Origin of the sequence: Streptomyces sp. NBC_00237, from assembly GCF_026342435.1 — a bacterium.
Lineage (GTDB): Bacteria > Actinomycetota > Actinomycetes > Streptomycetales > Streptomycetaceae > Streptomyces.
The window spans coordinates 748,751-805,148 of sequence record NZ_JAPEMT010000002.1 but is presented as its reverse complement, the minus strand read 5'-3'; the positions used below and the strand labels follow the sequence as shown (position 1 = coordinate 805,148).

The 56,398-nt window shown below is 70.8% G+C and carries 51 protein-coding genes and 1 pseudogene (1 of these 52 only partly in view); 32 read left to right on the top strand and 20 right to left on the bottom strand.

From position 1 onward, the window contains the following. Both OG897_RS17820 and OG897_RS17815 read right to left on the bottom strand, forming a co-directional pair. Positions 1–323: the start of a glycosyltransferase family 4 protein gene (locus OG897_RS17820; protein ID WP_266657962.1), read on the bottom strand. It extends 955 nt beyond the left edge of the window; the window shows 323 of its 1,278 coding nt (coding positions 1–323); the start codon lies at positions 321–323; its stop codon lies beyond the left edge, outside the window. A gap of 213 nt (positions 324–536) precedes the next feature. Beyond that, positions 537–1,487, bottom strand: a complete 951-nt coding sequence (locus OG897_RS17815) for a DUF3068 domain-containing protein (RefSeq protein WP_266657960.1) — start codon at positions 1,485–1,487, stop codon at positions 537–539. Positions 1,488–1,652: 165 nt separating this feature from the next. Here OG897_RS17815 and OG897_RS17810 point away from each other — a divergent pair, with 165 nt between their 5' ends. Then, positions 1,653–1,805 carry a hypothetical protein gene (locus OG897_RS17810; RefSeq protein ID WP_266657959.1) on the top strand — a complete coding sequence of 51 codons (153 nt, stop codon included), beginning with the start codon at positions 1,653–1,655 and terminating at the stop codon, positions 1,803–1,805. Then, on the top strand, positions 1,802–3,100 hold the full coding sequence (locus OG897_RS17805; RefSeq protein ID WP_266657958.1) for a helix-turn-helix domain-containing protein: 1,299 nt from the start codon (positions 1,802–1,804) through the stop codon (positions 3,098–3,100). The genes OG897_RS17810 and OG897_RS17805 overlap by 4 nt, the downstream gene beginning before the upstream one ends. Before the next feature lie 155 nt (positions 3,101–3,255). Here OG897_RS17805 and aceB read toward each other — a convergent pair whose 3' ends face one another. From aceB to OG897_RS17790, 3 genes are all read right to left on the bottom strand, one after another. Then, a complete protein-coding gene (gene aceB / locus OG897_RS17800; protein ID WP_266657957.1) occupies positions 3,256–4,881 on the bottom strand; it encodes a malate synthase A in 1,626 nt (541 codons plus the stop codon). A 226-nt stretch (positions 4,882–5,107) separates the two neighbouring features. Continuing rightward, positions 5,108–5,758 (bottom strand): NTP transferase domain-containing protein, encoded by a 651-nt coding sequence (locus OG897_RS17795; protein ID WP_266657956.1) that lies wholly within the window; start codon positions 5,756–5,758, stop codon positions 5,108–5,110. Positions 5,759–5,818: 60 nt separating this feature from the next. Continuing rightward, positions 5,819–6,004 carry a hypothetical protein gene (locus OG897_RS17790; RefSeq protein ID WP_266657954.1) on the bottom strand — a complete coding sequence of 62 codons (186 nt, stop codon included), beginning with the start codon at positions 6,002–6,004 and terminating at the stop codon, positions 5,819–5,821. 276 nt (positions 6,005–6,280) lie between these two features. Between OG897_RS17790 and OG897_RS17785 the strand changes: the two genes are divergently transcribed. Further along, on the top strand, positions 6,281–6,604 hold the full coding sequence (locus tag OG897_RS17785) for a DUF5955 family protein (protein WP_266657952.1): 324 nt from the start codon (positions 6,281–6,283) through the stop codon (positions 6,602–6,604). An 83-nt stretch (positions 6,605–6,687) separates the two neighbouring features. On the opposite strand, the gene OG897_RS17780 is transcribed toward OG897_RS17785, so the two are convergent. The 3 genes from OG897_RS17780 to OG897_RS17770 form a co-directional block, all read right to left on the bottom strand. Continuing rightward, positions 6,688–7,002, bottom strand: coding sequence for a hypothetical protein (locus OG897_RS17780; RefSeq protein ID WP_266657950.1), 315 nt, complete (start codon positions 7,000–7,002; stop codon positions 6,688–6,690). A gap of 68 nt (positions 7,003–7,070) precedes the next feature. After that, the gene (locus OG897_RS17775; RefSeq protein ID WP_266657948.1) at positions 7,071–7,712 is read right to left on the bottom strand and encodes a response regulator transcription factor; all 642 of its coding nucleotides are present in this window, start codon (positions 7,710–7,712) and stop codon (positions 7,071–7,073) included. Then, the gene (locus OG897_RS17770) at positions 7,709–9,016 is read right to left on the bottom strand and encodes a sensor histidine kinase (RefSeq protein ID WP_266657947.1); all 1,308 of its coding nucleotides are present in this window, start codon (positions 9,014–9,016) and stop codon (positions 7,709–7,711) included. The genes OG897_RS17775 and OG897_RS17770 overlap by 4 nt, the downstream gene beginning before the upstream one ends. Before the next feature lie 112 nt (positions 9,017–9,128). Here OG897_RS17770 and OG897_RS17765 point away from each other — a divergent pair, with 112 nt between their 5' ends. Both OG897_RS17765 and OG897_RS17760 read left to right on the top strand, forming a co-directional pair. Then, positions 9,129–10,211, top strand: a complete 1,083-nt coding sequence (locus tag OG897_RS17765; RefSeq protein ID WP_266657946.1) for an ABC transporter permease — start codon at positions 9,129–9,131, stop codon at positions 10,209–10,211. Next, positions 10,208–10,915, top strand: coding sequence for an ABC transporter ATP-binding protein (locus OG897_RS17760; protein ID WP_266657945.1), 708 nt, complete (start codon positions 10,208–10,210; stop codon positions 10,913–10,915). Before OG897_RS17765 ends, OG897_RS17760 begins: the two co-directional genes overlap by 4 nt. Before the next feature lie 56 nt (positions 10,916–10,971). Here the strand turns inward: OG897_RS17760 and OG897_RS17755 are convergent, their stop codons facing one another. After that, entirely contained in the window at positions 10,972–11,778 is an 807-nt protein-coding gene (locus OG897_RS17755; protein WP_266657944.1) for an IclR family transcriptional regulator, read from the bottom strand. A gap of 249 nt (positions 11,779–12,027) precedes the next feature. Here OG897_RS17755 and allB point away from each other — a divergent pair, with 249 nt between their 5' ends. Both allB and alc read left to right on the top strand, forming a co-directional pair. Beyond that, positions 12,028–13,389 (top strand): allantoinase AllB, encoded by a 1,362-nt coding sequence (gene allB / locus OG897_RS17750; RefSeq protein WP_266660257.1) that lies wholly within the window; start codon positions 12,028–12,030, stop codon positions 13,387–13,389. 3 nt (positions 13,390–13,392) lie between these two features. Continuing rightward, positions 13,393–14,520 carry an allantoicase gene (gene alc / locus OG897_RS17745; protein ID WP_266657942.1) on the top strand — a complete coding sequence of 376 codons (1,128 nt, stop codon included), beginning with the start codon at positions 13,393–13,395 and terminating at the stop codon, positions 14,518–14,520. A 69-nt stretch (positions 14,521–14,589) separates the two neighbouring features. Here alc and OG897_RS17740 read toward each other — a convergent pair whose 3' ends face one another. Next, entirely contained in the window at positions 14,590–15,780 is a 1,191-nt protein-coding gene (locus OG897_RS17740) for a PP2C family protein-serine/threonine phosphatase (protein ID WP_266657941.1), read from the bottom strand. A gap of 220 nt (positions 15,781–16,000) precedes the next feature. Between OG897_RS17740 and OG897_RS17735 the strand changes: the two genes are divergently transcribed. After that, positions 16,001–16,477, top strand: a complete 477-nt coding sequence (locus OG897_RS17735; RefSeq protein ID WP_266660255.1) for a MarR family winged helix-turn-helix transcriptional regulator — start codon at positions 16,001–16,003, stop codon at positions 16,475–16,477. Between the two features lie 531 nt (positions 16,478–17,008). On the opposite strand, the gene OG897_RS17730 is transcribed toward OG897_RS17735, so the two are convergent. Then, positions 17,009–17,752, bottom strand: coding sequence for a 3-oxoacyl-ACP reductase family protein (locus OG897_RS17730; protein ID WP_266657940.1), 744 nt, complete (start codon positions 17,750–17,752; stop codon positions 17,009–17,011). A 238-nt stretch (positions 17,753–17,990) separates the two neighbouring features. Between OG897_RS17730 and OG897_RS17725 the strand changes: the two genes are divergently transcribed. The 3 genes from OG897_RS17725 to OG897_RS17715 all read left to right on the top strand — a co-directional run bounded on the left by OG897_RS17725 (position 17,991) and on the right by OG897_RS17715 (position 21,526). Beyond that, positions 17,991–18,929: an SGNH hydrolase domain-containing protein gene (locus tag OG897_RS17725; RefSeq protein ID WP_266657939.1), complete on the top strand. Its 939-nt coding sequence runs from the start codon at positions 17,991–17,993 to the stop codon at positions 18,927–18,929. A 33-nt stretch (positions 18,930–18,962) separates the two neighbouring features. Next, a complete protein-coding gene (locus tag OG897_RS17720; protein WP_266657938.1) occupies positions 18,963–20,153 on the top strand; it encodes an acyltransferase in 1,191 nt (396 codons plus the stop codon). Between the two features lie 440 nt (positions 20,154–20,593). Beyond that, positions 20,594–21,526, top strand: coding sequence for a DMT family transporter (locus OG897_RS17715; protein WP_266657937.1), 933 nt, complete (start codon positions 20,594–20,596; stop codon positions 21,524–21,526). Positions 21,527–21,530: 4 nt separating this feature from the next. Here the strand turns inward: OG897_RS17715 and OG897_RS17710 are convergent, their stop codons facing one another. Further along, a complete protein-coding gene (locus OG897_RS17710; RefSeq protein ID WP_266657935.1) occupies positions 21,531–21,827 on the bottom strand; it encodes a hypothetical protein in 297 nt (98 codons plus the stop codon). Between the two features lie 158 nt (positions 21,828–21,985). Here OG897_RS17710 and OG897_RS17705 point away from each other — a divergent pair, with 158 nt between their 5' ends. From OG897_RS17705 to OG897_RS17690, 4 genes are all read left to right on the top strand, one after another. Next, the gene (locus OG897_RS17705) at positions 21,986–23,263 is read left to right on the top strand and encodes a sensor histidine kinase (RefSeq protein ID WP_266657933.1); all 1,278 of its coding nucleotides are present in this window, start codon (positions 21,986–21,988) and stop codon (positions 23,261–23,263) included. 49 nt (positions 23,264–23,312) lie between these two features. Next, positions 23,313–23,993 carry a response regulator transcription factor gene (locus OG897_RS17700; RefSeq protein ID WP_266657931.1) on the top strand — a complete coding sequence of 227 codons (681 nt, stop codon included), beginning with the start codon at positions 23,313–23,315 and terminating at the stop codon, positions 23,991–23,993. A 194-nt stretch (positions 23,994–24,187) separates the two neighbouring features. Continuing rightward, positions 24,188–25,384, top strand: a complete 1,197-nt coding sequence (locus OG897_RS17695; protein ID WP_266657929.1) for a cytochrome P450 — start codon at positions 24,188–24,190, stop codon at positions 25,382–25,384. 4 nt (positions 25,385–25,388) lie between these two features. Then, complete coding sequence (locus tag OG897_RS17690; RefSeq protein WP_266657927.1) at positions 25,389–25,856, top strand: PaaI family thioesterase; 468 nt, start codon at positions 25,389–25,391, stop codon at positions 25,854–25,856. 133 nt (positions 25,857–25,989) lie between these two features. Here OG897_RS17690 and OG897_RS17685 read toward each other — a convergent pair whose 3' ends face one another. Beyond that, positions 25,990–26,925: an AraC family transcriptional regulator gene (locus tag OG897_RS17685; RefSeq protein WP_266657925.1), complete on the bottom strand. Its 936-nt coding sequence runs from the start codon at positions 26,923–26,925 to the stop codon at positions 25,990–25,992. Positions 26,926–27,048: 123 nt separating this feature from the next. On the opposite strand from OG897_RS17685, the gene OG897_RS17680 reads away from it, so the two are divergent. Further along, a complete protein-coding gene (locus OG897_RS17680) occupies positions 27,049–27,702 on the top strand; it encodes an NAD(P)-dependent oxidoreductase (protein ID WP_266657923.1) in 654 nt (217 codons plus the stop codon). 3 nt (positions 27,703–27,705) lie between these two features. Here OG897_RS17680 and OG897_RS17675 read toward each other — a convergent pair whose 3' ends face one another. After that, positions 27,706–28,707 carry a Gfo/Idh/MocA family oxidoreductase gene (locus OG897_RS17675; RefSeq protein ID WP_266657921.1) on the bottom strand — a complete coding sequence of 334 codons (1,002 nt, stop codon included), beginning with the start codon at positions 28,705–28,707 and terminating at the stop codon, positions 27,706–27,708. A 145-nt stretch (positions 28,708–28,852) separates the two neighbouring features. On the opposite strand from OG897_RS17675, the gene OG897_RS17670 reads away from it, so the two are divergent. From OG897_RS17670 to OG897_RS17640, 7 genes and pseudogenes are all read left to right on the top strand, one after another. After that, positions 28,853–29,617, top strand: coding sequence for a GntR family transcriptional regulator (locus OG897_RS17670; RefSeq protein ID WP_266657919.1), 765 nt, complete (start codon positions 28,853–28,855; stop codon positions 29,615–29,617). 166 nt (positions 29,618–29,783) lie between these two features. Beyond that, positions 29,784–30,803, top strand: coding sequence for a substrate-binding domain-containing protein (locus tag OG897_RS17665; RefSeq protein ID WP_266657917.1), 1,020 nt, complete (start codon positions 29,784–29,786; stop codon positions 30,801–30,803). 110 nt (positions 30,804–30,913) lie between these two features. Next, positions 30,914–31,927, top strand: coding sequence for a sugar ABC transporter substrate-binding protein (locus tag OG897_RS17660; protein WP_266657915.1), 1,014 nt, complete (start codon positions 30,914–30,916; stop codon positions 31,925–31,927). Continuing rightward, entirely contained in the window at positions 31,924–32,988 is a 1,065-nt protein-coding gene (locus OG897_RS17655; protein ID WP_266657913.1) for an ABC transporter permease, read from the top strand. Before OG897_RS17660 ends, OG897_RS17655 begins: the two co-directional genes overlap by 4 nt. Continuing rightward, positions 32,985–33,851, top strand: coding sequence for an ATP-binding cassette domain-containing protein (locus OG897_RS17650; protein ID WP_266657911.1), 867 nt, complete (start codon positions 32,985–32,987; stop codon positions 33,849–33,851). The genes OG897_RS17655 and OG897_RS17650 overlap by 4 nt, the downstream gene beginning before the upstream one ends. Before the next feature lie 268 nt (positions 33,852–34,119). Further along, positions 34,120–35,247 (top strand): annotated as a pseudogene (locus tag OG897_RS17645) (ROK family glucokinase); the annotation flags it as partial. A gap of 164 nt (positions 35,248–35,411) precedes the next feature. Continuing rightward, the gene (locus tag OG897_RS17640) at positions 35,412–36,035 is read left to right on the top strand and encodes a sugar kinase (RefSeq protein ID WP_266657909.1); all 624 of its coding nucleotides are present in this window, start codon (positions 35,412–35,414) and stop codon (positions 36,033–36,035) included. A gap of 10 nt (positions 36,036–36,045) precedes the next feature. On the opposite strand, the gene OG897_RS17635 is transcribed toward OG897_RS17640, so the two are convergent. Then, positions 36,046–37,290 carry an MFS transporter gene (locus OG897_RS17635; protein ID WP_266657907.1) on the bottom strand — a complete coding sequence of 415 codons (1,245 nt, stop codon included), beginning with the start codon at positions 37,288–37,290 and terminating at the stop codon, positions 36,046–36,048. A 210-nt stretch (positions 37,291–37,500) separates the two neighbouring features. Then, complete coding sequence (locus OG897_RS17630) at positions 37,501–38,979, bottom strand: trehalose-6-phosphate synthase (protein WP_266657905.1); 1,479 nt, start codon at positions 38,977–38,979, stop codon at positions 37,501–37,503. A gap of 304 nt (positions 38,980–39,283) precedes the next feature. Between OG897_RS17630 and OG897_RS17625 the strand changes: the two genes are divergently transcribed. From OG897_RS17625 to OG897_RS17615, 3 genes are read left to right on the top strand one after another with little or no spacing between them, the layout of a single operon-like run. After that, a complete protein-coding gene (locus OG897_RS17625) occupies positions 39,284–40,585 on the top strand; it encodes an NAD(P)-dependent oxidoreductase (protein ID WP_266657903.1) in 1,302 nt (433 codons plus the stop codon). Beyond that, on the top strand, positions 40,582–41,952 hold the full coding sequence (locus tag OG897_RS17620; protein WP_266657901.1) for an MFS transporter: 1,371 nt from the start codon (positions 40,582–40,584) through the stop codon (positions 41,950–41,952). The genes OG897_RS17625 and OG897_RS17620 overlap by 4 nt, the downstream gene beginning before the upstream one ends. Next, on the top strand, positions 41,949–42,761 hold the full coding sequence (locus OG897_RS17615; protein WP_266657899.1) for an HAD family hydrolase: 813 nt from the start codon (positions 41,949–41,951) through the stop codon (positions 42,759–42,761). Before OG897_RS17620 ends, OG897_RS17615 begins: the two co-directional genes overlap by 4 nt. Before the next feature lie 82 nt (positions 42,762–42,843). Here the strand turns inward: OG897_RS17615 and OG897_RS17610 are convergent, their stop codons facing one another. Continuing rightward, positions 42,844–44,748 (bottom strand): acyl-CoA dehydrogenase, encoded by a 1,905-nt coding sequence (locus tag OG897_RS17610; RefSeq protein WP_266657897.1) that lies wholly within the window; start codon positions 44,746–44,748, stop codon positions 42,844–42,846. 461 nt (positions 44,749–45,209) lie between these two features. Between OG897_RS17610 and OG897_RS17605 the strand changes: the two genes are divergently transcribed. Beyond that, positions 45,210–45,899, top strand: a complete 690-nt coding sequence (locus OG897_RS17605; RefSeq protein ID WP_266657895.1) for a ScbR family autoregulator-binding transcription factor — start codon at positions 45,210–45,212, stop codon at positions 45,897–45,899. 105 nt (positions 45,900–46,004) lie between these two features. Then, positions 46,005–47,237, top strand: a complete 1,233-nt coding sequence (locus tag OG897_RS17600) for a cytochrome P450 (RefSeq protein WP_266657893.1) — start codon at positions 46,005–46,007, stop codon at positions 47,235–47,237. Between the two features lie 207 nt (positions 47,238–47,444). On the opposite strand, the gene OG897_RS17595 is transcribed toward OG897_RS17600, so the two are convergent. Continuing rightward, positions 47,445–48,125, bottom strand: a complete 681-nt coding sequence (locus OG897_RS17595; protein ID WP_266657891.1) for a ScbR family autoregulator-binding transcription factor — start codon at positions 48,123–48,125, stop codon at positions 47,445–47,447. Positions 48,126–48,466: 341 nt separating this feature from the next. Between OG897_RS17595 and OG897_RS17590 the strand changes: the two genes are divergently transcribed. Beyond that, on the top strand, positions 48,467–49,243 hold the full coding sequence (locus OG897_RS17590) for a response regulator transcription factor (protein ID WP_266660253.1): 777 nt from the start codon (positions 48,467–48,469) through the stop codon (positions 49,241–49,243). 146 nt (positions 49,244–49,389) lie between these two features. After that, positions 49,390–51,144: a biotin carboxylase N-terminal domain-containing protein gene (locus OG897_RS17585; protein ID WP_266657889.1), complete on the top strand. Its 1,755-nt coding sequence runs from the start codon at positions 49,390–49,392 to the stop codon at positions 51,142–51,144. Between the two features lie 281 nt (positions 51,145–51,425). Here the strand turns inward: OG897_RS17585 and OG897_RS17580 are convergent, their stop codons facing one another. Together OG897_RS17580 and OG897_RS17575 are read right to left on the bottom strand one after the other, a co-directional pair. Further along, positions 51,426–52,763 (bottom strand): IS630 family transposase, encoded by a 1,338-nt coding sequence (locus tag OG897_RS17580; protein ID WP_266653217.1) that lies wholly within the window; start codon positions 52,761–52,763, stop codon positions 51,426–51,428. A 45-nt stretch (positions 52,764–52,808) separates the two neighbouring features. After that, the gene (locus tag OG897_RS17575) at positions 52,809–53,750 is read right to left on the bottom strand and encodes a hypothetical protein (protein ID WP_266657887.1); all 942 of its coding nucleotides are present in this window, start codon (positions 53,748–53,750) and stop codon (positions 52,809–52,811) included. A 398-nt stretch (positions 53,751–54,148) separates the two neighbouring features. Here OG897_RS17575 and OG897_RS17570 point away from each other — a divergent pair, with 398 nt between their 5' ends. Continuing rightward, positions 54,149–55,624: an FAD-dependent monooxygenase gene (locus OG897_RS17570; RefSeq protein WP_266657885.1), complete on the top strand. Its 1,476-nt coding sequence runs from the start codon at positions 54,149–54,151 to the stop codon at positions 55,622–55,624. A gap of 100 nt (positions 55,625–55,724) precedes the next feature. Next, positions 55,725–56,384, top strand: a complete 660-nt coding sequence (locus OG897_RS17565; RefSeq protein ID WP_266657883.1) for a TetR/AcrR family transcriptional regulator — start codon at positions 55,725–55,727, stop codon at positions 56,382–56,384. The last annotated feature ends 14 nt before the right edge of the window (positions 56,385–56,398 follow it).

Sequence of the window (56,398 nt, the reverse complement as noted above, 5' to 3'; positions counted from 1 at the left end):
TCGCAGCCGCCGACCTGCCGGGCGAAGGCGCCTCGGGCGCGCAGGAAGTGCCCCAGGTCGCCGCCCGCCGACACCACCCGGTAGTTGCGGTGGGTGGCGGCGGGTCCGCCGCACAGCAGGGTGACCTGGTGGCCGTGCGCGGCCAGCCCGTCGGCCAGCCGGTCGACGAGGAGTTCGGAGCCGCCCGCGGCCGGGTTTCCCAGGTCGCGACGGGACAGGAAGACGATTCTGCGGGGATGCGCCACGGCTCCCTGGAGGTGCGGGGCCTCCAGGGAGCGGAGGGGTCGCGCGGCGTGCAGTTCGGGAGGGACGTGCTGGGGCATCGGGGCTCCAACTCGTGTGAGGGTGCGGAACCAATGGGTGACGGTGTGCGGAGTTCCGTGCACGGTGGGGTGGGTAGGTAGTTTTCGCCACGGCGTTCGAGGCGGCTACTCACCTGAATGACAATTTCCGCACGGGTTTGTGCTGACGCCCCATCACATCGCGCAGTCCGTAAGCTGGTTGCGGCCTCGTGGTGCTGACGCGGAGTGCCTGCGTCACTGCCTCGGGGGGCTGACCCGGCCCCGGACCACCAGGAACAGCCCGGACGCCGCGAGGAGGCCGCCCGCGGCCCCGCCACCCACCGGCAGCGTCTCGCTCACCAGCCGCAACTTGTCGCCGTCCGTCCCGGCCAGCGCCACCTGGGTCCGCTGGGTGGCCGGGGTGAACTCCAGCTTCCGGCTGTCCAGCAGCACCAGTGCGTCCGTCTTCGCACCGGGGGCCCGGAGCGTCTTGCGGGGGCCGATCGCCGCGTTCAGGATGCGCCCCGTGCGGCGGTCGACGACCAGCTCCACGCCGTGGTTGGCGTACCACTCCTCGGCCAGGACCTGCCCCCGCTCGGGCAGGCCCACCAGGCGGCCCGGCACCATCCGGGTACCCGTCTTGGCGGGTGCGACGGTGCCGGTGAAGCGGTAGCCCTCGTGCCCCTGGATCTTCTTCGTACCCGCGAAGCGGAGGGAGACGGTGGAGCCGAGAGTGCCGTCCCACCAGCGGTACGAACGCTTCTCGACGTCGAAGGGGAACTTCAGGTACGCCTCGCCGTCAAAGGTGGGCTGCTCCTTGCAGCAGTGCACGGGCTCATTGGTGCGGCGGTCGGTGACCCACCGCTCCAGCGTCCACTGGAGGGAGTCGGTGGTGTCGGCCGCGGGCAGCGTGTCCTCGGTGTCGATGGACGTGGAGACGTCCCAGACGGCGCGCCCGCTGCGGACGCTGTCGGCGACGTCGCCGCGCACCTGCCGGGTGATCGTCAACGGCTTGTCGCGGGCGATCGCCAGCGACTTGGTGTCGAAGTAGCTCCCCGTTCCGGTGAACACGGTGGTGGTGTCGATGTCGATCGGGCTGCTCTTGGCCCGGGGGCTGACGTACCAGGCCAACAGCGGTGCGAGGACCAGCAGGAACACGCCGGTGCCGAGCAGGATCAGCGACAGGGGTGAGGCGGTGCGACGCATACGGGAGCTCCAGAGGGGGCCGTGGCGGAGAGAGGGGGCGCGTGCACGGTGCGTATGGGCCGGGAACCGTAAGCGCGGTCTTGACGGACTGTCAATCTCGTGTCGAGACTGTGGACTTGCTGTCAGGCTGCCGGTGGGGACCAGCGTCAGAGAGGCTCCCCCGTCATGCCCAGACCGATCTCCGTGCTCCTGACCTGCCTCGTCGCCGCCGCGCTCGCGGTGGGGGCGGCGTTCGGCATCGTGGCGCTGCTCGACGCCACTCCGGAGCAGCCCAACGTCCCCTTGATCAGCTACGAGACGGGGGTCCCGCGAAAATGAAGACGTCCGGCACGACCACGAGCAAGCCGCCCGCTCCGTCCCCCGCGCCCGCCTCCGCCTGGGCGGACGTGCCCCGCCTGAAGGTCCGGCAGTTCACGGACCAGGCCATGGCGGAGGTGCCCGCCCTGGCCCGCCAGATCCTCGACGAGATCTGCCGCGAACATCCCCGGATGCCGCTGCTCCTGGACGAGTCCGGCGACCTGATGGCGCTCGTGGGCATCCGCCGGGCCCTGGAGGACTTCGTCCAGCACCTCGCCCGACAGGACGGCCGCCCCCCGCACCTGCATCTGGAGGTCTTCCAGGAGTTCGGCAGGGGCGAGGGGCTGCACGGCCGCTCCCTCAACTCCCTCCAGGCGGTCTACCGCCTCGGCGTACGGCTCGCCTGGCGACGCCTCGCCGAGATCGGCCAGCGGGCGAGCATCCCGCCGCCCGCGATGTACGAACTCGCCGAGGCGGGCTTCTCCTTCCTCGACGGCCTGGTCGACGAATCCGTGCGCGGCTACGCCGAGGCCGCCGCCCGGGAGGCGGGTGAACGCCTGCGTCTGCAAAGGAAGTTGACCCAGGCCATCGTGCGTGAACGCACGACGGGCGAGGTGGACGGGGCAGCCGGTTCGCTGGCTGACCTGGCGGCGCACGCGTCCCGCATCGGCTGGACGGTCCCCGACCGGGTGGCGATCGGGGTGCTGCAACGGCCCGCCCGGGAGTGCGTGCCGCCCGCCGCGGGCGACGACGTCCTCGTGGACATGGAGAGCGAACAACCCCTGATCGTCGTTCCCGACCCCCTGCTCGCGGGCCGCCCCGAACAACTGCGCCGTGCCATGACCGGATGGACCGGGGCCCTGGGCCCCGCTGTCCCTCTCGCCGGGGCGGCGAAGTCGCTGCGCTGGGCGAAGGCCGCGATGGAACTCATGGACCGCGGCCTGCTCCCCTCCGAGGGCTTTCTCCACTGCACGGAGCACACGCAGGCGATGGTCCTGCTCCCGCCCGAGGAGCTGATGGACGAACTGGCCGCCCGCTGCCTGGCCCCGCTGGCGGAGTGCGGCCCCACCCAGGGCCGACGCCTCGCGGAAACCCTGCTGGCCTGGCTGGAGACCCGGGGCGGCGCTCCCGAGGTGGCCGCCCGCCTGGGAGTCCACCCCCAGACGGTCCGCTACCGGATGCGGCAGATCAGGGAACTGTGGGGCGAGGAGGTGGACGACCCGGACCGCCGCTTCGAAATGGAACTGGTCCTCCGCGCCCGACGCCTGCGCGGGCATATCAGCCCATCCGCCAACTCCAGCCCGTCCGGCGTTTGAGGACGCGCGGGCGCAGCCCGTGCAGGGGGCAAGGGGCGTAGCCCCAGTCAGTAACAGCAACCGCCCCGGGCCCGCACCCGGAAAGCGCCCGTGGCCCGGGGCCGCACCCAAAGTGCGCCCCCGGGCCACGACCCTGCCCAAGCGAGCGAGCGAAGTCAGCCGACCAGCTGCTCATAAGCGGGCAACGTAAGGAACTCCGCATAGTCCGCATCCAGCGAAACCGTGAGCAGCAGATCATGCGCCTGCTGCCACTTCCCCGCCGCGAACGCCTCCTCGCCGATCTCCGCCCGAATCTTCCCCAGCTCCTCCGCCGCGATCCTCCGCGTCAGCTCCGCCGTCGCCTTCTCGCCGTTCTCGAAGACGACACCCGCGTTGATCCACTGCCAGATCTGCGACCGCGAGATCTCCGCCGTCGCCGCGTCCTCCATCAGGTTGAAGATGGCGACGGCGCCGAGCCCCCGCAGCCACGCCTCGATGTAGCGCGTACCGACCTGAACCGCCGCGACCAGCCCCCCGTACGTCGGCTTCGCGTCCAGCGAGTCGATCGCGATGAGGTCCCCGGCCGCGACCGACACGTCCTCCCGCAGCCGCTCCTTCTGGTTCGGCTTCTCGCCGAGCACCGCGTCGAACGAGGCCATCGCGATCGGCACCAGGTCCGGGTGCGCGACCCACGAACCGTCGAAGCCGTCCCCGGCCTCCCGGTCCTTGTCCGCCTTGACCTTCTCGAAGGCGACCTTGTTGACTTCCGCGTCGCGCCGCGACGGGATGAACGCCGCCATGCCGCCGATCGCGTGCGCGCCGCGCTTGTGGCACGTACGCACCAGCAGTTCGGTGTACGCCCGCATGAACGGGGCGGTCATCGTCACCGCGTTGCGGTCCGGCAGAACGAACTTCGCCCCACCGTCGCGGAAGTTCTTCACGATCGAGAAGAGATAGTCCCAACGCCCCGCGTTCAGCCCCGCCGCGTGCTCACGCAGCTCGTAGAGGATCTCTTCCATCTCGTACGCGGCCGTGATCGTCTCGATCAGGACGGTCGCACGGACGGTGCCCTGCTCGATCCCGACGTAGTCCTGCGCGAAGACGAAGATCTCGTTCCACAGCCGCGCCTCAAGGTGCGACTCCGTCTTCGGCAGGTAGAAGTACGGGCCCTTGCCGAGCTCGATGAGCCGCTTCGCGTTGTGGAAGAAGTACAGACCGAAGTCGACGAGCGCACCGGGGACGGAGTTCCCGTCGGCGTCGCGCAGGTGACGCTCCTCCAGGTGCCAGCCGCGCGGCCGCATGACGACGGTCGCGAGCTCGGCGTTGTCCTTCAGGGCGTACGACTTGCCCGACTTCGGGTCCGTGAAGTCGATGTTGCGGGTGTACGCGTCGATCAGGTTGCGCTGGCCGAGGACGACGTTCTCCCAGGTGGGAGCCGAGGCGTCCTCGAAGTCGGCGAGCCAGACCCGGGCGCCCGAGTTGAGGGCGTTGATGGTCATCTTCTGGTCGGTCGGACCGGTGATCTCCACCCGGCGGTCGTTCAGCGCGGCCGGGGCCGGAGCGACCTTCCAGGAGTCGTCCTCACGGATCGCGGCGGTCTCCGGCAGGAAGTCCAGCGAGGACGTACGGGCGATCTCCGCGCGGCGCTCACCGCGCCGGGCGAGCAGCTCGTCGCGTCGCGGGGTGAACCGCTGGTGGAGCTCGGCCACGAACGCGAGGGCGGCGTCGGTCAGAACCTCGTCCTGCCTCGGCAGGGGCTCGGCGGCGACGATGGCCAGCGGGGACGGCGCTGGTGCGGACATGAGCTGTCACTCCTTCGCGGGCGGTGCCTTACGCGTCCGCCGGGCAGTCGCCTCGGCACGGGGTGCCGAGGGTGCCGAGATACGGGCGCAGACGCCGTCTGATGTGTTTCGGTCGATCAGGCGCTTCTGATCAGTGGATATTAGTTTCCTCATGGTGGAAGTTCAATGGTTTGTTGACGTCGAGATTCTTCGGGGCGACAGAATGTGGCCCTGAGTGCCGCCGCGCTCACGGCAAGTGGAGGCCGGGACTCCAGCCGTCGAGGCGGGCGAGATCCTCCGGCAGGTCGATGTCGTACGGCTGAGCCGCGTCCCCGCACTCGACGAGCGTCAGCTCCGCCGCGTGCTCCTTCAGGTAGGCGCGTGCCCCGCGATCGCCGGTCGCAGTCCTCGCGATGCCGTCCCACCGGTCGGCACCGAAGAGCACCGGGTGCCCGCGCTTTCCGTCGTACGAGGCTGCCGTCAGCCCCGTCCGGTACGCCGAAGGGTCCGCGCCGCCCGCCGCCAGCATCCGGGCGACGGCCTCGGGCCCGATGCCCGGCTGGTCGACCAGAGAGGTCAGAGCGGCGTCCCAACTCCCCGCCCGCGCAAGGGAGTCGAGGCCCGCCCGAAGAGAGGAGCCCATGCCCAGCTTCCACTCCGGGTTCTCGACGAGCACGCATCCGCCCAGCTCGGCGCGCTCGCGCACCTCGGCCGCCGCCGCGCCCAGGACGACGTACACCTGAGAGCATCCGCCCTCCCGCAGGACCCGCACCGCGTGCTCCACCAGGGGGCGGCCACGGTGTTCGAGGAGCGCCTTGGGGAGGCCGCCCAGGCGGCGTCCCCCGCCCGCGGCGAGGAGCAGACCTGCGACGGCGGGGGGCTTCGGGGGCTGCGTCATGGGCCCTGCATACCAGTCGGCGGCACCGAGCACGCGGATCAGACCCCCGGAAAGAGCGGGTCAGTCTTGGAAGGAACCGTCCCGGCGGCGCTCGTGGCGGCGCATCACGTGCCCGCACTGCGGACAGTTCCGCAGGAACACCGGTTTCACGAGCCAGGACAGCGTGACGACGTACAGCGCCTTGCGCGCGGTCCGGCCCAGCAGGCTTTTCGTGCAGGTACGGCAGTCGCGGCAACCGTCCGCCATGACCACTCCCTCCCTCGGGTGCGCACCGGCTGCGCACGCTCTGCCATCACGGTAGATCCGCCGAGGTCAAAGGGGGTGCGAGCCGCCTCTGCTGTGCCCGGACCGGGGCAGGGCCGCAGCGGAGCCGTGACGGCCGTCCGCTCAACCTTCGAGGCTGAATCACGGTCCGTACGGTGGCGCGCACGCGGTGAGAGCGTTAACGTGCCCGTCGCCCGGGATCGTTCGCAGGAGAACGACCCCCGACGAGAAGCACCACGGAGTGCGAGGGGGAGAGCTTTGTTGCGAAGCGCGGAGGAGCGATGCGTGACCGGTGCGTACAGCGATCCGAGGGTCGCGGAACTCCATACGGTCGTGGCCCGGCTCCGACGTGAACTCGCCGCGCACCCGGCCGAGTTATCCGACCGGGCCATCGCCGAGGAGGAGCTGGCCGGGCTCGCGGCGATGCTCCTGGGCGGCTCGCCCGACGTCCTGCGGCTGCGCCGCTCGCTGCTGCTGATCGCCGGGGCGATCGGCTCGGTGAGCGCGCTGGCCCCCGGGGTCGGGCTGGTGCGCGAGGCGGTCGAGAGCTTCGGGGACGGGTGGGCGGGGGCCAAGGAGTAGCGCCTCCGGGGGTGCCGAGGCCGGGAGGGCGCCGACGGCCCGAACCCCGGCCTGCGACCAGCCGCACACACCCCGCCCAAGCCCTAGGCGGACTTCTGCCACCCCACCCCGGCCACCTTCGCGACCTCACCCTCCGCCAACAGCCCGAACAACCGGACCACTTCCTCCCCCTCCACCTCGTCCAGCGTCGCCGCCCCCGCCTCCTCGTCCTCCACGTTCTCCCAGAGCAGCAGTCCCCCCGCGTACGCGGTCAGCGACCACCCGCTCTCGTGCGTCAGCGAAACCTCCGGATTGACCGCTTCCGGGTCCGCCAGCCCGTCCACGACCAGAGTGCGGAGCGTCGCCGCGTCCGGCTCGTCCACCGCGTTGCCGTGGACGTCGTACATGAAGTAGGTCATGGCCAGTACTTTCCTTCGTGGAACCCCGGGGGCGCCGATCGGCCCCCGCCCCACTATGCCGGACGGCCCTACCGCCTGATCAGCCTCCGCGCGGTCGCCGCCGCGACCGCCGAGGTGCGCGAGTCGACGCCCAGCTTGGCGTAGATGTGCACGAGGTGGGACTTGACCGTGGCCTGGCTGAGGAAGAGGGCCTTGCTGATCTGCTGGTTGGAAAGGCCCTCTCCGACGAGCTGGAGGACTTCCAGTTCGCGCTTGGTGAGCGCCTCCGCAGGTGTCCGCATCCGGTCCATCAGCCGGTGCGCGACCGCCGGGGCGAGCGCCGACTGACCGGCCGCCGCCGTACGGACCGCCGACGCCAGCTCCTCCGGCGGAGCGTCCTTCAGCAGGTAACCCGCCGCCCCCGCCTCGACCGCCGCGAGGATGTCCGCGTCGGTGTCGTACGTGGTCAGCACCAGCACCCGAGGAGCACCGGGCCGCCCCGCGATGGCCGCCGTCGCCTCCGAACCGTGCATCCGGTCCGGCCCGAACTGGAGGTCCATCAGTACGACGTCGATCCCGCCCGCAGCAGCCAGCTCGACCGCCCGCTCCGCCGTCGACGCCTCCTGGACCACCACGAAGTCGGCCTCCGTGTCGAGCACCGCGCGCAGCCCGGCGCGTACGACGGGATGGTCGTCGGCCAGCAGCAGCCTGATGGGAGAGGGCGTGCTCATGAGACGGCTCCGGCGATGGGGGCGGCGGGGGGACCGGGAAGCGGCAGGGTGATCGCGACGGCCGTGCCCTGCCCCGGCGCGGACTCCACGCTCAGCGTCCCGCCCAGCGAACGGGCCCGCGCTCGCATCGCGGGCAGCCCGAAGCCGCCGTCGGAGGCATGTGAGGCGTGCGAGGCTTGCGAGGCGGTCGAGCCGGGCGAGCTGGGTGAGGCTGACGAGGCGTTCGGGGCGGGCGAGCGGCGCACCGCACCCACGTCGAAACCGACCCCGTCGTCGACGATGTCGAGCGAGACGGACGTCTCCATGAAGCTCAGCGTGATCTCCGCGCGGTCCGCCTTCGCGTGCCGGACCGTGTTCGCGAGGGCCGACTGCGCGATGCGGAGCAGGGCGACTTCGTACGGAGTGGGCAGTTCGACCGGCGTCCCGCTGACCCCGAACTGCACGGCCGGGCCGCCAGGAGTGGGAGCGGGCGCGCACAGCCGTTCCAGAGCCGCGGCCAGCGACCCGTGCTCCAGGTCGGGCGGGCTCAGCGCCCGTACGAAACGGCGTGCCTCGGCGAGGTTGTCCTGTGCGGCCTCGCGCGCCTGGCGGATGTGCCCGAGGGCGGGGTCATCGGCGGGCAGCGCGCGTTCGGCGGCGCGCAGCAGGAGCTGGATGCTGGAGAGGCCCTGGGCGAGCGTGTCGTGGATCTCGCGGGCGAGCCGCTCCCGCTCGGCGAGCGTGCCCGCCGCCCGCTCGGCCTCCGCGAGCTCCGCGCGGGTCGACAACAGCTCGTCGATCAGCTCGCGCCGCCGCTCGCTCTCCCGGTAGAGCGCCTGATACCCCAGTACGGTCGCCACCGCCACGGCCCCGCCCAGCAGCGGCCCTATGAAGGTGCCCGGGGTGACCTGCTGCCCGTGCAGGACGAAGCTGGAGATCGCGGCGGCGGCGGTGACGGCCACCGCCGAAAGCCCCCAGCGCATCGGCAGCAGATGCAGCTGGAGGAAGTACAGCGGGAACGCCACCCACAGCGCGTCGGACGACAGGGCGAGCAGGAGCAGCCAGGAGACGCCGAGAGCCGCCAGCCACCAGGCGGCGGCGCGTCGCGAGCGGCCGACGGAGCGGCTCATCGTCCCGGCCGCGTACACCCCGGCCATCAGCAGGGCCGAGGCCACGACCGCGTAGGCGTGCGGACCCCCGGCGGCGACCGCCTTGACGGCGGCGAGGGCGAGCAGCCCGGCGAGCAGCGCGTGCAGGCAGAGCCGCAGCACGCGCAGGACGGGCGTGAAGGTGAGGGAGGCCGGAGCCGGGGGGAGGGAAGCCATGGTTCGTACCAGCCTAAAGGGGACGTCCTCGCGGCAGATCAACCAAAGGATTGATGCCGGTGCGATCCATGGCCCGATGTTTCCGGGGCTTCTGCCGACCACGCTGGTGACCATGTTCGTCGCATGGAGAGACCTCCGATTCGCCAAGGGCCGATTCGCCCTCATGGGCTCGGTCGTGGTCCTGATCACCCTGCTCGTCGGTCTGCTGTCAGGACTGACCGCTGGGCTGGCCAGGGACAATACCGTCGCCCTCACCTCACTGCCCGCCCACCGGCTGGCCTTCGCCGCGCCGCCCGACGGGCAGCAGGTGTCGTTCACGAACTCCTCCGTCGGGGAGGGCGCATGGCAGAACTGGTCGAAGCGGCCCGGCGTACGGAGCGCGCAGCCGATCGGCATCCGTACGGTCAACGGCTGGGCGGGTGACCGTACGGTCGCCGTCGCGGCCTTCGGCGTCGAACCCTCCGCGGAGATCGCCCCGGCCTCGTCGGACCTGGGCCCGGGGAAGGTGATCCTCTCCACGCAGGCCGCCGAGGAAATGAACGTCGGGGCGGGCGACACGGTGCGGCTCGGCGAGGTCGAGGAGACGGTCGCCGCCGTCGAGGGCGGCGCGATGTACAGCCACACGCCGGTGGTGTGGACGTCGCTGGACGACTGGCAGAAGCTCGGCCACAGCGGAACGTCGACGGAGGAGCAGGCCACCGTCATCGCGCTGACCGGCGACGACGGCGCGGACTGGGCGGCGGGCGACCGGGCCACGAAGACCCGGTCCGTCCCGCTGGGCGACTCGCTGGCCGCTCTCTCCTCCTACCAGGCGGAGAACGGCTCCTTGCAACTCATGCGGGGTTTCCTCTTCGCGATCTCGGCGCTGGTCGTCGGGGCCTTCTTCACGGTCTGGACGATCCAGCGCAGCGGCGACATCGCGGTGCTGAAGGCGCTGGGCGCCTCGACCCCGTATCTGCTGAAGGACGCGCTGGGCCAGGCGGTGGTCATGCTCTCCCTCGGCACGCTGCTCGGTACGGCTCTCGCCACACTGCTGGGCGCGCTGATCGGCGGGGCCGTCCCCTTCGTCCTCGAAGCGGCCACCCTCCTCGTGCCCGCCTTCGTGATGATCGCGCTCGGCATCGTCGGCGCCGCCCTGTCCGTCCGGCGCATCACCGCCGTCGACCCCCTCACCGCACTCGGGAGCGCCCGATGACCCTCGCCCTGCACGACGTGACCCTCACCTATCCGGACGGCGACGCGTCCCGGCTGACCGCGCTGGACGCGGTGACGCTGGAGGTCGGAGCGGGTGAACTGGCGGCGGTGGTCGGCCCGTCGGGCTCCGGCAAGTCCAGCCTGCTCGCCGTGGCGGCGACGCTGGTCACCCCGGACTCGGGGAAGGTCGTCGTCGACGGTACGCAGACGGCTTCGCTGACCCGGGCCCAGAAGGCGGAACTGCGGCGGGACCGGATCGGGATCGTCTTCCAGCAGCCGAACCTGCTGGCGTCGCTGACCGCCGCCGAACAAATCCAGGTGATGGCCCACCTGTCGGGCCGCAAGCCCGGCGAAGTCCGTTCCCGGGCACGGGAGCTGCTGGACGCGGTGGGCCTCGCGGACAAGGCGGACCGCCGCCCGCACCAGCTTTCGGGAGGTCAGCGGCAGCGGATCAACATCGCGCGTGCGCTGATGAACGAACCCGCGGTGATGCTGGTCGACGAGCCGACGAGCGCCCTCGACCACGAACGGGGCGCGGCGGTCCTCGACCTGCTGCGCGGCCTGACGAAGGAGCGGGGCGTGGCGACGGTGCTGGTCACACACGACCGGGCGCACCTGGAGGTGGCGGACCGGGTGGTGACGATGGTGGACGGCCGACTGGCCAGCCCGGCACACGAGGGCAGATTCAGCCCGTCCGGCGTTTGAGGCGCGGGGGTCCGGGGGCGAGGCCGCTCCGGGATCCCCCCGTCCCGCCGGTACGGTCAGCCCTGGCCCGGCCCCGAATTGGCCAGCGCCACCGACAGGTCCTGCGCCACCTCCAGCAGAATCGGCACGATCCGCTCCGTCGCCGCCTCCGTCACCCGCCCCGCGGGCCCCGAAATCGACACCGCCGCAGCGGTCGGCGAGTTCGGCACGGACACCGCCAGGCACCGCACCCCGATCTCCTGCTCGTTGTCGTCCACGGCGTACCCCACCCGCCGTACCTGCTCCAGCGCCTCCAGGAACCCGTCCGGAGTCGTGATGGTCTTCTCGGTGGCCGCGGGCATGCCGGTCCGGGCGAGCAGCGCCCGTACCTCCTCCGCCGGAGTGTGCGCCAGCAGGGCCTTGCCCACGCCCGTCGAGTGCGGCAGCACCCGCCGTCCCACCTCGGTGAACATCCGCATGGAGTGCTTGGACGGCACCTGCGCCACGTACACGATCTCGTCGCCGTCGAGCAGCGCCATGTTCGCGGTCTCGCCGGTCTCCTCGACCAGCCGCGCCAGATACGGCCGGGCCCACGTCCCGAGCAGCCGCGACGCGCTCTCGCCGAGCCGGATGAGCCTCGGGCCCAGCGAGTACCTGCGATTGGGCTGCTGCCGTACGTATCCGCACGCCACGAGCGTCCGCATCAGACGGTGGATGGTCGGCAGCGGCAGCCCGCTGCTCGCGGACAATTCGCTCAGGCCGACCTCACCGCCCGCATCGGCCATACGCTCAAGAAGGTCGAAGGCGCGCTCCAGGGACTGCACGCCGCCAGTCGCGGCGGCAGGCTTGGAAGCGTCGGTGGTGCTGGCGCTGGACGTCGGCACGGAGCGGTCCTTTCGGGGCTGGCAGGCAAGGCAGCAGACTACCTGTGATGGTCCTTGTTACCCCTCTTGGCGGGAGCTACATTCTACGAAGCGGAAGTCTAATTCCATTCTGTGGAAACATCCAGGATGGGTGTCGGTGATCACATCCGCACCGCTCCCGTCCGTGGACCTCTTGACGGCTTCCGGGCCCGGATGAAGACTCCGCTTCAACAGAACGTTGAAAAGGAGACGTGAGTGACTGAGTCGGTCGTGCCCAACACCACCGTGGACCTGGTGCTGCGCTCCTCGCGCGTCGTCACCCCCGAGGGCACCCGCCCCGCCTCGGTCGCCGTCGCCGACGGGAAGATCGTCGAGGTGCTCCCGTACGACGCCTACGGTCCGCGCGGCGAGGAGATCCCCTCCGGCGCGCGCTTCGAGGACCTCGGTGAGCAGGCTCTGCTGCCCGGCCTCGTCGACACCCACGTCCATGTGAACGACCCGGGCCGCACCGCCTGGGAGGGCTTCTGGACCGCCACCCGCGCCGCCGCCGCCGGTGGCATCACCACCCTCCTCGACATGCCGCTGAACTCGCTGCCGCCGACCACCACGGTCGACAACTTCGAGGTCAAGAAGGACGTCGCCCGCCCCAAGGCGCACGTCGACACCGGCTTCTGGGGCGGCGCGATCCCCTCCAACGTCGCCGACCTCAAGCCCCTCCACGAAGCCGGGGTCTTCGGCTTCAAGTGCTTCCTCTCGCCCTCCGGCGTCGAGGAGTTCCCCCAGCTGGACCAGGACGAACTCGCCCGCTCCATGGCGGAGATCGCCGGCCTCGGCGGCCTGCTCATCGTGCACGCAGAGGACCCGCACCACCTCGCCGCGGCTCCGCAGAAGTCCGGCGAGAAGTACGCCGACTTCCTCGCCTCCCGGCCGCGCGACGCCGAGAACACCGCCATCGAGGGCCTCATCGCCCTCGCCAAGCGGCTCGACGCCCGCGTGCACGTCCTGCACCTCTCCTCCTCGGACGCGCTCCCGCTGATCGCCCGGGGCAAGGCCGAGGGCGTCAAGGTCACCGTCGAGTCCTGCCCGCACTTCCTCACCCTCACCGCCGAGGAAGTACCGGACGGGGCAACGGAGTTCAAGTGCTGCCCGCCCATCCGGGAGTCCGAGAACCAGGACGTCCTGTGGCAGGGCCTGGCCGACGGGACGATCGACTGCATCGTCTCCGACCACTCGCCGTGCACCACCGACCTCAAGACGCCGGACTTCGCGTCCGCCTGGGGCGGCATCTCCTCCCTCCAGCTCGGCCTGCCCGCCATCTGGACCGAGGCCCGCAAGCGCGGCCACGGTCTCGACGACGTCGTCCGCTGGATGTCGGCGGCCCCGGCGAAGCTGGCCGGTCTGACCCAGAAGGGCGCCATCGAGGCGGGCCGCGACGCGGACTTCGCGGTCCTCGCCCCCGAGGAGACCTTCACGGTCGACCCCGCCCACCTCTTCCACCGCAACCAGGTCACGGCGTACGCGGGTAAGACCCTGCACGGCGTCGTCAAGCAGACCTGGCTGCGCGGCACCCGCATCAACGACGAGGGCACACTCACCGAGCCCACCGGCCGCCTGCTCGAAAGGAACAAGTAACCCATGTCGGAGACCTCGCGGGAGATACCCTCCTTCACCGGTGACGCCAGCCCGTTCGGCGGCGGCGACCCGTACGCCGACTACCGCACGGCCGACTTCCCCTTCACCCACCACGCAGACCTGGCCGACCGCCGCCTCGGCGCGGGCGTGATCGCCGCGAACGACGAGTTCTTCGCCGAGCGCGAGAACATGCTGATCCCCGAGCCCGCCCACTTCGACCCGGAGCACTTCGGGCACAAGGGCAAGATCATGGACGGCTGGGAGACCCGCCGCCGTCGCGGCGTCTCCGCCGAGCAGCCGCACCCCACCGAGGACGACCACGACTGGGCGCTCGTTCGCCTCGGCGCGCCGGGTGTCGTACGCGGCATCGTGATCGACACCGCGCACTTCCGAGGCAACTACCCGCAGGCCGTGTCCGTCGAGGGCACCTCGGTCCCCGGCTCCCCGTCGCCCGAGGACCTCCTCTCCGGCGACGTGAAGTGGACGACCCTCGTCCCCCGTACGGCAGTCGGCGGGCACGCGGCCAACGGCTTCGAGGTCACGGCCGAGCAGCGCTTCACGCATCTGCGCGTCAACCAGCACCCCGACGGCGGCATCGCCCGTCTGCGCGTCTACGGCGAGGTCGTCCCCGACCCGGCGTGGCTGGCCACCCTCGGCACCTTCGACCTGGTCGCCCTGGAGAACGGCGGACGCGTCCAGGACGCCTCCGACCGTTTCTACTCGCCCGCCACCAACACCATCCAGCCGGGCCGCTCCCGCAAGATGGACGACGGCTGGGAGACCCGCCGCCGCCGTGACAAGGGCAACGACTGGATCAGCTACCACCTGGTCGAGCAGGCCGAGATCCGCGCGGTCGAGATCGACACCGCCTACCTCAAGGGCAACTCGGCGGGCTGGGCCGCCCTTTCGGTACGGGACGGCGACACGGGGGAGTGGACCGAGATCCTGCCCCGCACCCGCCTCCAGCCCGACACCAACCACCGCTTCATACTGGCCTCCGCCCCGGCGGCCAACCGGGTACGGGTCGACATCTACCCCGACGGCGGCATCTCCCGGCTGCGCCTCTTCGGCTCGCTCACCGAGTCCGGCACGGCGTCGCTGGCCGCCCGTCACCAGGAACTCGGCGGCTGATCAACACGGTTGACGGCACGTCGGAAGGGCCCCCTGTGCTTGGTGCCGGGGGCCCCTTCGCCGCACGCCTCAGGACCTTCCGGCAGCTCCGTCGGCGCTGCGGCCACGCCAGTCCAGGCACACGATCATCGCGTCGTCCTCCGCCACGACCTCGCCCCGGTGGCCCGCCAGCTCGTGCAGCACCGCGCGCGGGACCTGCGGCGGGGGCAGAAGACGGGTCGCCTGGATGGCACGGGCCAGAGCCTTCTCGCTGTAGCGCTCACCGGCCGGGGACGCCACGTCGTACACCCCGTCGCTGACGAACAGCAGCCGGTCGCCCGGCAGCACCCGCCAGTTCTGCGAGGTGTACACCGAGTCTTCGAACATGCCGAGCGGCAGCTGTCCCTCCAGCGCGATCGCCTCCACCGTGCCGTCCCTCAGCCGCCACACCCGTGGCGAGCCCGCGTCGACGATCTCCACGTTCCCGGTCGGCAGGTGGAAACGGAGCAGGAGCACCGACACGTGCAGCGCGCCCCGGTGCTGGCCGTAGATCGCCTGGTCGGCCATGCACGCCTGGTCGGTGAGGTTCAGGCCCGCCCGGCGCGCGTTGCGCAGGGCGTTGATGGCGAGGCTGGTGAGCAGGGCGGCGTCGATGCCCTCGCCCATGCCGTTGGTGAGGGCGAGGGTGAGGTGGTCGTCCGACGTCGACCAGTCGAAGTTGTCGCCGTGGATCGCGTACGCGGGTTCCAACTGCGCCCCGAGCTCGTACTCCTCACGGGCGCAGGAGCGTCCCGGCAGCAGCCCCCACTGGATCTCGGCCGCCAGTGTCAGCCGCTCCGCCCTGCGGGCCTGGAGATACAGGTCGGTGTCGCGCTCGGCGACCACGATCTGGTGACCCAATGACTCGGCCACGTCCGCCAGTTCGGTCAGTACGTCCGCGTCGTACCGCTCCTTCGGGAGGTTGACGGACAGCACCCCCAGCCGGTCTCCGCGCACCGTCACCGGGAGGTGTGCCGTCACCGTATCGGGGAAGGGGCCCTCGCACGGGTACGGCTCCTGCGCCCCGAAGGCCCGCCCCGGCGCGCCTGTCTGTGCCGACAGGGGCTGGAAGGTAAGGGGGAGCGCTCCGACGGGTTGCAGTATCGTCATGGCGTAATCGGCCATGAGCAGGTCGACCTCAAGGGAACCGTAGAGGTCCGCGAGGATCTTGCGCGCCGCGTCGAGCAGTGCATGGGGGTCGGCGGCACGCAGGGTGCGTTCCACGGACGCGAGTCTGTCCAACGTCAGAGATTCACTTTCTCGAAGTCTCGAAGGATGTACGGGGAGGGCAAGCGTGGACCTCCAGGGCTCACACCGCCGCAGCGAGGGCGCCCCGGGCGCCCCGGCTCCGGTGTCCGCGGCTCCGGACGCACCGAGCGGTATCGCCGCCGGATCGGCCGTCCCGGCTCCGGGTGCCGCAGGACCGGTCGCCGCGGAGGCTGTCGCGGGCGTCGCCTGCGAGGTGATCGCACTGCTGGAAGTGCTCTGGGAACGGGGCCGGGACGCGGTCTCCCCCGCCCCCGTGTCGTCTTCGCAGCTGCGGGTCATGCACATCCTGGAGCGGGCCGAGGGCATCAACCTGCGCACGCTCGGCGAGGTGCTGGGTGCCGCGCCGCCCTCGGTGAGCAGACTCTGCGACCGGCTGGAGGCGCTGGGGTACGTGAAGCGGTCGGCCAGCACCGTCAGCCGCCGCGAGGTCGAGCTGCGGCTCACCGCACCGGGGCGCAGCTACCTGCGGGATCTGCGGGCGCGGCGCGAAGAGGCGCTGGTGGCGGCGGTCGCGGCGATGCCGCCCACCGCACGCGGGGCCCTCGTGCACGGGCTCGGTGAATTCCGGGCGGCCGTGGAGACGGGCATCGTGGGCCGCACCTGGCCGCTGGCGGACGGCACTCGGGAGGCGTCGGGCACGGCGCCGGACGGGGCGGCCCGGACCGCGTAGCGAGGTGCCGGGACGGTTCTCCGGCCAGGCGGGGGAGTGCTGCACCTCGTTGCGACGGGTGGTCGAACCGCCCCTGGAAACGCCTCCGGAGCAGCCTTCGAATCCGTCCCCGGGGTCACCGCTTCGACTCATCACGGTGCTCCTGCCTCTCCCGACTGCTGCGGGCTTCCGCCCGGTGACAACCCGGCTAGCCGGTCCGCGCGCATCGTATCCGGTGTGTGGAACCCGTGCATGCGAAGGGGTGAAACGTCCTTATATGGGCGGACAGTTCGGGATTCGTTGTGAAGGTCGTGTGTGCTCCGCTGGTCAGGGGGCCGGGGGTCGGCACCCGGAGCCAGCTCCCGGGCCTGGCACCCGGGGCCAGCTCCTGGGCCCGGCACCCGGGCCTGGCGCCCGGGGCCGGTGATCGGGGCCGGTGACCGGAGAGGGCGACCCGGGCGATACCCACAATTGGTGCCTGGGGCGGGGCTCCCACGGGGTGGAGCGCTCCACCCCGTGCGTTCCCCGGCTCCCGGTGCACCGCATGCGCGGTTACGCCGCGTGACCGCCGTCCATCACCAGCTCGGCGCCCGTCATGTACGCGCCCTCGTCACCCGCCAGGAAGGCGACCAGGGACGCCACCTCGTCGGGGCGGCCGAACCTCCCGATGGCCGTGTTCGCCCGCTGTGGCTCCGCGAACGGCCCGTCCGCCGGGTTCATGTCCGTGTCGACCGCGCCGGGGTGGATCAGGTTGACCGTGATGCCCCGGTCGCCGACCTCCCTCGCGAGGGCCTTGGTCAACCCGGTCAGGGCCGACTTGCTCATCGCGTAGAGGGTGCCGCCGGGCCCGCCCGCGTACCGGGTGAGTGCGGAGCCGGTGGAGATGATCCGGCCGCCGTCCTCCAGTACCGACGCCGCTGCCTGAGAGGCCAGGAACACCGCCCGTACATTGACCGCCAGGACCCGGTCCACGTCCGCGAGCGTCAGCCCCTCGATCGGGCCCAGCACGCCGATGCCCGCGTTGTTGACCAGGATGTCCAGCCGTCCGAAGGTCTCGGCGACCGTCGCCACGGCGGAGGTGACCGACTCCGGGTCCGCCGAGTCCATCCGCACCGCGAGCGCCCGCCGCCCCACGGCCTCGATCTTGCGCGCCACGTCCTGTGCCGCCTGTTCCCCCTCCACGTAAGTGATCGCCACATCGGCCCCGTCCTGGGCCAGCCGCAGGGCGATGGCCGCCCCCATGCCCCGGCTGCCGCCCGTGACCAGTGCGGACCTGCTGATGGTCGTCGTAGACATCTCGTTGTCCTCTTCCGCGTCTGTCGCATGCCCGAAGTGGTGCTTGCGGATTCAAGGAAACTTCCCTGCCGCATCCCGTGCTGGCGCCATTCGGACACCGACTCCACCCCCTTCCCCGCTGCCTCTCGCGTGCCTCGTGCGCACTCTCCGTGCCGATTCCGGCCGCCTTCCGGTTGCCGCTGCCTGGACAACGGGCGACCATCACTCTGAGTTCCCGATAATTACGGAGAGTTCTGAAATGGTTGGTCGAAGGTTCCTCGCCGCGCTCCTCATGACCGCATGCGGCGCTTCGGCCACCGCCTGCGCGGGGGCCGGTCAGAGCCCGGACGCCACCTCGCCCGCCGCCCCGTACTCCCTTGCCCGTCAAGGAGGTACGGCCCTCCTCCAGGGTGCGGAACCCGGGATTCCCGCACAGGACCGCCCCCTCGGCACCGGCGTCCCGCCGTTCGGGCAGGAGAAGCTGGACCCGGCCGTGCGCGGCAAGAAAGTCCTCGTGGTCGGCGATTCCTGGGCGGCGAGCATCGGCACCGGAATGGCCGCCGTCGCCGCCCACGCCAACACGATCGTCAATGCGGGACTCGGCGGCTGCGGCATCATGCAGGCCGCCGCCCCGGAAGCCTCGCCCGAGTGTCGCAACTGGCCGGAGAACTGGGCGCGCTACGTCGCCGAGCACCGCCCCGACGCCGTACTCCTGATGACCGCCCAGTGGGACCTCGCCCCCCAGCAGATCGACGACTCCGCGCGGACCCGTGATGCCGTCGATCCCGTCTACCGCAAGCTCTTCGCCGACAATCTGGGACGCGGTGCCCGCATCCTCTCCGCAGGCGGGGCCACGGTCTTCCTCATGAACTCCAAGGCCACGGCGAATCCCGAATACCGCGACCGGGCTCTCGTGCTCAACGACGAGATCTACGCGGCCGCCGCCCGCCAGGCCCGCACGGGCGGCGGCCTGCTCGACCTGCGAGCCCAGCTCTGCAACGACCACGGCTGCCCGTTCGACACCGACGGCAGGGCCGTCTACGACGAGACCGGCCACCCCGCCACCGCCGTCCGCGACCGGCTGGCCAAGTGGGCGCTCAACTCGATGTTCGTCCCGAAGTCCGCCCCCGGTTCCGCTTCGAAGTCCGCCCCCGGTTCTGCTTCGAAGTCCGCCCCCGCTTCCGCGCCGAAGCACTGACCGCCCGCCGTTGCTCCGGACGACTTCTCCCCGATGACCCGTCAGCGGAATCCCGCCCTCGACAGCCTCCGGGCCTGTGCGGTCCTCGGGGTCGTCGCCTTCCACTACCAAGGGGGGCTGCCCGGCGGATTCCTCGGCGTCGACCTCTTCTTCGTCCTCTCCGGCTTCGTCATCACCCGCCTGCTGCTCCGCGAGCACGCCGCGACCGGGCGCATCCGACTGGGCCGGTTCTGGCTGCGCCGCGCCAAACGCCTCCTGCCTGCCCTGCTCGCCGTCCTCATCGGCGTGCAACTCTGGCTGGCCGACGGGCAGTACCCCGCCCTGCGCACCACCACCGACGGCCAGACCCTCGCCGCGCTCGCCGAAGTCGCCAACTGGTACGCGATCCACGGCCAGGTCGACTACTGGTCCGTCGGCCGGGACGCCGCACCGCTCGCCCACCTGTGGTCCCTGTCGGTCGAGGAGCAGTTCTACCTGCTCTGGCCGCCCCTGCTCGTTCTTCTCCTGCTGCTTCCCGGCGGGCGGAGAGTGGATCCGTTGTTCCGGCGGCCGTGGGTGTCCACCGGGTTCTGCGTGGCCGGGGCCTGCGTCTCGTACGTCCTGGCCGCCGCCCTCTTCGACCCGTCGGCCCCGGACCGTTCCTACCTCGGTACGGACACCAGGTCGGGGGCGCTGCTCCTCGGCGCGGCCGTCGCCCTCGCCCCACGTCGCCTGCCGAGGAAGGCCGTGCCGGTGCTCGGCACGGCGGCGGCGCTGGTCCTGGCCGGTGTCTGGGGCGTGGCACGCCTCGGGCAAGCCGCTCTCCCGCACTGGCAGTTGCCCCTCGCCGGGCTTGCCGCCGCACTCCTGATCGCCGCGCTCGACCGGCCCACACCCCTCCATCGGGCGCTGCTCCGGGGGCCGATGCGGGCCCTTCCCGCACTGGGCAGGGTCAGCTACAGCCTCTACCTCTGGCACTGGCCGGTCTGGGTCCTCCTCTCCCTGGCCCGTCCCGGGCTGCCGCTCGCGGTGCGCGGGGCGGTCGCGTTCGTCGTGTCGCTCGGGCTGGCCGTCGTGATGTACCGGGCGGTCGAGAAGCCGCTGCGGTACACGGTGCTCAGACCGCCGGTCCTGTTGTCCTGGCTGGCCGTCGCCTCGCTGTCACTGGCCGCGTACACACTGGTCACAGCCCCGGTGGTGGTGCAGCGGGAGTCCGGCGGGCCCATTGTCAGTGGGCCCGGGTAGGGTTTTTCAAAGCCTTCGGGACGGTGCCTTCTCACGGAAGGGAGGTGTATGACCCAGCGCAAACCAGCGGGCGTCGACTTCGGGTCCTTCGTGGACAAGTAGATCTCAGTGAGGCGCTGCGCAGGCCGCCGCCGGGGCCTCCGCTGAATCCGTTAAACCCTCTGAATCCTCAGCCGTTGGACATCGACGTCGTCCTCGCCGAACGGCGGGCGCCTGACGGGTCCGGGCGGCTTCGGGGTGACCGGGCAGGACCGTCCGCCTGTCGTACGTCTCCCACCGGGGCAGCTGGGGTGCGGAGCCGAGGTCCGGGCAGGGCTCCCGCCGGGGCCGTCCGCCTGGTGGAACCCCCATTCCGGGAAGATCGTCCGCCCGGTACGGTGAGCGCTCCGCGTGCGAGCCGCCGAAGTCTCCACACCGCACCGCCCGTTGGAGACCTCGCCGTGGCCGCCGTGCCGTCCGCCGTACTCGCCCCCGCGCCCGCCCGCGCGGCCCGGTTCGCCGATCTTCCCGTGCTGGGAGTGGCGGTGGTCTGGGGTGCCAGCTACCTCGCCGCCAAGGAGATCACCACCGCGCAGACCGTCGTCGCGGTGCTGGTGCTCCGGTTCGCGATCGTGCTGCCCGTGCTCGCGGTCGTCGGCCGGCGGAAGCTGCGGGCACTCAGCGCGGCGCAGTGGCGGGGTGCCGGACTCCTCGGCCTCGTCCTCAGTGGGATCTTCCTGCTGGAGACCTACGGAGTCGTACACACCTCGGCAACCAACGCGGGGCTCATCATCAGCCTCACGATGATCTTCACGCCGCTCGCCGAGGCCGCCGTCACCAGGACGGCGCCCTCACGGGGGTTCCTGGCCGCCGCAGGGCTCTCCGTGCTGGGCGTGGTGCTGCTGACGCAGGGCGGTGGCTTCACCGAGCCCTCGCTCGGGGACCTGCTGATGCTGCTGGCCGCCCTCGCCCGTACCGCGCACGTGCTGTTCATGGCCAGGGCCGAGGTGGTCCAGGACGCCGACGCGCTGTCCCTGACCACCGTCCAACTCGGCGCGGCGGTGGCGGTGTTCGCGGTGCTGGCCGCCGCGCCCGGGACCGGGCCCTCGCCGTGGGAGGTCGCGGCCGGGTTCGGGGCGGGGGAGTGGGCGGGCCTGCTGTTCCTGTCCGTGTTCTGCACGCTGTTCGCGTTCGCCGTGCAGATGTGGGCGGTGCGGCGGACCTCGCCGTCCCGGGTGAGCCTGCTGCTCGGTACGGAACCCCTGTGGGCGGCGGCGGTCGGCATCGCCGTCGGCGGGGAACGGCTCGGGGCGCTCGGCCTGGTGGGCGGGGTGCTCGTGCTGGCGGGTACGGCGTGGGGACGTCGCGCGGCGTCCCCGGCCCGCACGGAGTGACGGCTCAGGGGCTTCCGTCGCCGCCCGGGGACTTCCGCGTGACGACGCCGGGGCTGCGTGCCTCGGTGCCCGTACCGCTGCTGACACCGGGACCGGTGCTCCGGCCGACGCGTTCGGACGCGATCATCAGTGCGATGCCCGCCACCGCGAGCACGATGTTCGCGTAGACCTCGTAGCCCTCGAACCAGCCCAGCCTGTCCACGAACTGCCACAGCTTGAACCAGTCGAACCACTCATGGACGAGCCCGCCCACGCCCCACAGCGTCAGCAGGAAACCGACGACCTCGAAGATTCGCTTCATGGCCGTCACTCTGGTCCGCCGGGGCAGGACCCCGCCATCGTCCTTGGGGATGCCGGACCGGGGCGGGGGCATGCCCAAAGTCGCCGCCGGTGCGACTTTGGTCGCTCCCTCGGGGCAATGGCGGTCCGCACCGCTCCCACCTGCGTAGTTTTGTACGTATGAGCGGACAGGAGTACCGGTGGCTGCTGCCGTCGGCGATGGGCGGATCCGAGCTGCCCGGCGACGGGGGCGACGACAAGGGTGGCCGGGGACGGGACCGTGTGAGCGGTTCCGTGCCCGACGGCGGCACCGGCCGTCGGCCGCGCCGTACCCTGCGGGACTGGATCGTCGACCTCCTGATGTTCCTCCTCGCCGCAGCGGTCGGAATCATGGCGATGGAGACCGTGACGGACCTCGGCGAGTCCCGCGTCGTGCTGCTCTTCGACCAGATCGTCGGAGCCCTCGCCTGCTGCGCCCTCTGGCTGCGGCGGCGCTGGCCGACCGGTGTGGCGGCGGCCCTCGCCGCGGTGTCCGCCGTCGCGCCGACCTGCTCGGGCGCCATGGTCATCGCACTGTTCGGGGTCACCGTCCACCGCCCGTTCAAGGTGGCGGGTTCCCTGGCCGCCTGCTCGCTGGCCACCGGGGCGCTCCAGTCCTGGCTGCGCCCCGACCCGACGGTCTCCCTGCGGGCCGCGCTGGTCGTCACCGTGGTGATCACCCTGCTGGTCGTCGGCTGGGGCATGTTCGTCCGTGCCCGCCGCCAACTCGTCGCCTCGCTGCGCGAGCGCACCGTACGCGCCGAGACCGAGGCCGCACTCCGCGCCGAGCAGGCCCAGAGGCTCGCCCGCGAGGCCATCGCCCGCGAGATGCACGACGTACTCGCCCACCGGCTGACCCTCCTCAGCGTGCACGCCGGAGCCCTGGAATTCCGGCCCGACGCCCCGCCCGCCGAGGTCGCCCGCGCCGCCGGGGTCATCCGCGACAGCGCCCACGAAGCACTCCAGGACCTCCGCGAGATCATCGGCGTCCTGCGCAGCCCCGGCACCGGCGACGAGGACCGCCCGCAGCCCACCCTCGTCACCCTCGACGCCCTGGTCGCCGAGTCCCGCCAGGCAGGCATGAAGGTCACTCTCGACAACCGCATCGCCGATCCCGAAGCCGTCCCCTCGGCGGTCGGCCGCAACGTCTACCGCATCGCCCAGGAAGCCCTCACCAACGCCCGTAAGCACGCCCCCGGAGCCGAGGTCGCGCTCGCCGTCTCGGGCCGCCCCGGCGGCGGCATCACCGTCTCCATCCACAACCCCGCGCCCGAGGGCGACGTCCCCCGGGTTCCCGGGTCGGGCCAGGGACTCATCGGCCTCACCGAGCGCGCCGCACTCGCCGGAGGCCGCCTCGACCACGCGCGCGAACCCGACGGAGGGTTCCGGATCTGCGCCTGGCTACCGTGGGGACCATGACGAACGCCTCGCGCACGACGACCCCCTCGCTTCGGCCGCCGGGAGCATCATGACCACCACCCCGATCAGACTCCTCCTGGTGGACGACGACCCCCTCGTGCGCGCCGGACTCACCTTCATGCTCGGCGGCGCCGACGACATCGAGATCGTCGGCGAGGCATCCGACGGCTCCCAAGTGCCGCAGGCCATCGCACAGTTGAAGCCCGATGTCGTCCTGATGGACATCCGGATGCCGGTGGTCGACGGCCTCACCGCCACCGAAGCGGTACGCGCCGAGGCCGACGCCCCCGAAGTCGTCGTCCTCACCACCTTCCACGCCGACGAACAGGTGCTGCGCGCCCTCCGCGCAGGGGCGGCCGGGTTCGTCCTCAAGGACACCCCGCCCGCCGAAATCGTGACCGCGGTACGACGGGTGGCCGCGGGCGACCCGGTGCTGTCCCCGGCGGTCACCCAGCAGCTCATCTCCCACGTCGCCGGTACCGGCGGCACCGAGGACCGCAAGGGCCGCGCCCGGAGCAGGCTGGACCTCCTCGCCGAGCGTGAACGCGAGGTCGCCGTCGCGGTCGGCCGAGGCTGCTCCAACGCGGAGATCGCCGCCGAGCTGTACCTGAGCGTCCCCACGGTGAAGACCCACGTCTCCCGCATCCTCGCCAAACTCGGCCTGAACAACCGGGTCCAGATCGCCCTGCTCGCCCACGACGCCGGACTGCTGGACTCCACGGAGGGTTGACAGAGACAGAGACAGAGACAGAGACAGAGACAGAGACAGAGGCAGAGGCAGAGGCAGAGGCAGAGACAGAGGCAGAGGCAGAGGCAGGGGCAGGCGCGCAGGCAGGGGCTGACGGAGACCGAACGGCGGCCCGCGTAGGCTGACCCGGAAGCCGGAACCGAGGGGCGGGCCCCGGCTCGACGGAGAGGCGAATCATGGCGATCGTGGATCTGCGGGACCGGACCGAGGACTTCACGGCGAATCCGTACCCGTACTACGAGAAGCTGCGCGAGGCCGGGCCCGTGCACCACGTCCGTACCGCCGACGTGGACGAGATGTGGCTGGTCGTCGGGTACGAGGAGGGCCGCAAGGCCCTCGCCGACCCCCGGCTCTCCAAGAACTGGCGCAACTCCGAGCTCTGGGACCCCGAGCAGGCGACCGCCATGAGCAGCAACATGCTGGAGACCGACCCGCCGCACCACACCCGGCTGCGCAAGCTCGTCGCCCGCGAGTTCACGGCGCGGCGCGTCGAGGCGATGCGCCCGCGCGTGCAGCAGATCGCCGACGACCTCGTCAACTCCATGACCGCGAAGGGGAGTTCCGCCACAGGGGCGGCGGACCTGATCGACGCACTCGCCTTCCCCCTGCCGATGACGGTCATCTGTGAACTCCTCGGCGTTCCCGACCTGGACCGCGACCGCTTCCGCGCCTGGTCCAACGAGGTCGTCGCGCCGACCGGTACGGAGGCGAGCGCCGCCGCCGTCTCCGAGATGGGCGGCTACCTCGTCGAACTGATCGAGGAAAAGCGCCGCGCGCCCGGAGAAGACCTGATGAGCGCGCTCATCAAGGCTCGCGACGAGGACGGCGATCAGCTCTCGCCCGACGAACTCGTGGGCATGGCCTTCCTGTTGCTCGTCGCGGGACACGAGACCACCGTCAACCTGATCTCCAACGGCGTCCGCGCCCTGCTCGACAACCCCGATCAACTCGCCGCCCTGCGAGCCGACTTCGATGGTCTGATCGATGGCGCCGTGGAGGAGATGCTGCGCTACGAGGGCCCCGTGGAGAACGCCACCTTCAGGTTCACCCGGGAAGACATGGAGCTCGGCGGAGTGGTCATTCCCGCAGGCAAGCCCGTGCTGGTCTCCCTCGCGTCGGGCGACCGGGACCCCGACCGCTACCCCGAGCCCGACCGCTTCGACATCCACCGCGCCCCGCAGGGCCACTTGGCCTTCGGGCACGGCATCCACTTCTGTCTGGGCGCCCCGCTGGCCCGCATGGAAGGCCGCATCGCCATCCGTACGCTGCTGGAACGCTGCCCCGACCTGGCCCTCGCCGCCGACGGCGGCCCGGTCGAATGGGTTCCCGGACTCCTCATCAGGGGCGTGCGCAAGCTGCCGGTGCGGTGGTGACGCCATGAACCCCACCACTGAACCTCCCGCACCGGGCACGCCGGACGCCGCCGTGACGTTTGACCTGACGCTTGCTCAGAAGACGTTGGACGCACAGCCGTTCAGCGTCCTGCTCGGTGCCCGCATCACCGCGTTCGGCGGCGGTGACGCCGTGCTGGAGCTGGACGCCCGGGACGACCTGCGCCAGCAGAACGGGTTCCTGCACGGCGGTGTCCTCGCCTACGCGGCCGACAACGCCCTTACCTTCGCAGCGGGTTCGGCCCTCGGCCCCGCCGTTCTGACCGGCGGATTCTCCATCCAGTACATCCGTCCCGCCACCGGCACCACCCTGATAGCCCGCGCTTCCACCGTGCACGGCGGGCGACGCCAGGCGGTCTGCCGGTGCGAGCTGTACGTGGCGGACGAGGCGGGCGTCGAGACGCTGTGCGCGGTGGCGCAGGGGACCGTCCTCACCGTGCAGAAGTCCGGGTAGGGCTCCGCGCGGGAGTCAGTGAAAGGCTGGAGTCAGTGAGACCCCGCCGGATCCTCCGCCCACGGAAGGCGCGCCGCCCCCGCCAGCGCTCGTCCATGACCGACCGGGCCGGGGCCTCTCCGGCGCTGAAGTCCTAGACGGCGCCGCCTCGTGCCGTGGTGCGGAAGGCCAACGGGCTCTCCCCGGTGCGCTGTTGGAAGTACTTCCCGAAGTTCGCCGCGTCCCGGAAGCCGAGCAGGGCCGCCACCCGGGACGCGCTGTGGTCGCTGTGCGCGAGCAGCCGCTTGGCCTCCAGCACCACCCGCCGGTCGATGAACTCCTTCGCGCCGACCCCGGCCGCCGACAGCGTCGCCCGCGACAGGGTGCGCGCCGCGTACCCGAGCTCCCGCGCGTAGTCGTCGACGCGCCGCGTGCGCGCGAAGTCCCGTTCCACCGCCGCCCGGAAGCGCAGGAACGCGTCCGGGCTGTCGCAGCCCGCCGACTGCTCCCCGGTGTGCGCGAGGCGCAGCAGCAGTACGGCGAGGAGGTGGCGCAGTACGGAGAGGTGGGCGTCGGGCGGGAGCCAGGCGCCCTGGGCGTCCGGGTCCGCACCGCGCAGCGCCCGGTACTCCTGGTGCAGCTGGTCCAGGGCCCGCCGGGCCGCCGCGTCGCCCGCCTCCGAGAGGCGTCGTACCGTCGGACCGAAAGGATCGTCCAGCCGTGCTGCCGTACTCGTCGCGGGGTCCGGGAAACCCGCCTCGAAGAGGACGAGCGTGCCCTCCGCCCCGTACAGATCGTCCCAGCGGTGCACCTGCCCGGGCCGCACCCACAGCCACTCGCCCGGCAGCATCCGGTACGACGCGAAGTCGACCATCAGGGGGAGCGAGCCGCTCTCCAGCCGGAGAAGGTGGTGGAAGTCGGGGCGATGGGTGGCGGAGATCGAGTCGGCGCAGGCGTTCGCGCGGAGCGTGGCGAGGGTCAGGACCTCCATCCCGGCCGGTGCCCCACCGGGCGCGTGGAACCGGACCTCGGGGATGGCGGGGATGCCCGGAGTGCCAGAAAGAGGCGTGTGTCGCTTTTTCACCACCATGTGTCCGGAGCGTACCCGGCTTTCCTAGCTTTCACCTCCTATGTTGGAGGAGCGACGAAGGACCGCAGGGTTCTGAGTCCGGAAATTCACCATCCTCAAAGATCCTCGGAAGGACCCCACCCCATGGCGAAGATCTCCCTCTTCGGGGCCAACGGCACCATCGGCAGCCGCATCCTGCGCGAGGCCCTCGACCGTGGCCACCAGGTCACCGCCGTCGTCCGCGACCCCGCGAAGCTCGCAGGCGAGGCGCACCCGAACCTCACCGTCGTCGTCGGAGACGTCCTCGATCCGACGTCGGTCACCGAGGTCGCCAAGGGGCAGGACGTCCTCGTCACCGCGGTCGGCGGCGGCGACGGCCCGGGCCACCTGGCGACGATCGAGCCTTCGGCGAAGGCCCTGGTGGGAGGCGTACGGGCGCTGGGCGACGACGCGCCCCGCCTCATCGCGGTCGGCGGCGCCGGCTCGCTGCGCACCCCGGACGGCAAGCAGGTGTGGGACGCCGACGGCCTGCCGGAGTTCCTGCTCCAGATCATGCACGCGCACGGCGACGCGCTCGACTTCTACCGCACCGTGAGCGACGTCCGGTGGACCAACCTCAGCCCCGCGGGCACCATCGAGCCCGGTGAGCGCACCGGTGTCTACCGCACGGACACCGAGGCCCTGGTCCTCGACGCCGAGGGCAACAGCCGGATCAGCACCGAGGACTACGCGGTGGCGCTCCTCGACGAGATCGAACGCCCGCAGCACGTGGGGGAGCGGTTCACGGTCGGTTACTGAGGCTCACCGCCCCGGTATCTCGCTCAGCCGGACCGCCCGCCCCTGCCGCCGCGACACCTCGCACGCCTCCGCCACCCGCAACGCCTCCAGGGCCTCGCGCCCGTCGCACGGATTCGGCAGCGATCCCCGTACGACGCCGAGGAACGCGTCGAGCTCCGCCTCGTACGCCGGGGCGAACCGCTCCAGGAAACCGGACCACGGTTTCGCCGGGGCGGGCGGGCCCGACGCCTCGGCGGAGGTGAGCGGGGTACGGTCGTCCAGGCCGACGGCCAACTGGTCCAGGTCACCGGCCAGTTCCATGCGTACGTCGTATCCGGCGCCGTTGCAGCGGGTCGCGGTCGCCGTGGCGAGGACCCCGTCGTCCAGCGTCAGCACCACTGCGGCCGTGGACACGTCGTCCGCCGCCGCGAACATCTCGGGACCGGCCGCCGACCCGGCCGCGTACACCCGCACCACCTCGCGCCCGGTCACCCAGCGCAGGATGTCGAAGTCGTGCACCAGACAGTCCCGGTAGAGACCGCCGGAGAGCGGCAGATACGCGGCCGGGGGCGGCGCGGCGTCGGAGGAGACCGTACGGATCGTGTGCAGGCGGCCCAGTTCGCCGGAGCGCACGCGGGCCCTGGCCACCCCGTAACCGGCGTCGAAGCGTCGCATGAAGCCGAGTTGGAGCACCGTGCCCGCCGCCTCCACCTGGCGCAGTGCCTCCAGCGTGCCCGGCAGGTCGACGGCGATCGGCTTCTCGCAGAACACCGCGAGCCCCGCCCGCGCGGCCCGTCCGATCAGCTCGGCGTGCGCGGCCGTCGCCGACGCGATCACCAGTGCGTCGAGCCCGGCGGTCAACAGGTCCTCCGCAGGGGTGAATGCGGCCCCCACACGGGCGGCTACCTCAGCCGCCCGCCCCGCGTCCGCGTCCGCCAGCACCAGCGAACCCACCGCCGGATGCCGGGACAGCACCTCGGCGTGGAAGGAACCGATGCGGCCCGTGCCCATGAGTCCGATACGCATGCTCCCAGCCGACAACAGGCCCCGAAGCCTGTCAAGGACTTTGTCCTGACAACAGGACGTAAGAACAACAGGACATGTGGACAACAGCACGTGTGAACAACGGGACTTGGTGACGCGCCGACCCCGCAGGACTACGCTCACCCCCGTGCCGAAACCAGCGACCGACCCCACCGTCGCCCTACGACTCGGTGTGGACCGCAGCAGCCCGGTCCCGCTCTACTTCCAGCTCTCCCAGCAGCTCGAAGCCGCCATCGAGAAGGGCCGGCTCTCACCCGGCAGCCGCCTGGGCAACGAAGTGGACCTCGCCGCCCGCCTCGGCCTGTCCCGCCCCACCGTCCGCCAGGCCATCCAGTCCCTGGTCGACAAGGGCCTCCTGGTGCGGCGCAGGGGAGTGGGCACCCAGGTCGTGCACAGCCAGGTCAGACGCCCGCTCGCGCTGAGCAGCCTGTACGACGACCTGGAGGCGGCCGGTCAACGGCCCACCACCCTCGTCCTGCACAACGCCGTCGAACCCGCGGCTCCGGCGGTCGCCGCCGCACTGCGCGTCGCCGAGGGAGCCGAGGTGCACCGCATCGACCGCCTGCGCTCGGCGCACGGCGAGCCCATGGCGTACCTGCGCAACCACCTTCCCCTCGGGCTCCTCGCCCTCGACAGCGCCGAGCTGGAGTCGACCGGTCTCTACCGGGTGATGCGCGCCGCCGGGGTCACCCTGCACAGCGCCCGCCAGACCGTCGGGGCGAAAGCCGCGGGGGCGGCGGAGGGGGCGCTCCTCGGGGAGAGCGCGGGCGCGCCGCTGCTGACGATGGAGCGGCGGACCTTCGACGGGACGGGCCGGGCGATCGAGTTCGGCTCGCACCTCTACCGGGCCTCGCGGTACGCCTTCGACTTCCAGCTGCTCGTACGGCCGTGAGGCGTACGGCCGTGACACGAATGGCCGTGACACGTGAGGCCGTGAAGTGTGCACCTCATGAACGCACCTCGCGAATGTCCGGACAAACCATTGACGCCGTCGCGCACCCCCCGTTAGAACACCCCCAGCCGCAACCGGGCGGCGGGGGACACGAGGCGGACCCACGATGCGTACCACTCGTACGGCACGTCGCAAGGCGGCACTCCTGGCCGCGGCAGGCATATCGGCGGCACTCGCCCTCACCGGATGCAGCGGTTCCGGCGGCAAGAGCTCCGAGGAGAAGCCGTCCGCAGGGCAGGGCGCGGGCGGAAAGGCCGCCGACACGCCCCGCATCAAGATCGCGATGATCACCCACTCCGGCGAGGGCGACACCTTCTGGGACATCGTGCAGAGCGGCGCCAAGGCCGCCGCCGCCAAGGACAACGTCGACTTCCTCTACTCCGCCAACAAGGAGGGCAAGGAACAGGCATCCCTCATCGAGGCGGCCGTCGACCAGAAGGTGCAGGGCATCGTCGTCACCCTCGCCAAGCCCGAAGCAGTCGGCGCGGCCGTGAAGAAGGCCGTCGCCGCGGGCATCCCCGTCGTCACCATCAACTCGGGCGGCCGGCACTCCCCGGGCCTCGGCGCGCTCAGCCACATCGGCCAGGACGAGGCCGTCGCCGGGGAGGGCGTCGGCGCGGAGCTGAACACGCGCGGCAAGAAGAAGGCCCTGTGCGTCATCCACGAACAGGGCAACGTCTCCCTCGAAGAACGCTGCGCGGGCGTCAAGAAGACCTTCAGGGGCAGCGTCGAGAACCTCAACGTGGAGGGCACGAACATGCCCGCCACCACCTCCTCCATCGAGGCCAAGCTCCAGGCGTCCAAGGACATCGACGTCGTGGTCACGCTCGGCGCACCGTTCGCGGACGCAACGGTGAAGGCGAAGGAAGGCGCGGGCAGCACGGCCGAGGTCGACACCTTCGACCTGAACGCGGCCGTCGTGAAGAGCCTCAAATCGAAGGCGGTCGGCTTCGCCGTCGACCAGCAGCCGTACCTCCAGGGCTACCTCGCCATCGACGAAATCTGGCTGAATCGCACCAATGGGAACGTCCTGGGTGGCGGCAAACCGGTCCTCACCGGACCCGCGATCGTCACCGAGAAGGACGTACCCGCACTGGAGAAATACACCGCCCGCGGCACCCGATGACGTACCCGCCGACCACACGACGGACCCCCATGACCGATACTTGGGCGGCCGGGGTCTGGCTCAATACCCCCCGGCCGCACCCAGGAGTACAGCGAGAAGGGCACGACGTCGTGGCAAGGGTTCGGACAGGGGTACGCGCGCTGGGCGCGGTGCTGGCGGCGGTGCTCGGGGCTTCCCTCACCGGTTGCAGCAGCACCGGCGGCAAGCGGGCCGAGGAGCGCGCGGCAGCGGCCGCCGCCCAGGGCAAGGCCGCGGTGAACACCCCCAAGTGGACCTTCGCCATGGTCACCCACTCGGGTGCAGGCGACACGTTCTGGGACATCGTGCAGAGCGGGGCCAAGCAGGCAGCCGTCAAGGACAACATCGACTTTCTGTATGCGAACAACGCGGAGGCCCAGCAGCAGGCCCAGCTGGTCGACACGTACATCGACAAGAAGGTCGACGGACTGATCGTCACGCTCGCCAAGCCGGACGCCATGAAGGACGTCCTCGCCAAGGCGAAGAAGGCCGGGATCCCGGTGATCACGATCAACTCGGGCACCGAGGAGTCCAAGGCGTTCGGGGCGCTCACCCACATCGGCCAGGACGAGACCATCGCCGGCGAGGCCGTCGGCGACGAGCTGACCGAGCGCTCCAAGAAGAAGGCCCTGTGCGTGCTGCACGAGCGGGGCAACGTCGGCCACGAGCAGCGCTGCGAAGGCGTCAAGAAGTCCTTCAAGGGCACGGTCGAGAACCTCTACGTCGACGGCACCAACATGCCCGACGTCCAGGCGTCCATCGAGGCCAAGCTCCAGACGGCGAAGGACATCGACGCCGTCGTCACCCTCGGCGCGCCCTTCGCGGACGCGGCCGTGCAGGCGAAGCAGCAGGCGGGCAGCGCCGCCGAGATCGACACCTTCGACCTCAACGCCAAGGTCGCCGACTCCCTCGACGCGGGCACGCTCGGCTTCGCCGTCGACCAGCAGCCGTACCTCCAGGGATACGAGGCGGTGGACCTGCTCTGGCTCTACCGCTACAACGCGGACGTTCTCGGCGGCGGCAAGCCCGTCCTGACCGGCCCCCAGATCATCACCAAGGACGACGCGGCCGAGCTGAAGGCGTACACGAAGCGGGGGACCCGATGACAGCGACGGCACAGGCACCACAATCACCGGCACCACAACCGAAGCAGGACGAGCGGCTCGTCCACACCTCCCCCCTGCGCAAGCTGATGGGCCGCCCGGAACTCGGCTCCATCGTCGGCGCGGTCGCGGTGTTTCTGTTCTTCTCGATCGCCGCCGACAGCTTCCTGCGCGCCTCCAGCTTCGGCACCGTCCTCTACGCGGCGTCGACGATCGGCATCATGGCCGTCCCCGTGGCCCTGCTGATGATCGGCGGCGAGTTCGACCTGTCCGCGGGCGTCATGGTGACCAGCTCCGCGCTGATCTCCTCGATGTTCAGCTACCAGATGACCGCGAACGTCTGGGTGGGCGTCTTCGTGTCGCTGCTGGTCACGCTGCTGATCGGCGTCTTCAACGGCTTCATGCTGACCCGCACCAAACTCCCGAGCTTCATCATCACGCTCGGTACGTTCCTGATGCTGACCGGCCTGAACCTCGGCCTCACCAAGCTCATCAGCGGCACCGTCTCCACCAAGGGCATCGGCGACATGGAGGGCTTCGAGTCCGCCAAGGCCGTCTTCGCCTCCCAGATCACCATCGGCTCCGTCAACCTCAAGGTGACGATCCTGTGGTGGTTCGTGCTGATCGCCCTGGCCACCTGGATCCTGCTGCGCACCCGCGCCGGAAACTGGATCTTCGCGGTCGGCGGCGAGAAGGACGCGGCCCGCGCCACCGGCGTCCCCGTCAACAAGACCCGCATCGGCCTCTACATGGGCGTCGCCTTCGCCGCCTGGGTCTCCGGCCAGCACCTGCTGTTCTCGTACGACGTCGTGCAGTCCGGCGAGGGCGTCGGCAACGAGCTGACGTACATCATCGCGGCCGTCATCGGCGGCTGTCTGATCACCGGCGGGTACGGCTCCGCGATCGGCTCGGCGGTCGGCGCGTTTATCTTCGGCATGACGAGCAAGGGCATCGTCTACGCCGAGTGGAACCCGGACTGGTTCAAGTTCTTCCTCGGAGCGATGCTCCTTCTGGCCACCCTGCTCAACGCATGGGTACGCAAGCGAGCGGAGGCACGGTCATGAGCACAGCCGTCGAACCCCAAACGTCCCTCCCCGCCCCCGGAACGCCGCTCGTCGAGCTCGACGACGTGTCGAAGTTCTACGGCAACATCAAGGCCCTGGAAGGCGTCTCCCTGGAGGTCCACGCGGGCGAGATCACCTGCGTGCTGGGCGACAACGGCGCGGGCAAGTCCACCCTCATCAAGATCATTGCCGGGCTGCACCAGCACGACGCGGGCACCTTCCGCATCGAGGGCGCGGAGACCACCCTGGTCAACCCGCGCGACGCCCTCGACCGGGGGATCGCCACCGTCTTCCAGGACCTCGCCGTCGTCCCGCTGATGCCCGTCTGGCGGAACTTCTTCCTCGGCTCCGAACCCACGAAGGGCCGGGGTCCCTTCCGGCGTCTCGACGTGGAGCACATGCGCGAGACGACCCGCGCCGAGCTGCTGCGCATGGGCATCGACCTGCGCGACGTCGACCAGCCCATCGGCACCCTCTCCGGCGGCGAGCGGCAGTGCGTCGCCATCGCCCGTGCGGTGCACTTCGGCGCGAAGGTCCTCGTCCTCGACGAGCCGACGGCCGCCCTCGGCGTCAAGCAGTCGGGCGTCGTCCTGAAGTACGTGGCCGCCGCGCGCGACGCCGGCCTGGGTGTCGTCCTCATCACACACAACCCGCACCACGCCTACCTCGTCGGCGACCGCTTCGTCCTCCTCAAGCGGGGCGCCATGTCCGGCAGCAGCACCAAGCAGGACACCACCCTCGACGAGCTGACCCGGCAGATGGCCGGCGGCAGCGAACTCGACGAGCTCAGCCACGAACTGGAGCGCGCCCCGGCCCCCGACCGGATCGGCGGCCACCCGGTCGACGCGAAGCCCGCCGTCTAGCACCGACGCGCCCCCCGGGGCCCTCCCGCAGAGCCGGAATCCGTACCGGAAACTCCGCCCGGGGAGGGCCCCGGACGGCCGCCCGGACAGGTTCCTTATGCCCATGGATGGCAGAATCGGCGGCGGTGGGCGCCGTCCGCCGCCGGTGCATCGGCCCCAGCCCCGAGTCCCCGGCTCCCCGACACCCCGCAGGGACGATTCCCCTCGTGCGTTCCCCCCGCCCCTCCCGGTTCCACGGGACAGCGCCCCACGCGGAAGGCTCCCCCGCATGAGCAGCAGCTACCGCGACTTCGCGAACCGAGGCACCGCCCGCGCCACCGTCCTGCGCACCGTAGGACCCCGTGAGCGCCGCTCCCACCTGACCGCCCCGCGCGTGCCCACCGTCGGCATCGACATCGGCGGCACGAAGGTGATGGCGGGCGTCGTCGACGCCGACGGCACCATCCTGGAGACCCTGCGCACCGAGACCCCGGACAAGTCCAAGAGCCCCAAGGTCGTCGAGGACACCATCGTCGAACTGGTCCTGGACCTCTCCGACCGGCACGACGTCCACGCGGTCGGCATCGGCGCGGCCGGCTGGGTCGACGCGGACCGCAACAAGGTCCTCTTCGCCCCCCACCTCGCCTGGCGCAACGAGCCCCTGCGCGACGCCGTCTCCTCCCGCCTCGCGGTCCCCGTCCTCGTCGACAACGACGCCAACACGGCCGCCTGGGCGGAGTGGCGGTTCGGCGCCGGACGCGGCGAGGACCACCTCGTCATGATCACCCTCGGTACGGGCATCGGCGGGGCCATCCTCGAAGACGGCCAGGTCAAGCGGGGCGAGTACGGCGTCGCGGGTGAGTTCGGCCATATGCAGGTCGTGCCCGGCGGACACCGCTGCCCGTGCGGCAACCGGGGCTGCTGGGAGCAGTACAGCTCCGGCAACGCCCTCGTCCGCGAGGCCCGGGAACTGGCCGCCGCCGACTCCCCGGTCGCGTACCACCTCATCGAGCGGGTCGGCGGGAACGTCCACGAGATCACCGGACCCCTCATCACCGAGCTGGCGCGCGGCGGCGACGCCATGTGCGTCGAGCTCCTCCAGGACATCGGCCAGTGGCTCGGTGTCGGCATCGCCAACCTGGCCGCCGCGCTCGACCCGTCCTGCTTCGTCATCGGCGGCGGTGTCAGCGCCGCCGACGACCTCCTGATCGGGCCCGCCAGGGACGCTTTCCGCCGCCACCTCACCGGGCGCGGCTACCGCCCCGAAGCCCGCATCGCCAAGGCACAGCTGGGCCCCGAGGCCGGAATGGTCGGCGCCGCCGACCTCGCCCGCCTGGTCGCCCGCCGCTTCCGGCGCGCGAACCGCCGCCGGGTGGAGCGGCACGAGCGCTACGAGCGCTACGCCCAGGCCCTCCGCACAGCGACCACTCCCGCCGCAGCCGCCGTCCCGGCCGGCAAGGAACGTACCGTGGAAGCAGACACCCAGGATCGGCCCGCAGCCGACGCCACCACCGTCGACACCACGGCCGAGGCCACCGCCCCACGCTCCGACCGCGCCGAAAACGCACAGGGAACCACCGAATGACTTCAGCGATTCCGCGCCAGAGCCCCTCCCAGGGCGAGCCGAACGGCGACCGTGGCGCACGCGGCGGCAAGAACAACAAGAAGAACAAGCCGCCGGAGACCCGCCTGCACATGATCGTGCGCCGCAGTCTCACCCTGGCCATCATCGTGCTGCTCATCGGCATCCCCGCCGGTTACCTCCTGGTCTCCGCCGAGCAGAGCCGCGAGGGCGGCGTGAACAAGGAGCGCGAGGCGGCCAACGCCGGACTCACCGTCGGCTTCCCCTCCCAGGTGCAGCGGCGCATCTACCACCTGCCGATCCCGCTGATGGCCCAGAACCTCGCGTACTACGAGACCAACAACTGGAAGACCAGCCGGATGCACGTCCGGTTCGCCACCACCCCCGCCGACCTGGACGTCTTCCTCAAGAGCATCGGTACGTCCACCGCCGCCCTCAAGCAGGGCGAGGTGACCATCAGGCCGCACGACCAGGCCACCGTCGGCTGGGTCTTCACCCCGCACCGCAAGTGGTCGGGCCTGACGTACGCGCAGAAGGACCCGCTGCCCACCGTCGACATCACCGTCGACCGCACGGTGCCCCAGCGGCCCTGGGTGTACGCGGTCTCCACGGCCAGCCCCTGATCCGGGGCCCTCACCGGCGGGCGTCGGAAGGGCGCCGTCGCAGGGGCCCCGGTTTCGGGGCCGGGGCGGAAGGTCCCCGCCGGTGTGCCCACAGGGCGAGCAGCCCCGCGCACAGGGACACGGCGCCGCCGGACCAGAGGCCCGTCCGCGCTCCCCAGTGCTCGCTGAGCCAGCCGGTCAGGAGGGCTCCCAGCGGGGTCGTGCCCTGGAGGGTGAGGGTGTAGAGGGCCATCACCCGGCCCCGGTAGGCGGGGTCGGTGCCCAACTGCACCCGGTGGTTGGCTGCCTGCGCGAAGTAGATCATCGCGAATCCCGTGGCGGCCAGCAGCACCAGCGCGACGGCGAACGTGGGGGCCAGCGCGGACAGCGTCGTCATCGCCCCGAAGGCGACGGCCGACCCGATGACCAGCACGGCCGACGGCCTGCTCCGCCGCCCCGTCGTGGCGAAAGCGGCGAGCAGCGAACCCGCGGCCAGCGCACTGGCGAGCAACCCGAACGACGCGGAGTCCGCGTGGAAGACGGTCTTCGCCATGAGCGGCAGCGTCAGCTGGAAGTTGAAGCCGAACATGCCGATCACGCCCACCAGCGCCAGCGGCACCACCAGGTCCGAGCGGCCCCTCAGATACCGCAGACCGTCCACGACGCCGCCGCGGCCGGGACCCCGGGCCCCGCGATGCAGCCGGTCGGGATCCATCAGCAGCAGCGCGCCCACGCTGGCGAGGTAACTCACCGCGTTGAGCAGGATCACAGGACCGGCGTCGAACCTGCTGATCAGCAGCCCGGCCAGGGCGGAGCCGACGACACGCGCCGCGTTGAAGTACGCGGCGCTCAGCGCCGAGGCGTTCGGCAGCAGCGTCGTGCCGACCACCTCGCCGACGAACGCCATCCGGGTCGGCGCCTCCACCGCGTTCACGACGCCCAACAGCGCAGCGAACACCCAGAGGTGCCACAGGCGCAGCTCGCCGGTGAAGGTGACCAGGGCCAGCAGGAGCGCCAGGACGCCTGCGGCGAGGTTCGCCGCCATCAGCAGCAGACGCTTGTCGTACCGGTCGGCGAGCCGCCCCGCGTACAGCGTGAGCAGGAGCATCGGCGTGAACTGGAGGGCCGTCACCAGGCCCAGCGCCGTGCCCGAGTCGCCGGACAGCGAGAGCACCAGCCAGTCCTGGGCGACGATCATCATCCAGGTGCAGGTGACGGACAGGAGCTGCCCGGCGGCGAAGAGCCGGAAGTTCCGTACGGTCAGGGCTTCGAACATCCGCCTCAACGTCAGCACTCGGTGCTCACCCGGTCCCTGTCGCTGCCACGGACGATGTGCGCCTCGGCGGTCTCCTCGTCGTCCTCCCCGGCGAGCAGCACCGGGGGCACGACGATGGACTCGCCGAGGAGTACGGGACCTTGGTCGAGCAGGGGGGATGCACGGGAACGACCTTTCGTGGGCGGACATGCGGAAGGCGGGGGCGGTCCCTCACTCCCGCGTGCGGTCCTCCTGAGCCAGCGCCGCGAGTACCTCGGCGAGCCATTGGCCGGGCGGCAGGGCGACGGCCCCTTTGCGCAGGCGTTCCAGCCGCACCGTCCGTTCGGTGCGGGGGAGGGCGAGGCTCTCGGCGATGGCGTCCGCCAGCTGTCGCACGTCGAAGGGGTCCACGAGCGTGCAGCCGTCGGCGAGGTCGTCGGCCGCGCCCGCGTGCCGGGACAGGACCAGTGCCGGATCGCGCCGCCCGAGCACCGCGGCTTCCTTGGCGACCAGGTTCATGCCGTCCCGTACCGGGTTCACCACCATCACGTCGGCCAGGGCCATCGCCGCCAGGCCGCGCCCGAAGTCGTTGCGGGTCTCCAGTACGACCGGCTGCCAGTCGGCGGTGCCGAAGCGCCGGTTGATGTCCTCGGCCAGCAGGCCGACCTGTGCGGCCAGGTCGCGGTAGGCGGCCAGCTCGCCGCGTGAGGCGTAGGCGAGTACGAAGTGGACCACCGATCCGTGCTGCTCGGGGTGCTGTTCGAGGAAGAGGGCGTAGGCGTCGAGGCCCCGCACGATGTTCTTCGAAGGCTCCATCCGATCCACCCGCACCACCAGCCGGGCATCGCGGGTCAGGGCGCTCAACTGCCGCTCGTGGTCCGCCACGTCGGGCGCCCCGGCCCGGCTCCGCAAGGACGCGGCGTCCACGCCCACCGGGAAGCAGCGCACCCGCGACCACCGCCGGTCGGGACCGCGCACGGCCCGCCGGGCACGGTCGACGCGCAGGCCCAGCTGCTCGCAGCAGGACATGAACGCCTCGGCCCAGCGCGGTACGAGGAAGCACACCAGGTCCGCGCCGAGCAGACCGCTCACCAGCTCACGCCGGACGTCGTCCGGGAGCGCGGCGAAGTGCTCCGGGTCCGCCCACGGCGTCATCGTGCAGTGCGCGCTGCGCAGGTCGGGGCGCAACTCCCGCAGCCGGCGCGCGGCCAAGGTGAGGTGGTAGTCCTGGAGCAGCACGGTCGCGCCGGGCGCGGCGGCCTCGGCACACGCTGTCGCGAACGCGTCGTTGACGCGGCGGTAGGCGTCCCAGTGGCCCCGGAGCCCCGCATCCCACGTCGTCGGTGCCCCACCGGGCTGCAGATGGTGCTGGAGGAACCACAGCAGTTCGCTGGAGATCGTGCGGTAGTAGCTGGCGAAGTCGCCGGGATCGAAGTCGAGCAGGCGGACGCCGATCCGCCCCTCGGGCAGATCGACCGCATCGAGCCGCCCCCGCGCGCGCAGTTCACGAGCGGCGACCCGGTCCTCGTCGGTGAGGGCGGCGGCCACCCACACCCCGCCGTGCGAGGCCAGCGCCGGGCCGAGCACGGCGATCAGTCCGCCCGCCCCCCGGTGCACCGTCACCCGCCCGTCGGCGCCGGTGCGCCGCTCGACCGGGCCGCGGTTGGAGGCGATCACCAGCTCGGCGCCGCCCTGCTGTGTCGTGTCCATGGTTCGGGGGTTCCCCTCGGCTCGGTTCTCCCTCCGGCCGTCGGCCGCGCACCGTACTGCGACGGTGCACGGCGACGGTGTGGCGACATCTCGCAAGGTCGCAGAGGGGCTGACGGTGAAGTGTAGGCAGGTTCAACAGCCCTCCTGCGAAGGCGAGTTGACAGATGTTGGGCAAGGTTCTTCAGAGTTGGGACAGGGATTTTCAGGGCCTGGGAAGGTCGGTGCCGACCGGCCCGCACGGCGTCTACGCTCACCTGCGTTCGGAGCACAGCTCCCCACCAACACGAGGTGCCGCATGGACCCCATGGAAGCTTCCGAGGGCGGTCGGCTGGACCCGGTGGACCCAGAAAGCGTGTCCCCGCAGAGCCTGTCCGCCTTCCAGGACTATCTGGCCGTACGCCACCGAACGATCCGACTGCCCGATCGCACCCTGCGCCGGCGCATCGGCGGCCGCACCGTCCTGGTCACCGGTGCGGCAGGCTGTATCGGGCGGGCGCTGCTCAGCGAACTGCACTCCTACGCCCCGGCGCGCACGGTCGGCGTGGGACTGGAGGAGCGGCCCCTCCTGCCCGACGCCACCGAGTACCACCGCCTCGACATCCGCGAAGGATCACGCCTGACCGCGCTCATGCGCCGGGTCCGGCCCGACCTCGTCTTCCACCTGGCCGCACAGCGCGACCCGGGCCTGGCCGAACGTGAGGCCGCGCTCACCATCACCACCAATGTGCTCGGCACCGCCAACGTCATCGAGGCGTGTGCCGCCGCCGGCACCGGGCAACTCGTGTACGCCTCCACCGGAAAGGCCCTGCGGCCCTACACCAGCGACGTGTACGCCCAGAGCAAGCGCACCGGGGAATGGCTGGTCGCCGACGCGGCGGAGCGCGGGGCGCTGCCGGGCGCCGCCGTCCGCTTCACACACGTCGTCGACAACGCGATCGTCCTCTCCCGCTTCCGCACCTGGTGCCGCAGGGGCCAACCGCTGCGGCTGCACGGCAGGGACACCTCCTTCTACGTCCAGTCGGCGCGCGAGTCGGCCCAGTTGCTGCTCACTGCCGCGCTGGCGCCCCTCGACGCGCAGTTCCGGCTGTACGCCATCCACGACCTGGGCTGGCCCGTGCGCCTGCTGGACCTGGCCCTGGGAACCGTGGCCGAACAGGGCAGGGCGGTGCCCGTGCAGGTCGTCGGATACGAGCCGGGCTACGAGGAACAGCCCTACCCCGGTCTCTACGACCCGCGCTACTCCGGTGACCTGAGCCCCCTGATCAACAGCCTGGAGGCGCCGAACGCGGACCCGGCACCCGGCGGCGACGTGGACTGCGCCGAGGGCCGGCCCCGGCTGACTCCGGAGCTGCGTGCTGGCTTCGAGCGGCTGGCGCACACGTGCACCCGCTCCGGTGCCGAGGGCGAGATACGTGACGTCTTCGACACGCTGGGCTGGGGCCTGCTGAACCACGCGATAGCCGGTGCGGCACCGGACTCGGTGCGTCGCATCACCCGGCTCACCCGGCCGCACCGCACCCGGATGACCCCTGAACACCTGCGGATCGACGACCTGTTCCGCAAGCACGAGGTCTCGTTGCCGACGGCCGAGGAGGCCCTGCGATGATCCGGCGGACCGGCCCGGCGGGCACCGCGCGGCCGTCGGCCGAGGGCGCGCGGGACACCGGTGCCGGAGCGGACGTGCCGGACACCGCCGCCGGGGCGAGTACGCCGGACACCGCCGCCGGACACGCCGCGTCGGAGCGGCCCCGGGCACGGCACGTGCCCGGGACCCTGCTCGCCGCGCAGGCCGTGGGGGCGCTGGGACTGGCAGCCGGTGGCACGGCCGGAGCGCTGATGGCCGAAGAGGTACTGGGATCGGCGGCCTTCACGGCCCTGCCGCTCGGTCTCCTGGTGCTGGGATCCGCCCTGTCCGCCCCACCGCTCACGGCAATGATGCGCCGGTACGGGCGGGCCGCGGGACTGACCGCCGGATACGCCCTGGCCACGGCGGGTGCCGTTCTGGTGATCGTCGCGGCTGCCGACACCGGCCCCGCGGCGCTCCTGCTCGGCAGTCTGCTGCTCGGCACCGGCAACAACGCGGTGATGCTCGGCCGGTACGTGGCCGCGGACGGCGCGCCTCCCGGACGTACCGCACGTGCCATGAGCACCGCGATGACCGCGGTCACCGTCGGGGCGGTCGTCGGCCCGGCGCTCCTCGGCCCCTCGGGTACGGTCGCACGGGCCCTGGGGCTGCCGGACACCGCGGGCCTGTACCTGCTGGCCGCCGCCGCCTTCCCGACCGCGGCGGCACTGACCCTGCGGCTTCACCACCGGCTGCGGCACGCCGGGACCCGGCTCGCCGCGCAGGGGGGCTCGCCGCGCGGGGACCGCGTCGCAGACAAGGCAGGCGGTCGTACGGCTACGGCTGCGGGCGGCCGTCGAAGGGGCGGGGCGGCCCTGGCGCTGCTGCTGCTCGGCGTGGCCAACCTGACCATGGTGACGGCGATGGGCGTCACCCCGGTGCATCTGCACGCCCACGACTGGCCACTGGGCTCGGTCGGCCTGCTGGTGGCCGCTCATGTCGCGCTGATGTTCGGCCCCTCGGCCCTGTCGGGGCGACTGTGCGACCGTATCGGCGCCCGGAACGTCGCGCTGCTCGGCACCGTCGTCCAGCTCTCGGCCCTGCCGCTCGTCGCGTCGGCGGGAACCGGCAGTACCTGGACCACGGTGCCCGGGCTCCTGCTGCTGGGCCTGGGCTGGAACCTCCAGCTCATCAGTGGCAGCGCGCTGGTGGTCCAGCGCAGCCGGGGCGCACGCCGTCACCGGGCGGAAGGGATCGGTGAGTCGGCCATGGGCGTGGGCGCCGTCGCCGGAACGCTCGGCCTCGCGGGTCCCCTGCTCACGGCCGGCGGACTGCCCCTGTTGTGCCTCGCGCTGGGCGCCCTGACGCTGGTGGCCTCGCTGCCGCTGCTCGCAGAGGTACGCCGATGAACGCGGCGGCCGCACGGCACGGACGTACGGAGAACGGACGTACGGAACACGGACGTACGGAACACGGACGTACGGAGCGCCGTGCGCAAGCGGTCATCTTCGACTTCTCCGGCACGCTGTTCGACGACACCTCGGTGATCAGAGCCGAACGCCTCGTCGCCCACTGCGCACTGCGCGGACGGGAGGTGGACGTCGCCCGCGCGCAGGAACTGTGCACGGGCATCCTCGCGGCGGTCGATTCGCCCGAGGGACGGGTGCGGCGCGCGGACGCGGACCTGTCGGCCGATCGGCACCGCAGGGTGTGGACCGGCCTCGCCGCATCGGCTGCGGGCGGGGACACCCTGATCGCGGAGGCGTTCTACGACTGCGTGATCGCGGCGGACGGCTGGCGCCCCTACCCCGACACCGCCCCCGTGCTGAGCGCGCTGTACGAGGCGGGCATCGCGACGACCGTGCTGAGCAACACCGGCTGGGACATACGCGGCTCTTTCCACCGGTCCGCGCTGGCCGGTCTCGTGACGGACTTCGTCCTGTCCTGCGAGGTGGGCATCCAGAAGCCGGACGCAACGATCTTCCGTGCCGCCTGCGAACGGCTGGGGGTGAGGCCGGGCGACGCCCTCATGGTGGGCGACGACGCGGTACGGGACGGTGCGGCCGCGGCCGCGGGCATCGCCGCGTACATCCTCCCGGCCGACCGGAGCCCGGACCGTCCACGGGGGCTGGCCGCGGTCCTCGACCTGCTCGGGATCGCGCCGCCCGGAGGGTCGGCGCAGGAACACGTAAGAGCACAGGCACAGGCACAGACATGAGCAGAAGTACGAGTACGAGCACGGGCGGCATGGCGGGGCAACGGCCGTGAGGCCGAGCCCCGCCCGGGAGACCGGCCGAGGGCTATCCGGGTGTCGGGGCCGAGGCGGCGAACCGGCGGAGGGTCACGGCGGCGGTGTGCGGAGGCACGGCGAGGTCGTCGCCGACGTAGGCCCCGCGGGCGAGGGGGTACGCACTGAGCGCCTCCTCCGGGATGTCGAAGGCATCGACGAGAGTCATCAGGTGCGGTGCGAGCTCGGCGATGACCGTCTCGACAGCTTGCGGGAGGGCCCGGACGTGGTCGGCCGTCATGCGCTCCTCGGCCAGGAGGTCCCCGGTGTGCTTGCTGAGCTGCCTCAGCTGGAAGAGTCGGCCCAGCCCGTCGAGAAGAAACCGCGCCTGCGGTTCGGTGGCCCGGTCGGCTGCGGTGAGCAGGGCCTTGGCGGCCTGCCGCTGCGCATGCGCGAAGACCATTTCCAGCGCGGGGGCGGAGGTCGCGTTCCACCGGGCCGTCGGGTCCCCCTTCTTTCCCTGGCGCAGGGCGAGGCGGGCCCGGGTCTGCCAGATCTCCTCGACCCCGCCGAGCAGCTCCTGCAAGAACGCCGGATCGTTCAGCGTGCGCTCGCTCAGGGGCAGCGCACGGGTGGCGGGCAGGTCCACCTCATGATCGAAGATCATCTCGGCTGCGGCCTTGAGGCAGATCACGAGGTTGTCGCCCTCGGCGGTGATGGTGCCCTCGATGTCCGCCATGAGTTCGGCCAGGCGATTGGTGGTGAACAGCCCCTGGGCCCCGCACCGTTCCCGGCATTCGATGATGATGTCGCGTGCCTGCCAGGTGCTCCAGCTCTTGGCGATCGCCACCAGACGCTCGGTCTCGTTCCGGTCGGCCTCCTGGTGCTCGGTCCAGCGGGAGACGACGGTGCGGTGCAGGAAGGTCATGGCGTACGTCGTGGCCATCGCCTCCAGCAGCCGGCCGTGGTGGCTGCGCTGGGCGACCAGGGGCGCCCACTGGCCGCTGCGGGGACCGCTGATGTGGCGGTAGTGGGCGTGCCGCACGGCCAGCGTCAGGGCGGTGCGTGAGACACCGACGGCCGCGGCGCTCATGCACAGTTTTCCTGTGGTGACCCTCTTGATCGACCGCAGGAACCGCTTGCGGCGATTGCCGAGGGTGCTCTGCAACTCGCCGTTGTCGTCGAGTCTCCCGTGCTGGGACTGGAGCATGGCGGTCTGCGGCAGCCACACCCGGTCGAAGGTGGTCAGGCAGTGGTCGACCGGGCTGCCCATGCGCTGCGGCAGTTCGCGCACGGTGATGCCGGGCAGGATGCCCGCCTCGTCGCTGAGGGGCGTCAGGAAGAGGAAGGCTCCCTCGTCCTGACCGTCCGCCATCAGCCGTGCCGCCACCAGAGCGGTCTTCGGCCCACCGGTCACGCTGGTGTTCGGCATGAACTTCGCTGCCCCCGGAGTGGGGGTGTGCAGGATGAATCCGCCGGACTCGCGGTCGAACTCGGCGGTCGTCTCCAGCGCGGCGGCGTCGTTGCCGTGCTCCAACTCCGTACAGAGGAAGGTTCCTGTGCGGTGCAGCGAGGCGAAGTCGGTCAGGTCCCGCTGGAAGCCGTCGTGGTCGAGCAGGCTGCCCAGGAACAGGTTGTAGTGGATGCCGGTCAGCGTGGTCAGCCCGCTGTCGACCACCCCGGTCCACTCGTGGAGGCTGGCCAGCCTGTGCGGGTCGTAGGCGAGTGCCAGCGGGTCGGCGGTCGCGTCGTTGACCAGTCGCAGCCGCTCGTACGACAGCGCCATGCGTTCCTTCGGCGTCAGGTCGTGTCGGGGGCGGAAGGCGTCTTCGGCGATGAGCGTGCGCCAGTCCGTGTGTATCTCGTCCCGCAGTTCTCCGTCGAACAGCAGGTGGGCGAGTTCGCCGACGGTCCGGTCGGGAAGCTGGGGTACCGGCTCGGTCCGGGGCTCCGTCAGGCAGGTCGCGGTGCGGTTCACTGTCGCGTCGTCAGCGGATCTTTCCTTGCGAAACGTCAACACAGTCATGGACTCTTCCCCCGTTGGGTGTGGTTCCAGGCAGAGTGGATGGCGCCGATCCACAAGATACGTACCAACCGGTTTTGTTTTCAAGGCACTTCGGGAAGTCGTGGCGTCCGGTCGAGGGGGTCCGACGTCAGGGGTGAATCGCTTCCGGGCATGGTCCATGTGGGTCTACAGGCGGTATGGCTTGGGTTCATGGCTGGGACTCGACATCCAGAAGTGGCCGAATGCTGACGTCGAGAAAGTTCAGAAAAACCGGCCCACTGGTTTCTTATTGCTGCTACGGTCACTCTTGGCGACTCCGGACGGGCCGGTTCAACGCTGCGTAGCACCATTTCGCCCATGGGTGACCCGAATGTGACCCAGCGTTATGGTGATAGAATACGAACCTTTCGGTTTCCTTTACTTGGGAGGTACGTATGGCGCGGCAGGAGCGGGCCGTGCAGACGCGCAAGAAGATCCTTGTCGCGGCTGCAGAGGTGTTCGACGAGGTCGGTTACGACGCCACGACCATCTCGGAGATCCTGAAGAGGGCCCAGGTCACCAAGGGGGCGCTCTACTTCCACTTCACGTCCAAGGAAGACTTGGCCCAGCAGGTGCTGGGCAGTCAGCACACACCCGTGCCGCCTGCCCCGACGCAGGACCTGATCATGCAGCAGGGGTTGGACGGGTCGCTTCTGCTGGCGTACATGCTCAGCAAGCGGGAACCGCTCGTGCGCGGCAGCGTGCGGCTCACCGTGGAGCAGGGAGCCCCGCGCAACGGGCTGGACCGCCGGGGGCCGATGCAGTCCTGGGTGGACTTCAACGTCGATCTGCTGGAACGGGCGAAGGCTGCCGGGGAGTTGCTGCCGCACATCGACGTGGGTGCGGCGTCCAAGGCGTTCGTGGGATCGTTCACCGGCGCCCAGGTTCTTTCGAAGATCATGACCGACCACGCGGACCTCGTCGAGCGTGTGCTGGACATGCAGCGGTATCTGTTGACGTCGATCATGGTCCCGGGCGTGCTCGTGCGGATCGACTTCTCCGCCGACCGGGCCGAACGCGTGTACCAGACCGCGATGGAACACCGTCGTGAGCAGGAGGAACTGACACCTGCTCCGGCGGCGTAGTACCGACCGATCCACCAGTGGAGGGGGAGGGGACACACGTCCCTTCTGTGTGCGCACGCGCCCCCCGAGGCGCGTGTCATGGACAGTCGAAACGGAGTGCACTTCATGAACGGTGTTGCTGCTTGCCCGTACGCCCTGGACGTCACAGGGCGCGATATCGCCGGCGAGGGCGCCCTGCTGCGCGAGCAGGGACCGGCTGTCCAGGTGGAGTTGCCGGGCGGGGTGATCGCGTGGGGGGTCGTCCGTCAGGAGTACGTGGAGCGCCTGCTGGTCGACCCGCGGGTCTCCCGGGACGCCAGGCTGCACTGGCCGAGTTTCATCGCCGGAGAGATAACCGAGGCGTGGCCGCTGTACCCCTGGGTGGCGAACGAGAACATGATGTTCGCCTACGGGAAGAGCCACTCCAGGCTGCGCAGACTGGTGGCGGGAGCCTTCACCCCCCGTCGCCTGGAGGCCCTGCGCCCGCGCATCCACGAGATCGCCGCCGAGCAGCTCGAAGCCCTTGACGCGGTGCCGCCGGGTCAGGCGGTGGACCTGCGCAAGCTCTTCGCCGACCGGCTGCCCTACCGGGTGATCTGCGAGTTGTTCGGCGTCGCCCACGACGGCAGCATGCGGGCGCTGTCGGACGCCCTGCACACCGTGTTCGACACCACGGTGCCGGCCGAAGAGATGGAGCGGGCGCGCAGGGAGGCATTCGGCCTCCTCGCCCAGCACGTGGCCCTGAAGCGCGCCGAGCCGGGGGACGACCTGACCTCCTCGCTGATCGCGGCGCGTGACGACGACGAGCGACTCACCGAGGAGGAACTCCTGGGCACCCTCTACCTGATGATCGCGGCGGGCCAGGACACCACGTCGGCACTGATCGTCAACGCGACGGCCGCGCTCCTGTCGGACCCCGAACAGTTGGAGCACGTCCGCGCCGGCCGGGCCGATTGGGACGACGTGATCGTGGAGACCATGCGCGTCCACTCGCCCGGGGCGTTCGCGCCCATGCGTTTCGCGGTGGAGGACATCGACCTCGACGGCGTCCTCATCAAGAAGGGCGACCCCATCATCGTGTCCTTCGCGGCGGCCGGTCTGGATCCGGAGCGGTACGGCTCGACCGCGGCGGCCTTTGACGTACTGCGGCGGGGCCAGGACTCTCTGGGATTCGGCCACGGGGTGCACCGCTGCCTGGGAGTGAGTCTGACCCAGATGGAGGCGACCGCCGTCTTCGAGGCGCTGTTCGAGCGCTACCCCGACATGGTGCTGGCGTGCTCGGACGAGGAACTCCGCCCGAACCCGACGTTCGTGATCAACAGTTACGACACCCTGCCGGTCGTGCTCCGGCCTGCCTGAGCCGCGCGGCTCGCGGGTTCGTAGCGCGCAGCTCTGTGACGTTCCGTCAAGTTCCGTGATAACCGCGGAAGTTCGCGGAAGATCCGCGACGGCGAGGGCGAGTGGGTAGTCGACGTGCGTCGGGCGCACCGGCTGCCCACGTCGTGGTGCCGTCCCGGCGCGGCTCGGGACGGCAGGCGCAGGGAGGCGACCCGGCGTGCGACGGGGTCAGTGGGGTCGGGCGTTCCTGCTGGGCGCGAACGGCTGCGCCGTCTCCGGTACGGCGTCGTACGACGAGCCCGTGCCGCTCGGATCGAGGTCTCCCAGGGCGCGTTGGGCGGCCACCGTCGGCAGCAGCAGCTGCCAGAAACCCGTGAGCGTGTAGTGGGACAGCCAGTTCCTGTCGTCCCTGTTGAGCACTTCGAGTCCGGTGGTCGTGGCCATCACGATGGCCACCAACCGCTCCTGCGCAACCCCCGCTGCGAGCGCGTTCTCCCGCGCGGCCTGTGCCACGAGCCTCTGTACGCATCGCTGCCACTGGCGACGGAGGCTGACGTCGGTGCGCAGCTCCGCGTCACAGCTGAGCCGGAATCCGGCGCGCACCACCACCTCGCTGTGCAGCAGCTGCGCCAGCGCGTGCGAGAGGTCCACCAGCGCCTGTAAGGCGTTCACGTGCACCGACCCGGCATCTCCCGCGGCCCGGTGCAGGGCGCGGGCGGCGGCCGTCTCGACGGCGTCGGCGACAGCGGCCTTGTTCGGGAAGTGGAAGTGCAGGGCACCGCGGCTCACCCCGGCGCCCGCGCTGATCTCGTCCAGGCTGGCCTTGACATAGCTGTGCCGCTCGAACAGCTCGGCTGCTGAGTGGACCAGGGCGTTGCGGGTACGGGCGGCCCGCTCCTGTTTGCTCACTGGTTGGCTCCCGTTGCGAACGTTGCTGCTGGTCAATGAAGTAAACCAGCATGACGGTATAATTTCTAGAGCGCAAAGTCCGGTTTTCCCGAATAATGCGTGTCGATCATTCCGGTCCTGTAGCGCAAAGGTCAACCAGGCGGCGGTCATACTTGTGTGAAGGAAGGCGCAAGTGACCTGGGCAAAAGGGGTAATCCGCTTAGTTTTGGATCATGGTATGCGAGTGCCTCGCGGAAACGTGCAGGCGGCAGGTTTCTTTGACAAACCGCCGGTGCGGTTTGTACGTTCGTCTCGAACGTCCAGCTTGGGATGCGCCTGGTGCGCGGACACGGGGAGACATGATGGATGGGCAGCCGACGACGAACCTACTGGCACCGCGGATACCGCAACACCGCACCTCGGAGCCCCTGGAGGGACAGGCTTCCGGCGCACCGCCGGCCCGTCCCCGCCGGGAGGCACTGAGGATCCTCGTGGTGGAGAGCGAGACGCGGGCCGCCGATTCCCTGGTGCTCGGCCTGCGCCGGCACGGCTACCAGGCGGAAAGCGTCGCAACCGGCGCGAAGGCGTTGCAGGTGCACCGGAGCGCGGACCTGATCCTGCTCGACCTCGACCTGCCCGACCTGGACGGTCTTGAGGTCTGCCGCAGCATCCGGGCCACCTCCGACACCCCGGTCATCGCCGTCACCGCGAGGGACTCCGAACTCGACCGGGTGCTGGGACTACAGGCCGGTGCGGACGACTACATGGCCAAGCCCTACGGCTTCCGTGAGCTGATGGCGCGGATGGAAGCGATCATGCGCAGGGTCAGGCCGCCGCAGCCTCTCGATCAGGTCATCCAGCGCGGTCCGCTGAGGATCGACGCCGCCAAGCGGGAGATCGGCCTCGGCGGCCGGCCCATCGAGGTCACCCGCAAGGAGTTCGACCTGCTGCACCTGCTGGCCTCCCAGCCCGAAACGGTGATCTCCCGCAAGCAGTTGATGACCCAGGTCTGGGACGATTCCTGGTCCCCGCCCGGGCGCACCATCGACACACACGTGAGCAGCCTGCGCGGCAAGCTGGGAGCCAGCAGCTGGGTCATCACCGTACGGGGGGTCGGCTTCAGGATCGGCCATCCGTGAGCGGTCGCCGGATTCGGCGGGAGTGGTGGGAGTGGCGGGAGTGGCGGGAAAGTTCACCAAGGTCTGTACCCGAGGACGTTGATCTCTGAAGCGCGTTCCGGTGAGGGTGGGTGAAGGTATCCGGATCTCTGGAGGAGGGAGCCATCGTGCGCAAGGTGCTCATCGCCAACCGAGGCGAGATCGCTGTCCGTGTTGCCCGGGCCTGTCGGGATGCCGGGATCGGGAGCGTGGCTGTTTACGCCGATCCGGACCGGGATGCTCTGCATGTGCGGGCGGCTGACGAGGCGTTCGCTCTGGGCGGTGACACTCCGGCCGCGTCGTATCTGGACATGGCGAAGGTGCTGCAGGCCGCGAAGGACTCGGGTGCGGATGCGGTGCATCCGGGGTACGGGTTCCTGTCGGAGAACGCGGAGTTCGCCCAGGCGGTTCTGGACGCGGGGCTGACGTGGATCGGTCCGCCGCCGCAGGCCATCCGTGATCTGGGTGACAAGGTGGCCGCCCGGCATATCGCGCAGCGTGCGGGGGCCCCGCTGGTGGCGGGCACCCCGGATCCGGTCTCCGGTTCGGATGAGGTGGTGGCGTTCGCGGAGGAGCACGGGCTGCCGATCGCGATCAAGGCGGCGTTCGGTGGTGGCGGGCGGGGGCTGAAGGTCGCCCGCACTCTGGAAGAGGTCCCCGAGCTGTATGACTCGGCCGTGCGGGAGGCGGTTGCGGCGTTCGGGCGCGGGGAGTGCTTCGTGGAGCGTTACCTGGACAAGCCGCGGCATGTGGAGACCCAGTGCCTGGCCGATACGCACGGCAATGTGGTGGTGGTCTCGACCCGTGACTGCTCGCTCCAGCGCCGCCATCAGAAGCTGGTGGAGGAGGCCCCGGCTCCGTTTTTGACCGAGGAACAGAACGCGGAGCTGTACGCGTCGTCCAAGGCGATCCTGCGCGAGGCGGGTTATGTCGGCGCGGGCACGGTGGAGTTCCTCGTCGGGGCGGACGGCACGATCTCCTTCCTGGAGGTCAACACCCGTCTGCAGGTGGAGCACCCGGTGACCGAGGAGGTGTCCGGGATCGATCTGGTGCGGGAGATGTTCCGGATCGCTGACGGTGAGGCTCTGGGCTACACGGATCCGCCGGTGCGCGGGCACTCCTTCGAGTTCCGTATCAACGGTGAGGACCCGGGCCGGGGTTTCCTGCCCGCTCCGGGTACGGTCACCCGTTTCGCTCCGCCGTCGGGTCCCGGGGTGCGGCTGGACGCGGGGGTGGAGTCGGGCTCGGTCATCGGCCCGGCCTGGGACTCCCTGCTGGCGAAGCTGATCGTGACGGGGGCGACCCGTGAGCAGGCCCTGCAGCGGGCGGCGCGGGCGCTGGAGGAGTTCCAGGTGGAGGGCATGGCCACCGCGATTCCCTTCCACCGTGCGGTGGTGGTGGACCCGGCGTTCACCGCTGACCCGTTCACCGTGCACACCCGGTGGATCGAGACGGAGTTCGCCAACACCATCCCCGCGTTCACCGTGCCCGGTGGTGAGGGTGACGAGGACGAGTCGGGCCGCGAGACGATCGTCGTGGAGGTCGGCGGCAAGCGTCTGGAGGTCTCCCTGCCGTCGTCGCTGGGCATGACGCTGGCCCGTACCGGGCTGGCCGCCGGTGCCAAGCCGAAGCGGCGGGCCGCGAAGAAGGCGGGCTCCGCCGCGTCCGGCGACACCCTCGCCTCGCCGATGCAGGGCACCATCGTGAAGGTCGCGGTCGAGGAGGGCCAGCAGGTCAACGAGGGCGACCTGATCGTGGTCCTGGAGGCCATGAAGATGGAACAGCCCCTGAACGCGCACCGGGCGGGCACCGTCAAGGGCCTGGCCGCCGAGGTCGGCGCCTCGGTCACCTCCGGCGCCCAGATCTGCGAAATCAAGGACTGAACCCCACCCCGGCCCGGACTGCTGATGGCCCGCCCCACCCCCGCCTGGCGGGAGTGGGGCGGGCCATCGCCGCATCCACCCGGCAGCGGGGTGGGGCGGGGCCAGCACCGGGGTGGGCCCGGAGCGAGGGGGCCGCCCCCTTGCCCGCCCGTTCCGCCCCCCGGGGGCGGCCCCGCCGCCCAAGGGGACTGGGGAAGGGGGAAGGGGGCGGCCCCGCCGCCCGAGGGGGCCATGGGGGGGGGACCCTAGTGTGATGCGCCGGAAAACTGAGGTGTAAGTGGCTAGGTAGTCCTGGTGTGGGGTGGTGCGATCTTCGTGAGGTAGTCGGCGAGGGAGTTGAGGATCTCGTCGGCGGTCTTGGTCCAGGTGAAGGGCTGCGGGTTCTCGTTCCAGGTGCCGATCCAGGCGCGGATGTCGTCCTCCAGGGCCTTCACCGAGGTGTGGACGCCGCGGCGGATGAGCTTGTCGGTCAGCAGGCCGAACCAACGCTCGACCTGGTTCATCCAGGAGGAGCCGGTGGGGGTGAAGTGGACGTGGAAGCGGGGGTGTTTGCCGAGCCAGGTCCTGATCTCGGCGGTGTTGTGGGTGGCGTAGTTGTCGCATACCAGGTGCACGTCGAGTCCGGCGGGCACCGCCTTGTCGATCCGGGTCAGGAACTTCTTGAACTCGATGGCCCGGTGGCGGCGGTGCAGTGCCGAGATGACGGTGCCGTCGGCGATGTTGAAGGCGGCGAACAGGCTGGTGATGCCGTGCCGGTAGTAGTCGTGGGTACGGCGCTCGGGCATGCCCGGCATCATCGGCAGCACGGGCTGGGAGCGGTCCAGCGCCTGTATCTGGGACTTCTCGTCCACGCACAGCACGACCGCCTTCTCGGGCGGGTGGTGGTACAGGCCGACGACGTCGACGACCTTGGCGGCGAACTGCGGGTCGGTGGAGAGCTTGAACGCGTCCTGGAGGTGCGGTTTGAGGTCGAACTTCTTCCAGATCCGTCCGATCGTCGATTTCGACAGGCCGGAATGCCGGGCCATCGACGCCCGCGACCAGTGGGTGTCCTTGCCCGGGGTGGATTCCAGGGTCGCGGTGAGCACCTCCTCGACCTGGTCCAGGAGGATGGAGGGCGGCCGGCCGGGACGCGGCTCATCGGTCAGCCCGTCCAGCCGCAGGCGGATGAATCTCGACCGCCATCGGTTGACCGTCGCGTGCGCGACACCGAGTTCGGCGGCGATCTCCTTGTTCGTGCCCTCCTCCACACACCGCAGCACGATCTTCGCGCGCAACGCCAGGAACTGCGCGGTCTTCGCCCGCCTGGCCCAGCGCGTCAGCTCCGCGCGCTCGACCCCGGACAGCACCAGCTCCGGCTTGCGCCGCCCCGGCCGCGGCGCGTCCGCCAGCCCGGCGATGCGCCGGGCGGCGAACCGCGAACGCCACTTGCGGGCCGTATCCGCCGCCACACCGAGTTTCGCCGCCACCTGCACTGTCGGCAGCCCCTGCGCACACGCAAGTACAATCTGGGCCCGCTCAGCCAGACGGGGCCCCTCCGCCCCGCCTGCCCAGCGGGTCAGCTCAGCCAACTCACCAACAGACAGCACAACTTCAACAGCAAGAGGCCCCGGCGACATGAAAACACCCTAGCCACTTACACCTCAGTTTTCCGGCGCATCACACTAGGGGTGGAGTGCGTTGAGGGTTCGCAGGACGTCGGCGTGGTGGTAGCGGGTGCGGCCCCGCGCGCTGAGGCGACGCCAGTTCTGCTGGCTGGCGTGACGGTAGACCGTCCCCGACGGAATGCTCCACAGCCGAGCGACATCGGCCGCGGACAGCCAGGTCACCGGCTGTGCCTCGGCCTCGGCAGCCGCTTCGTCCCGGTCGGCCCCGGTGTTCTCCTCGACCCCGTCAGCCAGCGCCTCCTCCGGGCCGGGCCCGCTCGCGTCCGTAACCTCGACCGTACGAGCACTGAGCCGACGGCTCAACTGCAACCACTGGTGGCCGAACCAGTGGTGCTCCGGGGCCGCGTCACAGGTGATCTCGGCCGGAACCGCCGGACGGTCCGGACGGACCACGGCGGTCAGGGCACCGGAGCAGTCCTCCTCCACGCAGTCACCGATGGCCACCCGGCGCTGCGGTTCGGCGTCGATGACCCGCCACGCGCCGCGCGCCAACCGGGTGACCTCCAGGGAGAGTTCGCCCGCCGCCTCGTGACGGGTGAGCCACTCCGCATGCCGACGCAGGAACTCGGTGAGCAGCGGAACCGTGCGCAGCGGGGCACGGACGCGGCGCTGTTCGGCGACCACGGCGGCCCAGGAGGCAAGCACCGTGACGATGGCCGAACGCACCTCCAGCGCAGCGGTGTTGAGGGGCATGCCGGGCAGTGAGCCGCCGGAGGTCCTCTCCTGCGTACGGTCCGCGCTGCCGTCCAGGCGCCGCGCGCACTCCTCGTACAGGGCCGGCAGTCTCCCGAGGTCCTGGAAGAGGCGTTCCCGGCAGGGCGGGCACAGCCGGGTCCCGGTGACGGCGACACGTCCTGCCTGCCCGGCGGCCTCCCTGCGTCGGCATCCCGCACCCGCGCACACCGTGATCCTGTCGGCCGTACGAATCGTTCCGTGCATCACCGCAACCCCCATTCGTGATTGTCCGTAGGAAGGGCAACGTAATTCCCGCTTTCCTTACGGGGCAAGTTCGGGAGTGCATTTCTGTGGAATCTCTGACATGCACTTCAAGGTTCTCTCGCATGCCGTGGGGGAGTTGACGCGGGGCGTCGTGGACGGGGGATTTTGCATTCCTCTGTCACTCCCGTGACCGGCAGATTCCTGTCATGTAGATGCGTGACGGAAAATCACGGAAACCTGAAAGGAAGGGGCTTGTGATTCCCTTCCGGAGCGAAGAAGCTCATTACTAACTTCCGCTGTTCTGTCTTGAGCCGCGAGTGCACCCGTATTCGTACGGCCGGGAAGTGCGAATGCGTAAACCCCCTGAAGGGGTCCCCGAGATGGCCAAGGAGAGGTACATGGATGCAGCAGTGATCGTCGTGGGCGCGGGCCCCGCCGGAATGATGCTGGCGGGCGAACTGCGGCTCGCGGGAGTCGAGGTCGTCGTCCTGGAGCGGCTGAAGAGCCGCACCGGGGAGTCCCGGGGACTCGGTTTCACCGCCCGCACCATGGAGGTCTTCGACCAGCGGGGCATCCTGCCGAGGTTCGGCGAGGTCGAGACCAGCAACCAGGGGCACTTCGGCGGTCTGCCGATCGACTTCGGCGTCCTCGAAGGCGCGCTGCAGGCGGCCAAGACCGTTCCGCAGTCCGTCACCGAGACGCACCTGGAGCAGTGGGCCACCAGCCTCGGCGCCGACATCCGGCGCGGCCACGAGGTGCTCTCCGTGGCCGACGACGGCGACGGCGTCACCGTCGAGGTCCGCGGCCCGAAGGGCGAACACACCCTGCGCGCCTCCTACCTGGTGGGCTGCGACGGCGGACGCAGCCTGGTGCGCAAGGCCGTCGGCTTCGACTTCCCCGGCACCGCCGCCACGATGGAGATGTACCTCGCCGACATCAAGGGCATCGAGCTGGAGCCCCGCATGATCGGTGAGACGCTGCCCGGCGGCATGGTCATGGTCGGCCCGCTGCCCGGTGGCATCACCCGCATCATCGTCTGCGAGCGCGGTACCCCGCCGCAGCGGCGCGAGACCCCGCCGTCCTTCGACGAGGTGGCCGACGCCTGGAAGCGGCTGACCGGGGACGACATCTCGCATGCCGAGCCGGTCTGGGTCAGTGCCTTCGGCAACGCGACCCGCCAGGTCACCGAGTACCGTCGCGGCCGCGTCATCCTGGCCGGTGACTCCGCGCACATCCACCTGCCCGCCGGCGGACAGGGCATGAACACCAGCATCCAGGACGCGGTGAACCTCGGCTGGAAGCTCGCCGCCGTGGTCAACGGCACCGCGTCGGTGGACCTCCTGGACACCTACCACAGCGAGCGGCACGCGGTCGGCAAACGCCTCCTGATGAACACCCAGGCCCAGGGGCTGCTGTTCCTCAGCGGACCCGAGGTACAGCCGCTGCGCGACGTACTGGGCGAACTCATCGGATACGGCGAGGTCGCCAAGCACCTCGCCGCCATGGTGAGCGGTCTGGAGATCACCTACGAGGTCGGCGGCGGCAGCCACCCGCTGCTCGGCAAGCGCATGCCCCATCTGGAGCTGACCGGCCCCAGGGGTGCGACCTCCAGCACCGCACTCCTGCACTCCGCTCGCGGTGTGCTGCTCGACCTCGCGGACAATCCCCGCCTTCGCGCACGTGCCGGAGCCTGGTCCGACCGCGTCGACATCGTCACCGCCACCCCGGGCGCCGACGAAGTCCCCGACGAACTCCGGGGCACCACGGCGGTGCTGATCCGCCCCGACGGTTACGTCGCCTGGGCCGCCCCGGGCAGCCACCACGACCTGCCGATGGCCGTCGAGCGCTGGTTCGGCAAGCCGTCGGCCGCCTGAACGGCGCCCCCACTCGGACCTGAGCAGTGCCACCCGCCCACTCAGACCTGAGCAGCGTCACCCACCACTCAGACCAGCACGTCCCAGGGAGGAACACCGAATGGCTACGCCACAGGCAACCATCACGCGGGTCCAGGCCGGTCCGGCGGAGGAGCGCCGGGCCGTCGTAGCGGCGGCGCGCACCGTCTTCGCCCGTGAAGGCTGGACACACACCACCATCGAGGCCATCGCAGCCGAGGTCGGCCTCGAACAGGCCATGGTCGAGCACTACTTCAAGGACAAGGAGCAGCTGCTGCTCTCCGTCCTGCTGGACAGTGCCGCCACCGTCGCCGCCGCGCTGACGGTCATCGCCGAGAACCACCTGAGCCAGGTCACCGACCTGGAGCAGGACCTCGCCTCGCTGGGCCGCGCCTGGCTGACGCCGCTGACCGACTTCCCCGAGCACTTCGCCATCGTGCGGCACCTCGGCGGCGAGGTCACCCGGCTTCCGGCCGGAGTACTGGAGATGTGGCAGGTCGCCGGGCCGCGCCAGGCCCAGCGCGAGCTGGCCCGCCGACTGAGCCGCATCTCCGACGAGGGCCTCCTCGACATCGCCGACGCCGACCACGCCGCAGGCCGCTTCATCCAGCTCGTCGCGGGCCAGGCCGTGCAGCGGTCGTTCCACGGCGCGCTCCCACTCGCGGACTTCGAGACCGACGCGCTAATCACCGACGGGGTGGCGGACTTCGTCCGCCTGTTCAGCCCCGTGTCCGCCCGCTGAACCGCGAACAGCCG

What these genes read in the sequence shown, in the direction of transcription:
- OG897_RS17590 (WP_266660253.1), top strand. Translation starts at nt 48,467, where the DNA reads ATGGATGGGCAGCCGACGACGAACCTACTGGCACCGCGGATACCGCAA.
- OG897_RS17725 (WP_266657939.1), top strand. Translation starts at nt 17,991, where the DNA reads ATGGTTGGTCGAAGGTTCCTCGCCGCGCTCCTCATGACCGCATGCGGC.
- OG897_RS17705 (WP_266657933.1), top strand. Translation starts at nt 21,986, where the DNA reads ATGAGCGGACAGGAGTACCGGTGGCTGCTGCCGTCGGCGATGGGCGGA.
- OG897_RS17805 (WP_266657958.1), top strand. Translation starts at nt 1,802, where the DNA reads ATGAAGACGTCCGGCACGACCACGAGCAAGCCGCCCGCTCCGTCCCCC.
- OG897_RS17780 (WP_266657950.1), bottom strand. Translation starts at nt 7,002, where the DNA reads ATGACCTACTTCATGTACGACGTCCACGGCAACGCGGTGGACGAGCCG.
- OG897_RS17600 (WP_266657893.1), top strand. Translation starts at nt 46,005, where the DNA reads ATGAACGGTGTTGCTGCTTGCCCGTACGCCCTGGACGTCACAGGGCGC.
- OG897_RS17810 (WP_266657959.1), top strand. Translation starts at nt 1,653, where the DNA reads ATGCCCAGACCGATCTCCGTGCTCCTGACCTGCCTCGTCGCCGCCGCG.
- OG897_RS17570 (WP_266657885.1), top strand. Translation starts at nt 54,149, where the DNA reads ATGGATGCAGCAGTGATCGTCGTGGGCGCGGGCCCCGCCGGAATGATG.
- OG897_RS17615 (WP_266657899.1), top strand. Translation starts at nt 41,949, where the DNA reads ATGAACGCGGCGGCCGCACGGCACGGACGTACGGAGAACGGACGTACG.
- OG897_RS17695 (WP_266657929.1), top strand. Translation starts at nt 24,188, where the DNA reads ATGGCGATCGTGGATCTGCGGGACCGGACCGAGGACTTCACGGCGAAT.
- OG897_RS17635 (WP_266657907.1), bottom strand. Translation starts at nt 37,290, where the DNA reads ATGTTCGAAGCCCTGACCGTACGGAACTTCCGGCTCTTCGCCGCCGGG.
- OG897_RS17565 (WP_266657883.1), top strand. Translation starts at nt 55,725, where the DNA reads ATGGCTACGCCACAGGCAACCATCACGCGGGTCCAGGCCGGTCCGGCG.
- OG897_RS17650 (WP_266657911.1), top strand. Translation starts at nt 32,985, where the DNA reads ATGAGCACAGCCGTCGAACCCCAAACGTCCCTCCCCGCCCCCGGAACG.
- OG897_RS17795 (WP_266657956.1), bottom strand. Translation starts at nt 5,758, where the DNA reads ATGACGCAGCCCCCGAAGCCCCCCGCCGTCGCAGGTCTGCTCCTCGCC.
- OG897_RS17655 (WP_266657913.1), top strand. Translation starts at nt 31,924, where the DNA reads ATGACAGCGACGGCACAGGCACCACAATCACCGGCACCACAACCGAAG.
- alc (WP_266657942.1), top strand. Translation starts at nt 13,393, where the DNA reads ATGTCGGAGACCTCGCGGGAGATACCCTCCTTCACCGGTGACGCCAGC.
- OG897_RS17760 (WP_266657945.1), top strand. Translation starts at nt 10,208, where the DNA reads ATGACCCTCGCCCTGCACGACGTGACCCTCACCTATCCGGACGGCGAC.
- OG897_RS17665 (WP_266657917.1), top strand. Translation starts at nt 29,784, where the DNA reads ATGCGTACCACTCGTACGGCACGTCGCAAGGCGGCACTCCTGGCCGCG.
- OG897_RS17815 (WP_266657960.1), bottom strand. Translation starts at nt 1,487, where the DNA reads ATGCGTCGCACCGCCTCACCCCTGTCGCTGATCCTGCTCGGCACCGGC.
- OG897_RS17675 (WP_266657921.1), bottom strand. Translation starts at nt 28,707, where the DNA reads ATGCGTATCGGACTCATGGGCACGGGCCGCATCGGTTCCTTCCACGCC.
- OG897_RS17775 (WP_266657948.1), bottom strand. Translation starts at nt 7,712, where the DNA reads ATGAGCACGCCCTCTCCCATCAGGCTGCTGCTGGCCGACGACCATCCC.
- OG897_RS17770 (WP_266657947.1), bottom strand. Translation starts at nt 9,016, where the DNA reads ATGGCTTCCCTCCCCCCGGCTCCGGCCTCCCTCACCTTCACGCCCGTC.
- OG897_RS17575 (WP_266657887.1), bottom strand. Translation starts at nt 53,750, where the DNA reads ATGCACGGAACGATTCGTACGGCCGACAGGATCACGGTGTGCGCGGGT.
- OG897_RS17690 (WP_266657927.1), top strand. Translation starts at nt 25,389, where the DNA reads ATGAACCCCACCACTGAACCTCCCGCACCGGGCACGCCGGACGCCGCC.
- OG897_RS17720 (WP_266657938.1), top strand. Translation starts at nt 18,963, where the DNA reads ATGACCCGTCAGCGGAATCCCGCCCTCGACAGCCTCCGGGCCTGTGCG.
- OG897_RS17580 (WP_266653217.1), bottom strand. Translation starts at nt 52,763, where the DNA reads ATGTCGCCGGGGCCTCTTGCTGTTGAAGTTGTGCTGTCTGTTGGTGAG.
- OG897_RS17700 (WP_266657931.1), top strand. Translation starts at nt 23,313, where the DNA reads ATGACCACCACCCCGATCAGACTCCTCCTGGTGGACGACGACCCCCTC.
- OG897_RS17685 (WP_266657925.1), bottom strand. Translation starts at nt 26,925, where the DNA reads ATGGTGGTGAAAAAGCGACACACGCCTCTTTCTGGCACTCCGGGCATC.
- OG897_RS17640 (WP_266657909.1), top strand. Translation starts at nt 35,412, where the DNA reads ATGACTTCAGCGATTCCGCGCCAGAGCCCCTCCCAGGGCGAGCCGAAC.
- OG897_RS17620 (WP_266657901.1), top strand. Translation starts at nt 40,582, where the DNA reads ATGATCCGGCGGACCGGCCCGGCGGGCACCGCGCGGCCGTCGGCCGAG.
- aceB (WP_266657957.1), bottom strand. Translation starts at nt 4,881, where the DNA reads ATGTCCGCACCAGCGCCGTCCCCGCTGGCCATCGTCGCCGCCGAGCCC.
- OG897_RS17790 (WP_266657954.1), bottom strand. Translation starts at nt 6,004, where the DNA reads ATGGCGGACGGTTGCCGCGACTGCCGTACCTGCACGAAAAGCCTGCTG.
- OG897_RS17630 (WP_266657905.1), bottom strand. Translation starts at nt 38,979, where the DNA reads ATGGACACGACACAGCAGGGCGGCGCCGAGCTGGTGATCGCCTCCAAC.
- OG897_RS17730 (WP_266657940.1), bottom strand. Translation starts at nt 17,752, where the DNA reads ATGTCTACGACGACCATCAGCAGGTCCGCACTGGTCACGGGCGGCAGC.
- OG897_RS17765 (WP_266657946.1), top strand. Translation starts at nt 9,129, where the DNA reads ATGTTCGTCGCATGGAGAGACCTCCGATTCGCCAAGGGCCGATTCGCC.
- OG897_RS17625 (WP_266657903.1), top strand. Translation starts at nt 39,284, where the DNA reads ATGGAAGCTTCCGAGGGCGGTCGGCTGGACCCGGTGGACCCAGAAAGC.
- OG897_RS17710 (WP_266657935.1), bottom strand. Translation starts at nt 21,827, where the DNA reads ATGAAGCGAATCTTCGAGGTCGTCGGTTTCCTGCTGACGCTGTGGGGC.
- OG897_RS17605 (WP_266657895.1), top strand. Translation starts at nt 45,210, where the DNA reads ATGGCGCGGCAGGAGCGGGCCGTGCAGACGCGCAAGAAGATCCTTGTC.
- OG897_RS17680 (WP_266657923.1), top strand. Translation starts at nt 27,049, where the DNA reads ATGGCGAAGATCTCCCTCTTCGGGGCCAACGGCACCATCGGCAGCCGC.